At 66.4% G+C, this 57,671-nt stretch carries 45 protein-coding genes and 1 pseudogene (2 of these 46 only partly in view); 21 read left to right on the forward strand and 25 right to left on the reverse strand.

Features of this window, described 5'->3' with window-relative positions; all coding sequences use genetic code 11:
• Together ACP99_RS07430 and ACP99_RS07435 are read left to right on the forward strand one after the other, a co-directional pair.
• A protein-coding gene (locus ACP99_RS07430) for a phosphoenolpyruvate carboxykinase (ATP) (protein ID WP_049985985.1) crosses the window boundary here: on the forward strand, positions 1-674 show its final stretch. It extends 862 nt beyond the left edge of the window; only the last 674 of its 1,536 coding nucleotides appear in the window; the start codon falls outside the window, past its left edge; the stop codon is at positions 672-674.
• A gap of 150 nt (positions 675-824) precedes the next feature.
• Complete coding sequence (locus ACP99_RS07435) at positions 825-4,856, forward strand: right-handed parallel beta-helix repeat-containing protein (protein WP_049985986.1); 4,032 nt, start codon at positions 825-827, stop codon at positions 4,854-4,856.
• 207 nt (positions 4,857-5,063) lie between these two features.
• Here ACP99_RS07435 and ACP99_RS07440 read toward each other — a convergent pair whose 3' ends face one another.
• A complete protein-coding gene (locus ACP99_RS07440) occupies positions 5,064-6,065 on the reverse strand; it encodes a metal-dependent hydrolase (RefSeq protein WP_049985987.1) in 1,002 nt (333 codons plus the stop codon).
• A gap of 175 nt (positions 6,066-6,240) precedes the next feature.
• Between ACP99_RS07440 and ACP99_RS07445 the strand changes: the two genes are divergently transcribed.
• Complete coding sequence (locus ACP99_RS07445) at positions 6,241-7,368, forward strand: aminotransferase class V-fold PLP-dependent enzyme (protein ID WP_049985988.1); 1,128 nt, start codon at positions 6,241-6,243, stop codon at positions 7,366-7,368.
• Between the two features lie 57 nt (positions 7,369-7,425).
• On the opposite strand, the gene ACP99_RS07450 is transcribed toward ACP99_RS07445, so the two are convergent.
• Positions 7,426-8,886, reverse strand: coding sequence for a DUF4397 domain-containing protein (locus ACP99_RS07450; RefSeq protein ID WP_049985989.1), 1,461 nt, complete (start codon positions 8,884-8,886; stop codon positions 7,426-7,428).
• A 285-nt stretch (positions 8,887-9,171) separates the two neighbouring features.
• On the opposite strand from ACP99_RS07450, the gene ACP99_RS07455 reads away from it, so the two are divergent.
• From ACP99_RS07455 to ACP99_RS07465, 3 genes are all read left to right on the forward strand, one after another.
• Positions 9,172-9,450 (forward strand): ArsR/SmtB family transcription factor, encoded by a 279-nt coding sequence (locus ACP99_RS07455; protein WP_049985990.1) that lies wholly within the window; start codon positions 9,172-9,174, stop codon positions 9,448-9,450.
• A gap of 72 nt (positions 9,451-9,522) precedes the next feature.
• Positions 9,523-9,795 carry a hypothetical protein gene (locus ACP99_RS07460; protein ID WP_197052377.1) on the forward strand — a complete coding sequence of 91 codons (273 nt, stop codon included), beginning with the start codon at positions 9,523-9,525 and terminating at the stop codon, positions 9,793-9,795.
• Positions 9,796-9,861: 66 nt separating this feature from the next.
• Complete coding sequence (locus tag ACP99_RS07465) at positions 9,862-10,713, forward strand: aldo/keto reductase (protein ID WP_049985992.1); 852 nt, start codon at positions 9,862-9,864, stop codon at positions 10,711-10,713.
• Between the two features lie 14 nt (positions 10,714-10,727).
• On the opposite strand, the gene ACP99_RS07470 is transcribed toward ACP99_RS07465, so the two are convergent.
• A complete protein-coding gene (locus ACP99_RS07470; RefSeq protein WP_049985993.1) occupies positions 10,728-12,539 on the reverse strand; it encodes a hypothetical protein in 1,812 nt (603 codons plus the stop codon).
• A 371-nt stretch (positions 12,540-12,910) separates the two neighbouring features.
• Here ACP99_RS07470 and ACP99_RS07475 point away from each other — a divergent pair, with 371 nt between their 5' ends.
• From ACP99_RS07475 to ACP99_RS07490, 4 genes are all read left to right on the forward strand, one after another.
• Positions 12,911-13,957: a TAXI family TRAP transporter solute-binding subunit gene (locus ACP99_RS07475; protein ID WP_049985994.1), complete on the forward strand. Its 1,047-nt coding sequence runs from the start codon at positions 12,911-12,913 to the stop codon at positions 13,955-13,957.
• 80 nt (positions 13,958-14,037) lie between these two features.
• Entirely contained in the window at positions 14,038-14,550 is a 513-nt protein-coding gene (locus tag ACP99_RS19060) for a DUF1850 domain-containing protein (RefSeq protein ID WP_394324860.1), read from the forward strand.
• Positions 14,547-17,246: a TRAP transporter permease gene (locus tag ACP99_RS07485; RefSeq protein WP_049985995.1), complete on the forward strand. Its 2,700-nt coding sequence runs from the start codon at positions 14,547-14,549 to the stop codon at positions 17,244-17,246. Before ACP99_RS19060 ends, ACP99_RS07485 begins: the two co-directional genes overlap by 4 nt.
• A 201-nt stretch (positions 17,247-17,447) precedes the next feature.
• Positions 17,448-18,098, forward strand: coding sequence for a helix-turn-helix domain-containing protein (locus tag ACP99_RS07490; RefSeq protein ID WP_049985996.1), 651 nt, complete (start codon positions 17,448-17,450; stop codon positions 18,096-18,098).
• 45 nt (positions 18,099-18,143) lie between these two features.
• On the opposite strand, the gene ACP99_RS07495 is transcribed toward ACP99_RS07490, so the two are convergent.
• Positions 18,144-18,920 (reverse strand): MOSC domain-containing protein, encoded by a 777-nt coding sequence (locus tag ACP99_RS07495; RefSeq protein ID WP_049985997.1) that lies wholly within the window; start codon positions 18,918-18,920, stop codon positions 18,144-18,146.
• Between the two features lie 108 nt (positions 18,921-19,028).
• A complete protein-coding gene (locus tag ACP99_RS07500) occupies positions 19,029-19,286 on the reverse strand; it encodes a hypothetical protein (RefSeq protein ID WP_049985998.1) in 258 nt (85 codons plus the stop codon).
• Positions 19,287-19,601: 315 nt separating this feature from the next.
• On the opposite strand from ACP99_RS07500, the gene ACP99_RS07505 reads away from it, so the two are divergent.
• Positions 19,602-20,978, forward strand: a complete 1,377-nt coding sequence (locus tag ACP99_RS07505) for a glycine cleavage system protein T (RefSeq protein WP_049985999.1) — start codon at positions 19,602-19,604, stop codon at positions 20,976-20,978.
• Between the two features lie 177 nt (positions 20,979-21,155).
• Here ACP99_RS07505 and ACP99_RS07510 read toward each other — a convergent pair whose 3' ends face one another.
• The 6 genes and pseudogenes from ACP99_RS07510 to ACP99_RS20820 all read right to left on the reverse strand — a co-directional run bounded on the left by ACP99_RS07510 (position 21,156) and on the right by ACP99_RS20820 (position 26,781).
• Positions 21,156-21,974, reverse strand: a complete 819-nt coding sequence (locus ACP99_RS07510; protein WP_049986000.1) for a universal stress protein — start codon at positions 21,972-21,974, stop codon at positions 21,156-21,158.
• Positions 21,975-22,078: 104 nt separating this feature from the next.
• Positions 22,079-23,414: pseudogene (locus tag ACP99_RS07515) on the reverse strand (RimK family alpha-L-glutamate ligase).
• 226 nt (positions 23,415-23,640) lie between these two features.
• Positions 23,641-24,498, reverse strand: a complete 858-nt coding sequence (locus ACP99_RS07520) for a methylenetetrahydrofolate reductase (RefSeq protein ID WP_049986001.1) — start codon at positions 24,496-24,498, stop codon at positions 23,641-23,643.
• 72 nt (positions 24,499-24,570) lie between these two features.
• Positions 24,571-25,716, reverse strand: a complete 1,146-nt coding sequence (locus ACP99_RS07525) for a hypothetical protein (RefSeq protein WP_049986002.1) — start codon at positions 25,714-25,716, stop codon at positions 24,571-24,573.
• 112 nt (positions 25,717-25,828) lie between these two features.
• Positions 25,829-26,173 carry a succinylglutamate desuccinylase/aspartoacylase family protein gene (locus tag ACP99_RS20815; protein WP_394324861.1) on the reverse strand — a complete coding sequence of 115 codons (345 nt, stop codon included), beginning with the start codon at positions 26,171-26,173 and terminating at the stop codon, positions 25,829-25,831.
• Entirely contained in the window at positions 26,104-26,781 is a 678-nt protein-coding gene (locus ACP99_RS20820) for a succinylglutamate desuccinylase/aspartoacylase family protein (protein WP_231554240.1), read from the reverse strand. The genes ACP99_RS20815 and ACP99_RS20820 overlap by 70 nt, the downstream gene beginning before the upstream one ends.
• A gap of 131 nt (positions 26,782-26,912) precedes the next feature.
• Between ACP99_RS20820 and ACP99_RS07535 the strand changes: the two genes are divergently transcribed.
• The 3 genes from ACP99_RS07535 (at position 26,913) to ilvA (ending at position 31,728) form a co-directional block, all read left to right on the forward strand.
• Positions 26,913-27,644, forward strand: coding sequence for a creatininase family protein (locus ACP99_RS07535; protein ID WP_049986003.1), 732 nt, complete (start codon positions 26,913-26,915; stop codon positions 27,642-27,644).
• Positions 27,645-27,857: 213 nt separating this feature from the next.
• Entirely contained in the window at positions 27,858-30,407 is a 2,550-nt protein-coding gene (locus ACP99_RS07540) for a GcvT family protein (protein ID WP_049986004.1), read from the forward strand.
• A 58-nt stretch (positions 30,408-30,465) separates the two neighbouring features.
• Entirely contained in the window at positions 30,466-31,728 is a 1,263-nt protein-coding gene (ilvA, locus tag ACP99_RS07545) for a threonine ammonia-lyase (RefSeq protein ID WP_049986005.1), read from the forward strand.
• A gap of 87 nt (positions 31,729-31,815) precedes the next feature.
• Here the strand turns inward: ilvA and ACP99_RS07550 are convergent, their stop codons facing one another.
• From ACP99_RS07550 to ACP99_RS21175, 5 genes are all read right to left on the reverse strand, one after another.
• On the reverse strand, positions 31,816-32,862 hold the full coding sequence (locus ACP99_RS07550) for a PAS domain-containing sensor histidine kinase (RefSeq protein WP_049986006.1): 1,047 nt from the start codon (positions 32,860-32,862) through the stop codon (positions 31,816-31,818).
• Between the two features lie 173 nt (positions 32,863-33,035).
• On the reverse strand, positions 33,036-34,007 hold the full coding sequence (locus tag ACP99_RS07555; RefSeq protein WP_049986007.1) for an electron transfer flavoprotein subunit alpha/FixB family protein: 972 nt from the start codon (positions 34,005-34,007) through the stop codon (positions 33,036-33,038).
• Between the two features lies 1 nt (position 34,008).
• Positions 34,009-34,764, reverse strand: a complete 756-nt coding sequence (locus ACP99_RS07560; RefSeq protein WP_049986008.1) for an electron transfer flavoprotein subunit beta/FixA family protein — start codon at positions 34,762-34,764, stop codon at positions 34,009-34,011.
• Positions 34,765-34,786: 22 nt separating this feature from the next.
• Entirely contained in the window at positions 34,787-37,255 is a 2,469-nt protein-coding gene (locus tag ACP99_RS07565; RefSeq protein WP_331280762.1) for a GcvT family protein, read from the reverse strand.
• A gap of 242 nt (positions 37,256-37,497) precedes the next feature.
• Positions 37,498-37,632, reverse strand: coding sequence for a hypothetical protein (locus ACP99_RS21175; protein ID WP_269319654.1), 135 nt, complete (start codon positions 37,630-37,632; stop codon positions 37,498-37,500).
• Positions 37,633-37,967: 335 nt separating this feature from the next.
• On the opposite strand from ACP99_RS21175, the gene ACP99_RS07570 reads away from it, so the two are divergent.
• Together ACP99_RS07570 and ACP99_RS07575 are read left to right on the forward strand one after the other, a co-directional pair.
• A complete protein-coding gene (locus ACP99_RS07570) occupies positions 37,968-40,172 on the forward strand; it encodes a (Fe-S)-binding protein (RefSeq protein ID WP_197052379.1) in 2,205 nt (734 codons plus the stop codon).
• A gap of 187 nt (positions 40,173-40,359) precedes the next feature.
• Positions 40,360-40,803, forward strand: a complete 444-nt coding sequence (locus ACP99_RS07575) for a universal stress protein (RefSeq protein WP_049986009.1) — start codon at positions 40,360-40,362, stop codon at positions 40,801-40,803.
• Positions 40,804-40,874: 71 nt separating this feature from the next.
• Here the strand turns inward: ACP99_RS07575 and ACP99_RS20435 are convergent, their stop codons facing one another.
• Positions 40,875-41,036 (reverse strand): hypothetical protein, encoded by a 162-nt coding sequence (locus ACP99_RS20435; RefSeq protein WP_197052380.1) that lies wholly within the window; start codon positions 41,034-41,036, stop codon positions 40,875-40,877.
• 44 nt (positions 41,037-41,080) lie between these two features.
• Complete coding sequence (locus ACP99_RS07580; RefSeq protein WP_231554241.1) at positions 41,081-41,464, reverse strand: hypothetical protein; 384 nt, start codon at positions 41,462-41,464, stop codon at positions 41,081-41,083.
• A 520-nt stretch (positions 41,465-41,984) separates the two neighbouring features.
• Here ACP99_RS07580 and ACP99_RS07585 point away from each other — a divergent pair.
• On the forward strand, positions 41,985-43,730 hold the full coding sequence (locus ACP99_RS07585) for a BCCT family transporter (RefSeq protein WP_049986011.1): 1,746 nt from the start codon (positions 41,985-41,987) through the stop codon (positions 43,728-43,730).
• A 158-nt stretch (positions 43,731-43,888) separates the two neighbouring features.
• Here the strand turns inward: ACP99_RS07585 and ACP99_RS07590 are convergent, their stop codons facing one another.
• The 3 genes from ACP99_RS07590 to folP form a co-directional block, all read right to left on the reverse strand.
• Complete coding sequence (locus ACP99_RS07590; RefSeq protein ID WP_049986012.1) at positions 43,889-44,137, reverse strand: hypothetical protein; 249 nt, start codon at positions 44,135-44,137, stop codon at positions 43,889-43,891.
• Between the two features lie 90 nt (positions 44,138-44,227).
• Positions 44,228-44,821, reverse strand: a complete 594-nt coding sequence (locus ACP99_RS07595) for a hypothetical protein (protein ID WP_049986013.1) — start codon at positions 44,819-44,821, stop codon at positions 44,228-44,230.
• 75 nt (positions 44,822-44,896) lie between these two features.
• Entirely contained in the window at positions 44,897-47,353 is a 2,457-nt protein-coding gene (gene folP, locus ACP99_RS07600; RefSeq protein ID WP_049986014.1) for a dihydropteroate synthase, read from the reverse strand.
• 355 nt (positions 47,354-47,708) lie between these two features.
• Here folP and ACP99_RS07605 point away from each other — a divergent pair, with 355 nt between their 5' ends.
• Positions 47,709-49,430: a formate--tetrahydrofolate ligase gene (locus tag ACP99_RS07605; RefSeq protein WP_049986015.1), complete on the forward strand. Its 1,722-nt coding sequence runs from the start codon at positions 47,709-47,711 to the stop codon at positions 49,428-49,430.
• A 147-nt stretch (positions 49,431-49,577) separates the two neighbouring features.
• Here ACP99_RS07605 and ACP99_RS07610 read toward each other — a convergent pair whose 3' ends face one another.
• The gene (locus ACP99_RS07610; protein WP_049986016.1) at positions 49,578-50,138 is read right to left on the reverse strand and encodes a hypothetical protein; all 561 of its coding nucleotides are present in this window, start codon (positions 50,136-50,138) and stop codon (positions 49,578-49,580) included.
• A gap of 165 nt (positions 50,139-50,303) precedes the next feature.
• Between ACP99_RS07610 and ACP99_RS07615 the strand changes: the two genes are divergently transcribed.
• Positions 50,304-51,245, forward strand: coding sequence for a VOC family protein (locus ACP99_RS07615; RefSeq protein ID WP_049986017.1), 942 nt, complete (start codon positions 50,304-50,306; stop codon positions 51,243-51,245).
• Positions 51,246-51,486: 241 nt separating this feature from the next.
• Entirely contained in the window at positions 51,487-53,601 is a 2,115-nt protein-coding gene (fdhF, locus tag ACP99_RS07620; protein WP_049986018.1) for a formate dehydrogenase subunit alpha, read from the forward strand.
• A gap of 95 nt (positions 53,602-53,696) precedes the next feature.
• On the opposite strand, the gene ACP99_RS07625 is transcribed toward fdhF, so the two are convergent.
• The 3 genes from ACP99_RS07625 to ACP99_RS07635 all read right to left on the reverse strand — a co-directional run bounded on the left by ACP99_RS07625 (position 53,697) and on the right by ACP99_RS07635 (position 56,587).
• Positions 53,697-55,526 (reverse strand): aldehyde ferredoxin oxidoreductase family protein, encoded by a 1,830-nt coding sequence (locus tag ACP99_RS07625; RefSeq protein ID WP_049986019.1) that lies wholly within the window; start codon positions 55,524-55,526, stop codon positions 53,697-53,699.
• A gap of 141 nt (positions 55,527-55,667) precedes the next feature.
• Complete coding sequence (locus ACP99_RS07630; protein ID WP_049986020.1) at positions 55,668-56,048, reverse strand: Rid family detoxifying hydrolase; 381 nt, start codon at positions 56,046-56,048, stop codon at positions 55,668-55,670.
• 128 nt (positions 56,049-56,176) lie between these two features.
• The gene (locus tag ACP99_RS07635; protein WP_049986021.1) at positions 56,177-56,587 is read right to left on the reverse strand and encodes an EamA family transporter; all 411 of its coding nucleotides are present in this window, start codon (positions 56,585-56,587) and stop codon (positions 56,177-56,179) included.
• A 192-nt stretch (positions 56,588-56,779) separates the two neighbouring features.
• On the opposite strand from ACP99_RS07635, the gene ACP99_RS07640 reads away from it, so the two are divergent.
• Positions 56,780-57,671, forward strand: the 5' portion of a protein-coding gene (locus ACP99_RS07640) for an NAD-binding protein (RefSeq protein ID WP_049986022.1). It continues 350 nt past the right edge of the window; only the first 892 of its 1,242 coding nucleotides appear in the window; its start codon is at positions 56,780-56,782; the stop codon falls past the right edge of the window.

The raw sequence follows: 57,671 nt of genomic DNA on the forward strand, positions 1-57,671 counted from the left end.
CCGACGGGGGAGCCGTGCTCGAGAACGTCGCAGTAGACGACGACGGGACCGTCCACTTCGACGAACCCCGCTACGGGCGGAACGCGCGGGCGGTGATCCGCCGCGACCACCTCGAAAGCTCCGCGGACGAGATCGATCTGCCGAGCGTCGACCAGGTGTTCTTCATCACGCGGAACCCGCTGATGCCCCCGATCGCGAAGCTGACCAAGACGCAAGCGGCGGCGGCGTTCATGCTCGGCGAGTCTATCGAGACGAGCGCGGGTGACCCCTCCCGCATCGGCGAACCGATTCGGGTGGTCGGCACGAACCCGTTCATCGTGGGCCCGGAAGGGGAGGAAGGAAACCGCTTCCGCGACCTCATCGACGACCTCGATCTCGACTGCTTCGTCATCAACACCGGGGCCGTCGGCACCGACGACCCCGTCGACGTCGGCGTCGAGGAGACCGTAGCCGTCCTCTCGGCCGCCGCCCGGGGAAGCATCGAGTGGACCGACGCCGGAACGCACGAACTCACGGTACCCGCGTCCGTCCCCGGGATCGACATCGAGGAGTTCGCGGTCGCCGACCACGTCGCCGACTTCGGTGCCGCCCGCGAGGAACTCCGCGCGGAACGGCGCGCGTACCTCTCACAGTTCGACGACCTCGACGACGAGATCGTCGACGCGGCGTACTGAAGCCCTCAGCACCGGCCGATTTCACCAGTACCGACGGGTTCTGTCGACATCGACCAGTTACTGCTCGACGCTCGGCGATGGTTGCGGTAAGTTTGCCTTTTGATTCCGCCACCGTTGGATAACAAAGCGGGTCCGCCGACGCATCGCTGTATGGCCCGCAGTTCGTTACAGGAGGCGCTGCCGCTCGTACTCGTCCTCACGACGTTCCTCGTATTGGGCGGGGCGGCCGTCGCCGTCAGCGAGTTCGTCGCGGACGACGGGCCCGGAGCGTCGATCCTCGCCGAGCCGAACTTCGACCAAAGTGACGTGAGTGCACTAGTTACCGGGGACGACCGAGCGTCGGGGACCGACCGGGAGGCCGTGTTGAACGGGGACGAGTCCCTGCGCGATATCAACGTAACTGTGGGGGGGACGAGAGCGAACGAAACCGCGGGTTACGACCTCGCGACGGGTGATGTAAACGGCGACGGGCAGCAGGACCTCCTCGTCGCCGCCCCGGGCGCGGCGAACGATAGCGACCCGGCGACCGCGGGGGCCAACCCCGAGCGCAGCGCGGCCTACCTGTTCTACGGGCCGGTCGACGCGGCGTCGCTCGACGTCGACGACGCCGACGTGACGTTCACCGGCGGCAGGGGCGACGGTGCCGGCTGGTCGGTCGCCATCGGGAATCTGACGGGCGACGACCGCGCGGACGTCGTCATCGGTGCGCCGTTCGACGCGCGGAGCAGCTCCGACAACGCCAGCGAGGGGGTCGTCTACGTCGCCCGCGGGGAGAACCTCTCGAACGGCGAGATCGACGTATCGAGCGAGGCGTACGCCACGTACTACGGAGTCGACGACGGCGACCGCGCGGGTCACGCAGTCGCGGTTGCCGACGGCCACCGTAGCGGCCGGACCGGATCCGGTTCGGCGGCGCGGACCCGCGAGGAGTCGACCGGCGGGCTGCTGGTCGGCGCACCGTACGCGAGCCCCGTAGAGAACGAAACGGGGGCGGCCTACCTGATCGAGGACCTCGCTCCCGGGCGACACCGCCTCGACGAAGCGGCGAACAGGACCTACGCGGGTGCCGGCGAGGGCGACGCCGCGGGGTGGGCAGTCGCCACGGCCGACGTCACCGCCGACGGAACCCGCGAGGTGCTCGTCGGCGCGCCGTTCGACGACAGCAGCGAGCGTGACGCCGGGGCGGTCTACGTGCTCCCCGGGACCTCGGAAAGCGCGGCGAGCGACGTGTACGAGGACGGAGAAGCGCCGGACGGCGACGTCGTCTCGGTCGAGAGCGGAATTGCACTCGAAGGCGTCGCGTCCGGAGACGCCGCCGGGTTCGCGCTCGCCCCCGCCGGGCGGGTCGTCGAGACGGACGCGGACGGAGAAGCCAGAAACCGCGGCCCCGACGTCGCAATCGGTGCGCCGTTCGACGACAGCGGCGGCAACGACGCCGGCGCGGTGTACCTCGTCGACGCCCAGCGGATCGATCTCGACGCCGAACGAGGCGATCGGCGGATCTCGCTCGCGGACGCCGACGCGACCGTCCGGGGCGAACACGCGGGCGACCGCGCGGGCTGGAGCGTCGCCGGCGGTACAGAGCTCCGCTGCTCGCGCTACGACGACCTCGTGGTCGGCGCGCCGTTCAGGAACGGGAGCGACGACAGGACCGAGTCTGGATCAGCGTACGTCGTTGAGGGCGGCCTCGACGGCGAACGCCGACTAGGAGACGACGCGCGACTCGACGGCGCGGCGGCGTTCGATCGCGCCGGGTGGGCAGTCACCACCGCCTCGGACCTGACGGGCGACGGCGCGACCGACCTCGTCGTCGGAGCACCGTTCGCCGACACCGGAGAGCGCGACGGCGGAGCGGTGTACCTCGTCGCCGGAAGTTGTGAGGAGCCGAGAGAGGACCGAAAGCCGCGCGGTGGAGTCGCAGACGGCGGAGACGAGCGTGATCGCGACGACAGAAAAGACCGCGACAGCAGAGATCGCGACCGCAAGGACGGTAGAGACAGAGACGATCGGAACCGGGACAGGAGCGACGACCGCGACGGACGGGATCGCGACGGCAGAGCCGATCGAGACCGGGATCGAGACGATAGCGACGGCAGGGACCGGAACGACGGAGACGGAGACCCTGAGACGGACACACCACCCGACGGGGTTCGAGCGATCGACTCCTGCACCGTGATCGAGGATCCCGGATCGTACGCGCTGACGGGCGACGTTCGGAACGGAACGTCGGACACCTGCGTGTTGATCAGTTCGAGCGACGTCGAACTGACGGGCGGCGGCCACACGATCGAAGGCGGCGGGGCGAACGGCAGCGTCGGACTCCAGGTGGCGACTCGGGGGAATGCCACCATCGAGAACGTCACGATCCGCGACGTCAGCGTCACCAACTGGGGAGTCGGGATCGAGATAGGGGACTTCTCCCACACGTTCCCGGTGGAAGCGACGCTCTCGGACGTTGAGGCGAACGGAAACAAGAAGATGGGGATGTACTTCGTCGACGCGTCGGGCTCTGAGCTGGCGGACGCGAGCGCCACCGGAAACGGCGCGTTCGGGATCACCCTCTGGGAGACGGACGACGTCCGGTTCGCGGGCGTGACCGTCGCCGACAACGACGGATCGGGGCTGTGGCTCCACGACAACGTCGCGGGCGGAGAGTTCAACCGAATCACCGCGACGGGCAACGAGAATCAGGGAATCCGAACGGGAACGGACGTCAGCCGCAACGTCGTCTCCGAATCCACCGTCGCGAACAACGGAGGACACGGGATCGAGATCGGGGGAGACAGCGGTGCCTCCAACGTCGTCAGAGACACGACGATCGAGGAGAACGGCGGCGCGGGGCTCCGGATCGCCAACGGCGGCGAACTCGAAGACGTCACCGTCCGCAGTAACGACGGCTGGGAGCTGGACGGCCGTACCGACTACCGGGAGCTGCCGCTGTCGGCGACAGGGCTACAGGTCGGCGACAACGCGGCGTTCGAGTTCGTCGACCAACCGCTCGCGATCGAGACCGTCGAGCAGGGGTCACTGCCGACGCTGCCGACCGGCGCGCGAGCAGTCGGTGACGGCGTCGAGGTCGTCGACGTCGAGAACGCCACCGTGAGCCTCCGGTACAGTGACGCGGACGATGGCCGGGTCGAACTGTGGCGCTACAACGGAGCCGTCTGGCAACCGACCGGAGCGTCCGAAGCCAGTGGCGGAGCAGTCACCGGCACCGTCGATCGAGACGGTACCTACGCTCCGGTCGAAGTCGCGGGCGACGCGTCGACGTCGGGCGGCGATTCGACGGCAACGACGACGGGCAACGGTTCGACAGCAACGACAACGACGACGACGGGCAACGGTTCGACGGCAACGTCGACGCCGCCGTCGACAGTCCCACCGACCGAAGCGGCGACAACAGACGCGCCGACGGCGGAACCAACGACGAGCGGGGAAACGGTGACCGAACAGACTACAACCAGTCAGTCGACGACGGCAGCGGCTGCAACAGCGGGCGAGACGACGACCGAAGAGTCGACGACAACGGAAGCGGCGACCACAACCGAAGAGCCAACGACGAGCGATACACCGACAGCCGAGGATTCGGCTACAGCGTCACAGACTCAGGTGACCACCGAAACCTCGACGGCGGAATCCACCGGAACACCGACGCCAAATCCGACATCGGTGTCGACCGACGACGCGTCCATAGGGATCGAAGCGAAGACGGCAGACATCGAGGCGACGAGCGAGGAGACGACGTCCGTCGAGACACCCGAAAACACCACAGACACGACCTCGGAATCGACAGCTACGGAGACGGATGAGACAACCGAGACCACGGCGGAAACCGCGAAAGCGACGACTGAAGAAACGACAAGGGAGCCCACAGAAGCGACGACAGAGGAAGCCACAGAAGCGACGACGCCCGCGGCGGAGACCACGATGGAAACGTCGACGGCAGAGAACACCCAGTCCCCGATGGAGTCGGAGACAGATCGGGAGGGCCCCGAAAGAGACAGGTCGGAACGGGAGGGTCGCGACGCCGCTAGTCGCGGCGCTCCGGAAAACAACGGTGGCGGTTCCGAACGCGGAGCGAGAGGGGCGGAGAACGGGGAGACTGCAGGTAACGGGGAGAACGCAGGCAACGGAGAGAACGCACGAAACGGAAACCGTCGAAACGGTGACAGAGGCGCGTAGACAGACATCGAGAAACGCGTCACTGGTCAGTACACCGCCCGGCCACTTACACAAGACTTTTACTCAATTCGTGTAATAATCCGGGTACGGTCGCGGACGAACGCTTCGACGGGCGCACGGGTAGGGGTACACGAGCGAACGTCGAACGTCGTCCGATGGACATTTTTCGGAACCCGACTGGACAGCGATGCGTCCGAGGATCGAGGGTTAGGAGACGAGCGCCACGTAGACGACGGCGTAGCCGACGAGCGCGATAGTCGTCCCCGCCAGCGCGATCGCGACGAACGCCAGGTCGGGGCGGAACGCCCGTCTGTCGTAGGATGCGGGCCGGACCACTGTGTGGATCGGCGGGACCGAGCGGTACCACGCGAGGACGCCGCAGACGGTGCCGACCGCGAGGATCGAGAACACGAAGTGATACGACACTTCCAGCGTCGGCGGCACGAGAACGACCGCCGCGGCCCCGTACGTCGCCCCCAGTGCGGCCGTCCGGTCCGAAAAGAGCCGGACTGAACGACCAGTGAGTCGCACGACCGCAAGCAGGGCGAGCCACACGACCGCCAGTTCGATCGCGAACGCGCCCAGGAGGTGGATCGTCGGATCCGAATGCAAGATCACCCGTCCGTCCAGCAGGGTCGTCTGCAGCGGGTACAACAGCCGCGGCGGCTCGCCGGTCACCAGATCGCCCCACGGGTGGGTGAAGAGCCCCGCGGCGGCGGCGAGCGCGATCAGTCGCGGGGAGAGGGACGTCCGACGCGCCGCGAGCGTGGCGAGCGCCGCCGCGCCCCCGACGAACGCACCCATCACGAGCGTCCCCAGCGGTCCGCTGACGGCCGTCGCTGTCGCCACCAACGCGAGCAGCAGCGTCACGGCGGTCGCCCGGGCGATCCACTTTCGCCGGGGCGGAGCGTGCCGAACGGCCCAGAGACCGACCGCGGGTCCGACGACTGCCGCGACGACGAGCGAGTGCGTCATCGACCGGTGGACCGCGTTCGCAGCGCTCCAGAACGCCTCGGGATCGACCGAGCCGCCGCCGAGGAACCGCCCGCCATCGACCGCCGCCAGCGCGTACACGACGTCGATGTCGGGCAGCGCCGCGAACGCCCCGGCGACGATACCGACTGTCAGCGCCCGCCGCGTCGGCCAGCCTCGCCACTCGGCGAACAGGACCGCGAGGGCGAACGCGAAGAGCGCGTGACCGACGAACACGCGAGTAACACCGCACGCCCCGAATATAAGCGTCTCGTCGGCGTGGTAGCAGGGAACACGGGTCGAGAGGAGAGGAGAGGAGAGGAGAGGAGAGAGAACTCGATCTTCGGGAGACTCAGCCACGGCGGGCGACCGCCAGCAGGGACTAAGTGTCGACGGCGAGTTGTCGAGACCGATGACGACGCCAGCGGAGATCCGGGAGTCGGTTCCGATTTTCGAGGAGACGAGGTACCTGAATACCGGTGCGAGCGGTCCGAGCCCGCGGCCGATCGTCGAGCGCGCACAGGAGACGATCGAGGCCCACGAGTGGGAGTCGGCCGCCGATCCGGGGCCGTACCCCTACGCGTTCGACCTCTACGAGGACGTGCGTGAGGACGTTGCCGCCTTCGTCGGTGCGAGCGCCGACGAGATCGCGCTGACACAGAGCACGACGGACGGGATCAACCGAATCGCCTGCGCGATGGAGTGGGAGGCGGGCGACGTGATCGTCCGCACGGACCTCGAACACCCGGCGGGCGTCCTCCCGTGGCAGCGGTTGAAGCGGCAGGGCTGCGAAGTGCGCGTCGCACCCACTGACGAAGGGCGGATCGATCGCGACGCCTACCGCGACGCCATCGAGGACGCGAAACTGGTCTGCCTGAGCGCGCTGACGTGGAACTACGGGACGTACCTGCCGGTCGCGGAACTCGTCGAGGAGGCGCACGACGCCGGGGCGCGCGTGCTCGTCGACGCCGTACAGGTGCCCGGACAGTGCGATCTCGACGTGAGCGAGTGGGGGGCGGACGCCGTCGCGATGGCGAGCCACAAGTGGATGCTCGGCCTCTGGGGCGGCGGCTTCCTCTACGTGAACGAGGACGTCGTCGACGACCTTCACCCGGGGCAGATCGGCTACCGGAGCGTCGCAGACGCGGGCGACGGGACCTACGAACTGAAAGACGGCGCGGCGCGCTTCGAGATCGGGACCACGAACCCCGCGCCCTACGCGGCGCTCTCGGCATCGATCGAGCTCCTCGAATCGGTCGGCATCGACACGGTCGAATCGCACATTCAGGACCTCGCGACGCGGTTCGTCGACGGAGTACCCGAGGAGCGACTGGTGAGTCCGCGCGAGCCCGAATCGGGGCTCGTGACGGTCCGCGTCGACGACCCCGAGGAGACGGTCGAACGGCTCCAGGAGGAGTACGACGTCGTGGTCCGCTCGCTGCCGTCGCCCGAGGGCGTCGTCAGAGCCTCGCTGCACGTGTACAACGACGCGAGCGACGTCGACAGACTGCTGGAGGGCCTGCGGGAAGTCGGGTGGTAGCTCCGAGACGACGAGAGAGCGGACGGGAGACCGACGGCAGCGGGGTGCCGGATCCGCTTACGCCATCGTGTCCGCCGCCACGATCAGATCGAAGGCCGTATCGGCGGGTTCGTCGTCGGGCGAGAGGTAGCCCGCCGCGAACGCGGTGTAGCCCGTTGCACCCTCGAGGCTGACGTCGAAGTCGGCGACGACGTCCCCGTCGTTGCCCTCGGTGTCGCCCCGGATCTCGACGGTGTAGTCGTTCGCGGGCACCTCGACGGAGCCCGACTCGCGGTAGCCGACGCCGTCGAAGAGGACGTCCCCGCTCGACGCCACCGTGACGTCGACCGCCGGGGCGTCCGGCGAGGCGTGGACCACGCGGAGCCGCGCCGTGTCCTCGTCGGGGGCAGTCGTGTCGTCTTCGAGGATCAGCGGCTCGAACGGCTCGTCTCCCTCGTCGCCGATCCCGCCGGCGGCCGCGATCGTGTAGGCAGTCTCGGCCGCGACCTCGACGTCGCCGTCGAAAACGACGGTGTCGGCGTCGCCGGCCGCGGTGATCTCGACCGCCCGCGAGCCTGCGGGGACGTCGAGGTAGCCGCTGACCGAGCCGAAGGCGACGTCTTCGAGGACGGCGTCGCCGTCGACGTAGACGTCCACGTTCGGCGCGTTCGGCGACAGGTGCGCCACGCGGACGCTGGCTGGGGCGTCCTCTGTATCGTCCATCCCGTCGCCGGTGTCCTGTGCGACGACGAGGTCGAACGGCGTGTCCGCCGGTTCGTCGTCCGGCGAGAGGTAGCCCGCCGCGAACGCGGTGTACACCTGCCCGGACGCGAGGCTGACGTCGAAGTCGGCCACGACGTCCCCGTCGTTGCTCTCGGTGTCGCCGCGGACTTCGAGCGTGTAATCGCCAGCGGGGACCTCGACGTACCCGGATTCGCCGTAGGCGACGCCGTCGTAGAGCGCGTCGCCGTTGGATGCCAGCGTGACGTCGACAGCGGGAGCGTCCGGCGAGGCGTGGACGAGGCGCACCCGTGCCATCTCCTCTCCGGGATCTGAGTTGTCGTCTTCGAGAATCAGCGGCTCGAACGCCTCGTCGGCGTCCTCGCCGACTTCACCGATCGCTGCCACGGTGTAGGCGGTGTCGGCCTCGACGGGAACCGCTCCGGAGAAGACGGTCGCCTCGGGATCGCCGGCGGCCGTTATCTCGACCTCACGCTCGCCCACCGGGACGTCCAGATAGCCGCTGACTGCGCCGAAGGCGACGTCCTCGAGCGCGGCCGCGCCGTCGACGTAGACGTCCACGTTCGGCGCGTTCGGAGACAGGTGCGCGACCCGGACGGAGGCCGTTCCCGCGGGCGTCTCGGTCGGCTCTTCGGTCGCCGTCTCCGTCGGCGTCGGGGTCGACGTTTCGGTGTCAGTCGCGGTTTCGGTCGCGGTGTCGTTGCCGGTCCCGCCGCAACCGGCCAGCGTCGCCGTCACACCGGTTCCGATGCCGAGCAGTACGCGTCTCCGAGTGGTGTCCGATCTGTCGTGTGACATCCACTACGGTCGAGGTGTGAAAGAAAAATAACCTCTTTCGCAACTCAGACTAAAATCTGACTCAACTGCCGCGAAAATGGCTCTAAATTGCGTCTATTGCCACCTCGTCAACAGCGGACGAAAACGTTTTATGCGGTATTCTCGGATATATGAAATACAGGTGGCCACGTCGTTGCAGGAATGTCGGGGGCGTTCACCGTGGCGGATCAGGTCGTCGCGTCCGCCGCGAGCGGCCGTGAGCGTAGCCGGTGGATTCTTTGCGGTCGGAAGTGAATTCTCGGACGGATGGATACGGTCCTCTGGCAGACGCTCGCCGGCACGCGCGGAGGGCCGAATCGCGCTCGTATCCTGCGGAAACTCGAGAGCCGTCCCCGGAACGCCAACCAACTGGCGGAGGACGTCGACCTGGCGTACAACACCGTTCGCCACCACCTCGACGTGCTCGAAGACAACGGGGTCATCACGAGCAGCGACGCCAGTTACGGGACCGTGTATCTCCCGAGCGACCGCACGGAGCGACACTGGGAGACGGTCGAGAAGATACTCACACAGATCGAGGAGTAAGATGATCACAGAGCCACGCCACGGACGCGAGAACGCACCGAGACCGAAGAGGGGGCCCCGACAGTGTCGCTGATGCTCGACGCCGCACGGCTCGCCGCGGCGCTCAACATCGTCCTCCTAGCGACGGTGATCGCCGTGTGGATGCGGACCTACCGGGAGATCAAAGCGCCGTTCACGCTCGCGTCGATGGTGTTCGCCGGCTTCCTCCTGGCCGAGAACGTGGTCGCGCTCTACTTCTACTTCAACGCCCCGGCGATGCCGACCGTCGCCGTGCGGGTGATGATGATCCTCCAGATACTGGAGACCGCGGGCATCAGCGTACTCGCGTACGTCACGTGGCAGTGATCGAGTGACGGGAGGCAGAACCGCCGGGGCCGCATCACTTATTTTTCGACCGGCAAAGGGGGACGTGTGACACTACGTAACGCGAGCGACACGTTCGACATCGGCGGCGACCTGACCGTCCATCGCCTGGGCTACGGGGCGTTACGACTCACCGGAGAGAACGTCATCGGTGAACCCGACGACGTCGAGAACGCCAAACGCGTGCTCCAGACGGCGGTGAGCCTCGGCGTCGACTTCGTCGACACCGCCGATTCGTACGGCCCGGGCGTCTCGGAGCGCCTGATCCGCGAGGCGCTCGCCCCCTACGCCGACGACCTCGTGATCGCGACGAAGGGCGGACTCCTCAGAAACCGCGAGGGCGACTGGATCAAGCAGGGGGACCCCGATTACCTGCGGAACGCGCACCTCTGTAGCCTCGATCGGCTCGGCGTCGACTGCATCGACCTGTATCAGTACCACCGGGTCGATCCCGACGTCGACTTCGAGGCGTCGATCTCGGCGCTGGCGGAACTCAAAGACGACGGCGAGATCCGGCACATCGGGCTGAGCAACGTGAGCGTCGAGCAGTTGGAGACGGCCCAAGAGATGGTCGACGTCGCGACCGTCCAGAACCAGTTCAACCTCGGGAACCGCGACTCGGAGGCCGTGCTGGACGTCTGCGAGGCTGAGGGAATCGGCTTCATCCCGTGGTTCCCGCTCGGGGCCGGCGACTTGGGGTCGAAGGCGGACGTGCTGGCGGACGTCGCCGCCGCACACGACGCCTCGACGTACCAGATCGCGCTCGCGTGGCTGCTGGAGTACTCGCCCGTGATCCTTCCGATCCCCGGTACCTCGTCGGTGGCGCACCTCAGAGAGAACGTCGCGGCCTCCCATCTCGAACTGTCGGCCGACGAGATGCAGCGGCTCGACGCCGAGTGAAGGGCGAAAGTGGATCAGGCCTCGGAATCGGTGTCATCGCTGCGGTCGGGGTCGAGCGCGGGCGAGGGGGGCGTTCCGACGGGTGATTCACCGCGGTTCTTCGCGGCAGCGTCGTCCCCGCTCGCTGAGCGGTCCGATTCTCCGGACGGTTCACCGGGAGTGCGGTGACCGACGACGACGAGCACCGGCACTACGACGAGACCCAAGACGATCGGCGGGGCGACGTCCAGTACGACCGCCGGGACCGAAATGGAAACGAGAACGAGACCGTAGGCGAGGACGACGAGCACCGGCCGGTCCGCGTTGGCGTCCGCCCAACGATCGACCGGCGTGAGGTAGTAGAGCCACGCGAGAAGCAGCACCACGACGGCTGTCAACGGCAGTATTCGCGACAGCGGGACGATGAGCGCGTACGCGATCACGAGCGTCGCGCCGGCGGCGACGAACATTGGTGGTCCCTCGGTCAGCGCGTCGATGGATTCGGCGTCCCGACCGTCAGTGGGCGTCCACCGTATCGTCGCGAAGATCAGCAGCGCGAGGAGGAGCCAGCCCGCGGCGAAGAGCAGTTCGACCGTGCCCGAAGCGGCGACACCGCGCAGCGAACCGACGGTGAGTTCGATTTCGAGCCGCCGCGCCAGTGCGAGCGCCGCCGCGGGGAGGAGCATCCCGACAGGGCGAGCGGGAACTGGATCGGCCCGAGCCGGGTCGGTGTTTGTCCCATCGGGCGGTGGCGACAGCGCCGGCAGTCGTTGGATCTCACGGAACCAGAACCACACCGCGGCCGTCGCCGCGAGCGGAATCGCGAGGAGCTCACCGCTCGCGGCGACGGCCGCCACGAACCCGTCTAGAACCGTCGCCGGCCGAACGGTAGCGAAGAGCCATCGACCGAGGTACTCGAACGCGCGCCCCCACGCCGAAATCGCATACTGCGGCGTGAGATAGCCACCGTCGAGGAGGATCACGGCAGTTCCGACCGGGGCGAGCACGCCGATCACGGCCGTGATCGTTCCGGCGGCGCTGGTCGAGCCGCGCGTGACGACCGTCAGGTGGTCGTAGAACGTGTCTTCGACAGCCGGGAGCGACGACGACAACCGCGAGTCGGTCTCCCCGCCGCCGGATCTGAGGATCAACCCGCAGAGGATCACCAGTTCCAACACCGGGAACACGGCGTTGAGCGCGCCGCCGAGAAAACCGAGCAAGACCATCGGACTCACGTGCGAGGCGCTGGTCCCCGTAACGAGGACCAGGGTCCGACCAGTTCGTTGCCACCGCGGAAGCGACCCCAACCGCTTCGGGTCCACTGAGGTCGGATGCGAATCGCCGCGACCCTCGCGAACGATCACGTGAGCCTCCCCGGACGGATCGGTCAGCGGTTCGGACTGCGTCCGGTCGAGGAAGACCGCGACGACCCCGAGCAACAGGACCGTGGAAGCCACTAGGGAGACGCCGACCAGACGGGCAGACCAACCGACAGTCGTCCAGATACCCGTCGAGAGGAGAACGACCGGCAGCGAGTAGAACCCTGCGACGAGCGCCAGCGCGGCTCGATACGGTGGTTCGCGTGCGGCCCGGGCGCCCGCATCACCGGGGAGGACCGTTGGAAGGAACGCGTAGAACGAGACGACGAGGAAGAGGATTTGACTCCCCGCGAGGAGGAACTGGTTCCGGATGCCGAGGTTGATGACCACCGAGGCGGCCACGGCACCGAGCGTCGAATCGAGGAGCCACGGCAGATCCAAGAGCACCTTCGCGCCGACCTCGATCGATCCCGACCCGACGACGGCCAACCCGCTCGGACCCAGCCGATCGGTGAGACGGCCCCACATAGCCCGATTGGCGGCGGTATCGCACTTAAACGTTCGTCGACGAGGTACTGTCGTGAAACTGCGGAGGTAGAAGCGGCGAATTCAACCGTTACCACGAGGGAGGCTGCAAGTTACAGCGGACGTGGTGGTGTTGCCCGCTGACGGAGTAGCACATAAACGGGGTCCTGTACAGAGACTGGTTTTTAATTGAGAAGTGAGATATTACTCGACATTACACACCACATAACATACATTGAGTATCCTACACGTGGGCGGAAGAACATATTTGTGACGACAATAGACAGTTAATCGACCATATCATTCGAGTATGTTGGTGTTTGAATGTGAAATAGCCAGAGATTTAAACCTCCGTAGAGTTACTGTGAGTTGGTATGTCATCCGAAGAAACTCGACGACGATTCCTCGAAGCGGCCGGTATCGCAGGCGTGGCCGCGCTCGCTGGATGTAGCGGCAACGGCGGCGACGGAAGCGGCGACGGCGGAGACAGCGGCGACGGAAACGGTGACGGCGGCGAGGACACCGAGACCGAAACCCAGACCGAGGGCGGCGACGACGGCGGAGCCGAAACGCGTCTGAGCTGGCACGCGGGCGGCACCGGCGGCACCTACTACCCGCTCTCGAACGAGTTCAAGACCATCGTCGAGGCGAATACGGACTTCTCGCTGAACGTCCAGTCGACGGGCGCGAGCGTCGAGAACGTCGGCAGCCTCGCCGACGGGTCCGCGGACTTCGCGCTGATCCAGAACGACATCGCGTACTTCGCGAAGAACGGGACGGGCATCGAGACGTTCGAGGGCAACCCGATCGAGAACCTCCAGGGCGTCGCGACGCTGTACCCCGAGACGATCACGCTCGTCACACTCGCCGACAGCGGGATCGAGACGCTCGACGACCTCAGCGGCGCGACGATCAACACCGGCGACCTCGGATCCGGGACGCAGGTCAACGCGCTGCAGATCCTCGAGGCCGTCGGTATCGAGGACTTCAACGAGCAGAACGCCGGCTTCTCGCAGGCGTCCGAACAGCTCGCCAACGGCGACATCGACGCCGCCTTCGTCGTCGGCGGCTGGCCCGTCGGCGCCATCGAGGACCTCGCGAACACGAACGACATCCGGATCATCTCCATCGACGGCGAGGCCCGCGAATCGGTCAAGGACGCCGCCTCCTGGTTCGCCGACGACACGATCCCGGGCGGAACCTACACCGGCGTCGAGGAGGACGTCGAGACCGTCGCCGTGCAGGCGATGATCGCGACGAACTCTGGCGTCCCCGCCGACACCGTCGAGACGGTCACCGCGGCCATCTTCGACAACCTCGACGAACTCACGATCAAGACGGACTTCATCACCCGCGAAAGCGCACAGGACGGGATGTCCATCGAGCTCCACGAGGGCGCTGCGGCGTACTTCGGCGAGTAACGACACAGCCTCACCCGAGAGACGCTCGTATTTTTTCCGTATCGTAGGCGTCAAAAGACCGCGCTCCGTTGATCGAACTGGTGAACCGAACGACGATCACGCAACGGCCGCTCCGTACGGCGATTCTAGCGGTTGCTGTCGTGATCGCGGTCGCGGGCGTCGGCGTGGCGGCGACCGTTCCGACGGAGACCGTGCTCGTCGTCGAGGACGTCGACACGGGCGAACACTATATTACGCAACCCGTCGACGATGGGAGTACGATCGGACTCGAATACATGCACAGCGTCGAAAAATCCCGCGTGTACGACGAGTACCGGGTATCCGGCGAGACGCTCGTAAACACGCGGATGGAGTTCGAGTCCTACGGCTGGGGGCTCCCGTCCAGAGTCGACATCGAGAACGTCAACGGAACGCTCGTGTACGACCCCGAGGGGCCGATAACCGAGATGGAGTCGCTTTCGGTCTCGCCGGGGCGGATAGCGAACCACACGCTGATCGTTGACGACCGACAGTATGACTTGGTCGCAGCGACCAACGCGAACGACGTCCGAATGCACATCGAGCGGCAGCCACTGATGGAGACGCTTTTATGAGTACGAACAACGCAGCAGACGGTGATACGGACGCAGAGATATCCAGAGAGGAGGCCTCAGAGCTCATCGAGGAGATCGAGCGCCGGCGATCCCTGAAGGGACTCGCCGCGCTCGCTGTCGCCGTGATCGGCATCAGCTTTTCGTTGTTCCAGCTCGCGCTGGCGGCGCGGAGTTTCACGTTCACGATTCCCCTCCCGGTCGTCGACAACCTCCAAGTTTCCCTCCAGCTTCTCCAAGCGAACGCGATCCACGTCGCGTTCGCGCTCGTTCTCACCTTCTTGATGTTCCCGGCGACGATGGGCGACGGATTCGTCGCGCGGGGACTCGGACGCCTCGACGACGCCGTCCAGGAGGCGGTGGGATCGGAGAATCCCCTCACGAGCGTCGTCGGCCGGGTCCGCGCGCTCCTCCGCTGGGCGTTCGTCGATCCAAACCGTAGCCGTGTCACGCCGTTCGACGTGCTCTGTATGATCGCGGCGGCCCTCTCGGCGATCTACTTCCTGATGGAGTTCTCCGAGATCCAAGACATGCGGGTGTTCGGCCTCGAATCCGGGCGGCCCGTCACGGAGATTTACACGTTCCTCGAACCCGTACTCGGGGGCGTTCCCTTCATCAGCGAGTACTCCTACGCGATGATTCTGGGCGTCGTCGGCGTCCTCCTCGTACTCGAGGCGACCCGGCGAACGCTCGGCCTGCCGCTGATGCTGATCGTCGCGACTTTCATCGTGTACGCCCGCTGGGGCTACCTCATCAGCAGCGGGACGCCGTTCCTCGGTCTGCTTGCGATCCCCGAGCTGACGTGGCCGGACATCGTCCAGAACCTGTGGTACAATACCGAAAACGGTGTCTTCGGGATTCCGGTGACCGTCTCCGTCAGCTTCATCTACATCTTCATCCTGTTCGGTTCCTTCCTCGAGATGAGCGGCGCGGGACAGTGGTTCATCGACCTCGCGTACTCGGCCACTGGAAAGCGCAAGGGGGGACCGGCGAAAGCGAGTATCCTCGCGAGCGGATTCATGGGCACGATCTCCGGGTCCTCGATCGCGAACACCGTGACGACGGGGGCGTTCACGATCCCGCTGATGAAGCGCTCGGGATACTCGCCTGAGTTCTCCGGCGCCGTCGAGTCGTCGGCGTCGTCTGGCGGACAGATCCTGCCGCCGGTGATGGGTGCCGCGGCGTTCCTGATGGTCCAGTACACGGCGACCCCGTTCCGCGAGATCATCATCCTCGCGACGGTCCCGGCCGTCGTGTTCTTCTTCGGCGTCTGGGTGATGGTCCATCTGAAGGCCGTCCAGGAGGGAATCGGCGGACTCGAGGAGACGACGCCGATGCGCAAGCACCTGACGAAGGGGTGGTTCTACCTGGTCCCGATCTTCCTGCTGCTGTACTACCTCATCATCGAGCGGCTCTCGGTCTCGCGGTCGGCGTGGTTCACGCTCGTCGCGCTCGTCGCCCTCATCGCGTTCATCGCGGCCTACAGCGAGGAGACCCGGGCGTTCCTCCTCGGATCGCTGGCAGTCGTCTTCGGCGTCGAACTCGCGAGCTACACGCTTACCGGCACGTCCGTGCTCGGGCTCGTCGGCGGCAGCGGCGGCGCGAGCGTCCCGCTCGAAACCGCCTTCTCCGTCATCGGTCCGCGGATCGGCTGGTACGCGATGCTCGCCAGCGCGGTCACGATGCTCGTCCATCCGAAGATGGAGTCGAAGGTACTGGATCTGAATCCGACGGTCCAGGAGTCGGCCACGTCCGCCGGCGAGGTCACCGGTCGTGACCTCGGCGAGAATCAGCTGTTCCGCGTCGGCACCTTCGTGATCAAGTCGATGGAGGAGGGCGCGCGAACCGCCGTCCCGGTCGTGATCGCCGTCGCCGCCGCGGGCATCATCCCCGGCGTCATCAGCGTCTCGGGGCTGGGGCCGAACCTCACCTCACTGCTGCTCGCGCTCTCGGGCGGGTCGATCGTGGTGATGCTGCTCGTGACCGCCGTCGCGAGCATCATCCTCGGGATGGGGATGCCCACGACCGTCACCTACATCATCCTGATCTCGATGCTCGCGACGCCGCTCGTCGAGTTCGGGATCCCGCTGCTCGCGGCGCACCTGTTCATCCTCTACTTCGGCGTCATCGCCGACATCACGCCCCCGGTCGCCGTCGCCGCCTACGCGGCCAGCGGCGTCGCGAAGTCCGACCCCTTCGAGACGGGCGTGAAGGCGTTCTCCCTGTCGCTGAACAAGGCGATCGTGCCCTTCGCGTTCGTGCTCGCGCCGGGGATCGTCCTGCTCAGACAGAAGGACAACGCCGCGGAGTTACCGATCCGCGAGCAGTACCGCGTCGTCAACTTCGCCGACCTCGCGGAGCTCTCCTACTCCGTGCCCGAGATCCTCGTCCCCGTCGTCGGGGTATTCCTCGGGGTCATCGCACTCGGCGCGACGGTCATCGGGACGCTCTACGGACAGATTAACCGCCTCGAACGGACCGGTTTCGCGCTCAGTTCGCTGCTGCTGATGGCACCGGGGCTCCTCTCTGCGACGGTGTTCGACCTGCTCGGACTCGTCGGCGTGAGCGTCTCCGTCGACGCGCTCCTGCTTGACCTCGCACTCCGTGGTGTCGGGTTCGTGCTGTTCGTCGTGCTGGTCGCGAAGAACAAGCGGGAGACCGCCTCGGCGCGCGGTCGAGCAGAGGGCGTGTCGGCGTAACGTCGCGGTTCCGTTCTGTCGGGTCGAGCCCGTTCGATCCGTCCCGATCCCGTTCCGTTCGCCCGAGAGACATCTATCGGGTATTCTGCCCGGCTCCGAACCGACAGACACTATTAGTCGGCAGAAAATCCCACGGTATCGGTCGGCTCGTCGGGGGAGCCAACGCGATCGAAGGCGGCTGCGAACGGAGATCCACGAACCATGTCGATCACAGCAAAGGTACACATCGAACACGAACACCTCGCCCTCGTGCCCACGCTGCAGCGGCTCGACGGCATCAAGATACGGGTGCTCACGCAGGGGACGACCGATCCCGGCTCGACGCACTTCCCGTTCTTGATCGAGTACCACGATCACGACGCGCTCGAATCGATGCTCGAGACCGACGTCACCGTCGACGAGTTCGAGTTGATCGATCGGACCGGCGACACCGCCATCTACTACATCGAACACACGCCGCAGACGAAGCTTATCAGCAGCGTCGTCACCCGAGAGAACGGCATCCTCGTCCACACCGAGACGGAGAACGCCGGCTGGATGGTGCACCTGTTGTTGCCGGACCGCAGCGCGCTCAACGCCATCTGGGAGTACGCGAGAGAGAACGACATCGAACTCGACATCATCGAGATCTACAGCAACGAGGACGCCGGCGGCGAGTCCTCCTACGGTCTCACGGACGAGCAGCGGGAGGCGTTACAACTCGCCTTCGCAGCGGGCTACTTCAACGAGCCCCGGGACACCTCTCTCAGCGAGGTCGCCGACGAGATGGGCCTCTCCTCGACGGCGATGAGCGGGCGGCTCCGCCGCGGGATGCGGAACCTCATCGCCGCGACCATCGCCGAGCGGGAGTGAGACGCGGGCGTGGAGCCACCTCTCCGACGTGGAGAGGACACAGTATCACGCCGTATCGAGAATTCTGACCCCATCGCCGACGCGGAGCCGTCGCCCTCGGTCCCGTTCGGGGACCTCGGCGATCAGCATCGCGGTGAAGAAGTGCTCGAAGTCGGACGGGTCGGCCCACTCGGGAAACGTCTCGCGGCGCTTTTCGACGAACTGCTCGCGGAAGTTCGGCGTGACGGCACCCGTGTCGGGGTCGCGGCCGGGGACGACGCAGCGGCCGCAGGAGGTCACGCCCTCGAACCGGACGCCGCCGATCTCGAAGGCCGGGGCGTCGTCCCCGACGAACCGATCCTCCCAGAACGCGGGGACGCCGGATATTTCGAGGTTCGCGCGGAGGCGGCGACGCGCGCCGTCGACGGTCAGTTCCTCGAACCACGTCGCGATCGTTTCGAGCGTCGCCGTGCTCACGACCGAGGGGCCCATCTCACGGCGGTCGACGAACCCGCGGTCCTCGTCGCTCCTGAGCGAGAGGTCCGCGTCGAAGTAGTCGCCGAACCACGCCTCCGCTCGCGCCGCGTCCCGCGAGAGGTCGAACTGTTCAGTCTCACCGTGGGGCGTCTCGACGGTCAGTGTTCCCGTACTCGGATCGAAGTCCACGTCGAGTTCGTGAACGAGCGCGGAGCGCTTGCCGTTGAGCACGGTGCCGTCGGCGTCGAAGAAGGCGAACTCGCGGTCGCCCTCGATCGTCCCCCCGGCGAGCACGTCGGCGGCGCGGACGTCGATGCCGTCGAACCCTTTCACCGGGAACACCCTGATTCGGTCGAGTTCTGCCATTGCCGAGAGGTGGCACCCCCGATCCATTACAGTAGCGTTCGTGGCGAGGTTTCCAGAAGGGGTGATCGAGACGTTCCAACGTCGAGAATTCGGCGGGACGACGAGCAGTTACCGCTCGGTTCGATACACCGGCCGGAGAGACGTGGCGTCCTGATCGTAGCCTAGCCACACGCTGAGGGCCGTCGCGACGAGGACCAAGTAGACGGGGAAGACGAGCAGGAAGATGTACCCGAACGCGAATACGTTCATCGTGCCGAACCAGTACAACGCCGCGGCGAACGTGAGCCCGATCAGTCCACCCGCGGCGATGCCGAGGCGGAACGCGCGGGCGGCGTCCGGTCCCGGGCGGGGTCGATAGGGAGTCATACGTTCGGTTCGGGACGCGGGAAAATAAGGGAAGCGAGTCGGCGGCGTATCGATCACATTCGTTGCGTACAGATGTTCAACTCCTGGATCACGCCTCGAACGCCGGCGAGCAATTCGTCACGCGAACGAGTCTGTCGTCCGCGTCATCGCGACTGCGGCAGCGTCGCGCCGGAAATGACTGCCTCGAGAGCCTCGCGAGGCGGGCTTCACTCGGCCGCGTCGGAGGGGCGAGTGTGGAGGATTTCCACTACTATCATAAAAGTACGATACTATCAGGGTCCCATTTTATTGAGGTGTGATATCTTGTTTCAGAGGATGTCAGGGGACTACGATCATCCGAACCATCCGAGTGTAGACCAATCCGATAGAACGCTCCCGCGGAACCTCCGACAGACCGGAGACCCCGGGATCGAGATGCTGGTGTCGACGCGAGTACGAAAGTCCCCCTTCTTCGATAAGTCGTTCAACGAGGAGGGAGCGTGGCGGTGTACGGTGTACAACCGGATCTACCACCCGCGCGGACTCGTCGAGCCCGAGGACGGCGGTGCGATGGCGGAGTACGAGGCGCTGACGAACACGGTCACGCTGTGGGACGTCGCAGTCGAGCGTCAGATCCGCGTGAAGGGCCCCGACGCGGAGGCGCTCACCGACTACGTCATCACCCGTGACGCGACGGAAATCGAGCCGATGCACGGCAAGTACGTCATCCTCTGCAACGAGGACGGCGGCATCCTCAACGACCCGATTCTGCTGCGTATCTCCGAGGACGAGTTCTGGTTCTCGATCTCCGATTCGACGCTGATGCAGTGGATCCAGGGCGTCAACGTCGGGAAGGACTTCGACGTCGAGGTCGACGAGATCGACGTCGCCCCGATGCAGATTCAGGGGCCGCGCTCCGAGGACGTGATGCGGGAAGTCGTCGGTGAAGAAGTCTCCGACATTCCCTACTACGGCCTGATGGAGGCCGAGATCAACGGTGCGTCGGTGCTGGTGAGCCAGACCGGCTTCTCCGGCGAGAAAGGCTTCGAGGTCTACGTCCGCGACGCGATGGAGAACGCCGAGCGCGTGTGGGACCCGGTGCTCGACACGGTCAAAGACCACGGCGGTCGTCAGATCGCTCCCGGTCACCACCGCCGCATCGCCGCGGGGATCCTCTCGTGGGGCCAGGACATGGACCACGAGACCTCGCCGTTCCAGGTCAACCTCGGCTATCAGGTGCCCGACGACAAGGAGGGCGACTACATCGGCAAGGAGGAGCTCGAACGGCAGAAGGAGCTCATCGAGAACGGCGAGTACCCGTTCAACCTCAAGCTGGTCGGACTCAAGATGGCCGGCGAGCCGATCCGCGATTACGCCTCGGACTTCTGGCTCATCTCCGACCCCGAGACGGGCGAGGAGTGCGGCTACATGACGTCGCCGTGGTGGAACCCGGATCTGGAGACGAACATCGGCCTCGGCTTCGTCCCCGCGGAGAAGCTCGAGGACGCCGCGCAGGCCACGCTCGACGACGAGATCTACGAGAACGACCTGGATCTCGAATTCGAGGTCCACCTCCCCGACGAGTACGCCGAGGAGGAGGGCGAACCGGTGTTCGCCACGGTCTCGGAAGTGCCGTTCAAGGAGTCGGTCAATCCGAGCGCCCGCGAACAGGCGAAGCTCGGCGCGAAGCAGGAAGCCCAGCAGAACGACTGAGGCAGTCGACGTCGCTGGCTCGGAGATCGGCGATCGAAACTGGCCGGTTTCGTTTTTTGACGTCCGAGCGATCCGAGAGCGACGAGTGTAGACGGTTCATCGGCCACAAGTGGGACAGGAATGCGTCCCGCCGGAGAGACGACCGGTGCGGCGTCCCCGCCCCAGTGGACAGCGACGCTATCCCGTGAGCGTCACCGGCCGGTCGGCCGACAGCATCACGTCCTGAGCGATGCTCCCGAGGAGAACCTTCTGGACGCCCGAGCGCTTCCGCCCGCCCATCACGATTCCGTCGGCCTCGCGGTCCTCTGCCGCCGCGAGGATCTTTCTGGTCACCTCCCCGCCGGTCGCGACGCGCTCGACCGCGACTCCCTCCGCTTCGAGCCGATCTGCCGCCGCCACCGCGGCACCGATCTCCGCGAACTCGTGCGGCGGCGCGCCGGCGTAGTCCTGATGGGGGAACACGTACAGCACCGTCGCGGAAACGTTGTTCGCGGGGTCGGGAAGGCCCGCGACGTAGTCGGCCTGCTGCCGCGCTCGCTCGACGTTGCGATCGACCGGGACGAGTAGTTCCCGCGGCCCGCCGTCGAACGCCATCCCGGTACCCGTGATCGTCACTGGGCGTTCGGTCGAGACGAACACCTCGCGGACGGTGCTGCCGAGCAGCAGCGGCGCGACGCCGGATCGCTTCCGCCCGCCCATCACGATCTCGTCGCTGTCGAGTTCGTCGGCGATCCTGACGATCTCCTCGCCGACGCCGCCGTCACCGACGCGACGGGCTACCTGTACCCCCTGCGATTCGAGGTGCGCCGCGGCCGCCATCGCCGCCTCGAACTCCGCGAATTCGACGTCTTCGGCGGTGCCGAGACTACTCGGAGGAGCCACCGCCAGCACCGTGGCCTCGATCGCGGATTCGGCGTCGGGGAGGCTCGCCACGTACCGCGCCTGATTGAGCGCCCTGTTCTCGTCGTCGTCGACGGGGACGAGCATCTGATACATCTCACAGTAAAGTTCGTGATAGACACGGATATAGCCGAGGTGTCGTTCTAGCAGAACAAAAACGACGCCAGCAAGGGGGACGGACCGCTTGGCGCGGTGGGGACTCACTCCTCGTCGTCCACCTCGGCGTGGTCTTCGACCCTCCGACTGACGTCGAGGCGGTAGTGCTTCAGAATGTCCCGTCCCAGCAGGAGCGGGTGAGTCATGTGCGTCCGGTCCTCGATGTTGGCCGCGACCGTGTACTGGTCGCCGCCGATGCCGACGACGAGGTCGACGACGGGGCGGGTCTTGGCCTGTTTCGAACTCCCCGAGCGCACGCGCGAGTGTCGTGTGGATCGGCCCCGCGCCGATGGCCGCGGCGAGTCGGAGGTCGATACTCGTGCTGGCGGCCCCTGTGTCCGATTTGGCGATCACGGTTTTCGTGCCGCTGCTCCCGCTGACGACGACGCGCTCGGTGAATCCGATCGTCACCACGCTCTCGGAGGACTCCGCCTCCGGGACGGGCTTGCAGGCGGGCACCGAATCGTCGAGCGTCGAGGCGAGCTGTTCGACCCGCTCGTCGGCGACGCTTCCGCCGGCGAGTTCGATCGCCTGTCTCGCGATGTACGGGGCGGGGCTCCGACCCGTCGCCTCGTAGAAGCCCTTGAACCCGGCGGTCGGGTTGACCTCCAGGACGTACCACGTGTCGCCGGAGCCGATCAGATCGACGCCCGCGTAGTCGAGCCCCAGCGCCGACGTGGCACGACGGGCCATATCGAGGACTTCCGGGGGCGCGGTCTCGCTCGCGTTCTCGACGCGCCCGCCGCGTGCGACGTTCGTCCGCCAGTCGCTCTCGGCGGCGTAGCGGAACATCGCCCCGATCACCTCGTCGTCGACGACGTACACCCGGAGGTCACGCGGCGTGTCGCGATCCCGACCGATCAGCTCCTGGAGAAACGCCCGACGCTTGCCGACGCTCGCTGTCAGCGGATCGTCCGTCTTGACCCGCCAGACGCCGCCGCCGTGGGTCCCGATGGCGGTCTTGTACACCGCCTCCTCGCCGAACTCCCCGCGCAGCCGGTTTAGCTGCGCGTTCGAGAGCGCCAGCGCCGTCTTCGGCACCGGAATACCCTCGTTGAGCAGCGCGATCGCGCCGGCGGTCTTGTGTGCCGCCCGAGCGGTCGCGCCCGGCGCGTTCAGCATCGGTCGGATGCCGGCGAGCGTGTGCGCGAGTCCCAGTTCCTCGGCCGGCTGCTCGCTGTTCGAGAGCAGCAGCCGGTTCACGATCACGTCGACGTCCGGACTGAACTGGGCGTCACCGTCCCCGAAGCGGACGACCGTGTTCTCCTCGCGGAGCCACTCCGTCTCGTGGCCGAGTGCGTCGATGGCGTTCAGGATGGCTTTGGTTTCCTTGCTGTTGTGGAGGCTCAACACGCCGATGCGCGCCGCGGAATCAGCCATCCTCGACCCCGCAGTAGCGACTGTCGCCGTTCGAGTGCATACTCCGACGCAGCGCACTGAGCGCCATTGTTACAGACACGCAAGTGCGAGAGGCCGCGTTTTCAACACCTAAGAACGGCGGTACATCCGTCCTACTCCGAAGACCGGGGTCCCGGGCGGGCGCGACGCGGCGGACGGTACACGGAGAGGGGAAGAAGGGGAGAGGTCTGGAGAGGGGTGAGAACAGCTACTGAGCCAGTTTCCGCTGCCGCCACTCTTCGAGGTCGGGCGTCTGATTGAACGTGTAGAGGTGCAGACCCCGGAGCTTGTACGTGTCGTCGCCGACGTACGGGGCGAGCCCCTCCACGAGGTCGTCGGGCTTGTAGCGGCCGCGAGAGCCGATGAACTGCTTGATGAAGCCCACGATACCCGTCGTCTTCCGGAGGAACTTCACCGAGTCGCCGACGCCCACCTTCCGCGAGATGCCGATGAGCTTCTCGTATTTCATCACGCCGGGGATCCCGACTTCCACCGGGAGGTCGATCCCGCGGTCGCGGATCTCCTCGATCCACTCGATGATGGTGTCCGGGTCGTAACACAGTTGCGTGACGATGTACGTGGCGTAGGGCGCTTTCTTCTCCATCGACTCCACCAGTTCGGCGTCGGAGATGAAGTCGTGTCCCTCGGGGTAGCCCGTGATTCCGATCTCCTCGAACTCGTGGTCGAGGTCGTCGAGGGCGACCAGCAGGTCGTAGGCGGACTCGAACTCTCCGACCGGCTCTTCCTTGTCGCCGCCGGGGACGAAGATGTCCGTGATGCCGACCTCTCGCAGTCGCCCGCAGATCTCGTCGAGTTCGTCGGGCCCTTCGATGTATCGCGCGGCGATGTGCGGGATCACCTCGTATCCCGCCTCCGCGGCCGCGACGCACTTTTCGACCGTTCGGTCGATGCCCAGTTGCGGCGAGGTCGTGATCGCGACGCTCGCCCCCTCCGGGAGGTGTGAGAGCTCCTCCTCGAAGCTATCGAAGGGCATCAACTCGAACCGAACCGAGGTCAGGAGTTGGCTAACACCGTCTGAACTTCCGTGCTGGGTGGCTACAGACATCGATATTGAACGAACGTATGGGGTCTACTTTTGTCTACTGGCGAGCGGTACGGCTGCTCGGACGTGTGGCGGTCACGACCCATCGGGTGCTGACTCCCGTATTCTGGCGGCCACGTCCTCGGCGGTGACTTCGCGGTCGGGGGCCGACGCCACCCGTCGCAAGACCAGATCGAGGACGTTGAGCTGCCGCAGGAGCTGTCGAGTGCGGTCGTGCTCCAACCCGAGTTCCCGCTGGACCTCGTGGACCGTCCGCGCGTCGAGAACGGCGTCGACGACGTCGTGCAGCGTCAGTCGCTCCGGGAGCCCGATCCCGTCGGTGACCAACTGCTCGTCGGGGAGTGACTCCGTCGAAACGGCGTCGGATTCCGGTTCGCGGTCGGTTCCTCCGGCGTTCGGTCCTTCCACCGAATGCGCTTCGTGGCTTCTCGAAGCCGTTGAGTCGTCCGCGCCGTCAGCCTCCGCCGCTTCGGCCGGGTCAGGATCCTCCGCAGCGCCGGTCTCGTACGACGCCGGAGAGTGAACGCCCGCGTCGATCATATACCGGCGGACGGTCTCCGCGGAGACGTCCATCTCGATCCGTCGGCTCATCTCCTCGAAGGTGTCGCAGACGTCGTACAGTCGGGCGAGATAGCCCGTGTCGTCGTACGGCGGCACCGACTCGTCGCGGACGGCCGCGAGCGACGTCGGATCCGCCTCGTTCTCCGTTCCCGGAGAGCCACCTCGGGCCGCCGACGTTCCGCCGCGGGTGAAGTCCTCTGTCGGTTCGAGATCCTCGGGTGAACCGGTCTGCTCCTGTGCGTCGGTCGCGGCCGCCGGTTCCGTCGGGGTGCCCACGGCCGCCGCGTCGATCGTGACCGTCAGCGTGAGGATCACTCCGTCGTCTTCGAGTCGGACGTCCGTCGTCGTCGTCGACATCGAGATGTCCTCCGGCAGATCCACGGCCGGCCCGCCGTCGGGATTCGACGGGAACACCGGGAGCCGGACCGCGATTTCGAGGTCGTCGACACCGCCGTCCGGCGACGACCGATCGGAATCGTCGCTCGCCTCCACGCCGAGCGCCTCCGAGAGCGGAACTGCGACCTCGACCGTCGAGCGCAGCGGTCCGTCCGCGTCGCCACCGGCAGCCGCCTCGGCCCGTCGCACGGTCCGGTCCCCCGAACCGAGGCGATCGAGCACCCGCGAGAGCGCGTCGAACGAAGACTGCGGCTGCATCGCCATTGTACTGCTAGCAACCAACACATTGTGATTGGTTAACGCTACGTGCGGAATGGTGAGGGTATTAAAAACCGGTACAGACGTCGACCCGTCCAGAGCCGTCGGCTCGACAGCGTCAGGAATCAGCGGCGATGCTCGCGACCCGTTCGCCGGTGACGACGACGCCGCCCCGCGAGACGGAGTACAGAATGCCAGCGCCGCTCGCGGTGACGGTCTCCAGCCGTTCGAAGGACGACGGGTCGAACACGGCACCCAGTTCCTCGTCGGCGTCGACGGCGTCGCCGACGGCGAGGTCGGCCCGCAGCTCGAAGAGACCCGACATCTCGGCGACGACCCGCGGGACGTCGTCGGAGAGGACCCGTTGGTCCGAGGTCGACTCGACGGGTTCGTCTACGACGCCGAGTTCGCGGAGGACGTTCCAGACGCCCTCGACTCCGGACTGGACGGCCGGGCGTCGCACGGTTCGGCTGTTCGAGAGCTCCGCGGTGATCGCCGGAACGCCGGCCCGTGCCGCCGCGAGACGGAACTTCCCGGCGAAGTCGTCGCCCTCGAAGGGGTCGTCGTCAGCGAGGAGTGCTCGGTCCCGAACGCCTCCGCGAGCGCCCGCGCGTCGTCGTCGCCGCGGCTGAACCGGACGTGTTCGAGCATCTGCGGCATCCCGGTGTGGAGATCGACCGCGACGTCGCTCTCCTCGACGAGCGGCCAGAGGTTCGCGACCAGCCGCTCCTGAAAGCTGCCGTCGCGGTCGCCGGGCCAGATGCGGTTGAAGTTCGAGTGAAACGCGTCGTAGGCCTCCGGCGTCAGATACGAGCGGTGGTCGAACGCGAGCGGGTTCGTGACCGGGACGGCGACGACCGTCCCCGCTATCTCGGCGTCGAGGAGGCGGTCGTGGAGTCGCCGGAGCGCCGCGGGGCCGTTGAGTTCGATGCCGTGCTGGGCCGCCTGCGCGAACACCGTCGGCCCGTCGCCGCCCTCGTAGCGGTGGACGGTCACGGAGACGTCGCGGCCCGAGGGAAATCGCCCGAGCAACCGATCGGACGCCGTGTGGGTCACCGAGTCGTAGGTCATATCCGAGAAGGCGCGTCCGCGGGGTAAAAATCTCTGGACGGAACGAGCGACCTCGTGTTGATCGCCGCTCGAACGGCGCGAGTTACGAGCGCGCCGCGTCTTTTATCCGGCCGCTCGGTGAAGCGCCGCGTATGCACCTGGAGCGAGAGACGTGGACCGACGCCGAGGAGTCGGCGGCGGAGGTGGCGCTGCTCCCCGTCGGGAGCACGGAACAACACGGCCCGCACGCCCCGCTCGGCACCGACACGCTGGACGCGGAAGCCGTCGCCGAAGCCGCCGCCGAGCGGTACGCCGACCCCGTGGTCGTCGCGCCCGCGATTCCGGTCGGGATCGCCGAGGAGCACCGGGAGTTCGCGGGGACGCTGTGGACGACCGAATCGACCTTCCGCGCGTACGTCCGCGACGTCGTCGGGAGCCTCGCCTCGCACGGCTGGGACCGCGTCGTCGTCGTGAACGGCCACGGCGGCAACATCGCGGCGCTAAAGGAGGTCACGGCCCAGATCGTCCGCCACGACGACGCCTACGCCGTCCCGTTCACGTGGTTCGACGAGGTGGGCGAGCACAGTTCGGAGATGGGCCACGCCGGGCCGCTGGAGACCTCGCTGCTGCGTCACACGAACCCCGAAACAGTGCACGAGGACCGCCTCGACGAGGCCGCCGAGGGGGGAAGCGCCCGCTGGGGGAACTGGCAGGGCCGGGTCAACCTCGCCGTCGACTCCCACGAGTTCACCGACAACGGGGTCGTCGGCGACCCGCGCGAATCGAGCGCGGAACTCGGCGCGGAACTGTTGGAGCGGTCCGCCGACGCGCTCTGTGCGCTGCTCGACGAGGTCCGCGAGCGCGACCCCGGGCCGCGGATCTGAACCGAATCAGCTCGCCTCGTTTTGTCGGGTCGATGTCAGACTGTGTCGACGGCCGTAGCTCAAAAAGCGACTGAAATATTCGGCTCGTTTCGGTCTGCGCGCATCCGTCGTTTTTCCTGTTTTCGTCGCTCGTAACGCTCGTTTCCGATTCCGCGTTTGATCGGTCACCGTGGTATTTAAGCCCGTGACACCGTCACCCTGAGACGAACACGAATGAGCACACCGGAACTTCCGTCGCAGGCGGAGACAGTCATCGTCGGCGCTGGCGCGGTCGGCTGCAGCGTCGCCTACCACCTCCACGAACTCGGCGCAGAGGACGTCGTCGTCGTCGATCAGGGGCCGCTCCCGGTCACCGGCGGGTCGTCGGTGCACGCGCCGGGGATCATGTTCCAGACGTCCCCGTCGAAGCTCCAGACGAAGGCGGCCCACTACACGAGTCGGCTGCTCTCGGACGCGGGCGTCTACAACGAGGTCGGAGGCATCGAACTCGCGCGCAGCGAGGAGCGGATGGACTTCCTCGAACGGCGCGTCGAGTGGGCCGAGTCCTACGGCCTTCCCGACCCGCAACTGCTCTCGCCCGAGGAGGTCACAGAGCAGCTCCCGCTGGTGAACGAAGACGAGATCCTCGGCGGCTACTACTCCCCGACGGACGGCCGGGTCGACGGGATCGCCGCCCTGCAGTGGTACATCGCGAACTCGGGCGCGGACTTCTTCGGCAACACGGAGGTGACGGACCTCGACGTCTCCGGCGGCGAGGTCACCGCCGTCGAGACCGACCGCGGCACGATCGAGTGCGACCGCTGCGTGATGGCGACGAACAACTGGGGCTATCAGACGGCGCAGATGGCCGGACTGGACCTGCCGATCGCGCCCGTCGAACACCAGTACGTCGTCACCGAGCCGCTGGCGGAACTCGCCGAGGCGGACTCGACCATCGGCGAGAACACCGACGGCCTGCTGGTTCCGGGAGACCGCAGCATCCAGGAGTACATGAGCGAAGCCCCGCACCAGCCCGTCGGTCGCGACCAGGACAACTCGCTGTACTTCCGCACGCACGAGGATTCGCTCGGGCTCGGTTCGTACAACCACGAGACGCTCTCTGTCGACCCCGACGCGATGGGGAAGAACGACGACCGACAGGCGTCGGTGCGCGGGTTCACCCGCGAGCACTGGGAGGAGCCGACGCACCCGGACCGCGAGAAGTCCGCGAAGCAGGCGTTCGACGAACTGCTCCCGATGACCGAGGACGTCGACTACGAGATGACCGAGAACGGCATCTTCGTGTTCACCCCCGACGGGATGCCCGCCGTCGGGCCGACCGCGCAGGTCGACGGCCTCTGGAGCGCGCTGGCGATCTGGTGGACCCACTCCGGCGGCTACGGCAAGATCGTCGCCGAGTGGATGGAGAACGGCGTGCCGCGGCTGCCCTCCGGCCCGGTCGACACCGGCGGCGTCCACGTCCGCCGCTTCGAGCCCCACGCCGGCGAGAAGGAGTACTTCGTCGACAAGGGCGCGAAGCGCTACCAGCAGGTCTACAGCATCGTCGAGCCGCGCTGGCAGCCGAGCGAACACCGCGGCCTCCGCACGAGCCCGTTCTACCACCAGCAGAAAGCGTTGGGCGCGGAGTTCTACCAGTCCGGCGGCTGGGAGTCCGCGCAGTGGTACGAGTCGAACGCCGACCTCGTCGACGAGTACGAGGAGGAGATCCCCGAGCAGGACGGCTGGCAGGGGATCAACCGCTCGGCGATCGAGGGCGCAGAGCACCTCCACACCCGCGATGCGGTCTCGATGTTCGACATGACCTCCTTCAGCAGCATCGTCGTCGAGGGGGAGGGAGCCACCGACTTCCTCCAGCGGATGTGCAGCAACGACGTTGACAGTGCGGTCGGCAAGGTCCGCTACTCGCTGCTGTTGAACGAGGGCGGGGGCATCCTCGCGGACGTCACGGTCGTCCGCCTCGACGAGGAGCGGTTCCTCGTGACCACCGGCGGCGGCAACTCCCCCGGCATCCACGGCGGCTGGCTGAAGGAGCACGCCCCCGAGAGCGTCTCCGTGCACATCGAGGAGGGCGCGCGGAGCACGATCGGCCTATGGGGGCCGAAATCGCGGCTGCTGCTCCAGCGCGTCACCGACGCCGACGTCTCGAACGACGGCTTCCCGTACTTCACGGCGAAGCAGATCTACGTCGGCGAGGTGCCGGTCATCGCGCTGCGCGTCTCCTACGTGGGCGAACTCGGCTGGGAGCTGTGGGCCCCCACCGAGTACGGCCAGCGCCTCTGGGAGACGCTCTGGGAGGCCGGCCAGGACCTCGACGTCCGGCCGATGGGCGGCGGCGCGCTCGAATCGATGCGGCTGGAGAAGGGCTTCCGCCTCTGGGGCACCGACATCGACACCGACTCGAACCCCTACGAGGCGGGGCTGGGCTTCGCCGTCGACCTCGACACCGACTTCATCGGCAAGGAGGCGCTCGAGGCCGCGAAGGAGTCGGGGATCGACGACGAGATCACGCCGATCACGCTGGACGACTCCGACGACGTGCTCCTGAGCGGCCGGCCGGTGCTCGTCGACGGCGAGCCGCAGGGGTACGTGCAGGCCGCCGACTTCGGCTACAGCGTCGGCGAGTCGATCGCCTACACGTACCTCCCGACGGAGTACACCGAAGCGGGCACCGACGTGCAGGTCCGCTGTGAGGGCGAACTGTACGACGCGACCGTCAGGGACGAACCGCTGTTCGACCCCGGCCGCGAAAAGATCATCCGGTAGGGGCGAGTCCTCACGGACAACGGCGGATCGCTCCGATCCCGACTCACTATCGCATCCCATGACCGACACAGAATCCGACACCGAACACGACGCATTGCCCGTGCAGTACGTTGACATCGAACGCGCACGCGAACGCCTCGACGACGACACCGTCGTCAAGCAGACGCCCGTCGAGAAGAGCACCTCCCTCGGCGCGCTCGTCGACGCGGAGGTGTACCTCAAGATGGAACACCTCCAGTGGACCGGCTCGTTCAAGACCCGCGGCGCGTACAACAAGATCAGCCAGGACGTCGCCGAGGGCGTCGAGGAGTTCGTCGCCGCCAGCGCCGGCAACCACGCCCAGGGCGTCGCGCTCGCCGCGACGAAGTGCGGCGCGGACTCGACGATCTACATGCCCGAAGACGCCCCGCAGGCGAAAGTCGACGCCACGCGGAGCTACGGCGCGACGGTGAAGTTGGAGGGCAAGGACTTCCAGGAGACGATGAGCCACGCCCAGGCGGCCGTAGAGGAGAGCGACGCCGCCTTCGTCCACGCCTACGACGATCCCGACATCATCGCCGGGCAGGGCACGCTCGGCACCGAGATGTACCACGACAACCCCGACGTCGACACCGTGATCGTCCCCATCGGCGGCGGCGGCCTGATCAGCGGGATCTCCACGGCGCTGAAGCACCTCTCGCCGGAGACGCGCGTCGTCGGCGTGCAGGCCACCGGGGCGGAGACCGTTCACGAGAGCCTCGACAAGGGCATTCCGGTCACGCTCGACGAGGTCGACACCATCGCCGACGGCATCGCGACCGGCGGGATCTCGGAGGCCACCCTGTCGATCATCCAAGCGAACGTCGACGAGGTCGTCACCGTCACCGACACCCAGATCGCGCAAGCGATCCTCTTCCTGATGGAGCGCGCCAAACAGGTCGTCGAGGGCGCGGGCGCGGCCTCCGTGGCGGCGCTCCTTTCCGACGACCTCGACGTCTCCGGCGAGACCGTGATGCCGCTGCTCTGCGGCGGCAACCTCGACATGACGCAGTTACAGACGGTGGTCGTCCACGCGCTCACCCAGCGGAAGCAGCGCATCCGCCTGCGCGTCCGCATCGACGACCGCCCGGGGAAGATGCACGAACTCTCCGGCATCATCGCCGAACAGGAGGCGAACATCCACGACGTGCGTCACGACCGCTCGGTCGAGGACCTGGAAGTCGGCGAGGCCTACCTCGTGTTCACCGTCGAGACGAGCGGTGCCGAACACGCCGCGTCCATCGTCGACGCGATCGAGAGCGCGGACTACAGCGTCGACGACGTGACGCGGGCCGACGCGTAGATTCCGAGCGAGGGACCGACTTCGACGGCGGAGTGAGTAATCGGCGACGAACGCTGCGACACCCGATCGCGGGGCTCGGCGGTTCGATCACTCGGCTCGGGGGAGTTGGACGACGACAACCGTCCCGGTCGGGTCGTTGTCCTCGATCCAGACGTCGCCACCGTACTGCCGGACCAACTGGTCGACGAGGTAGAGCCCGATGCCCGTCCCGGAACTACCGAGTCCGCTCTCGCCCTTCCCGAACACGACGTCCTTCTGGCGGTCCGGAATCCCCGGCCCGTTGTCGGCGACCCGGACCGCGACGTGTTCCTCGCGTACCTCACAGGAGACCTCGACGACGGGCGTCTCCTTGTCGTTGTGCTGGACAGCGTTGTTCAGCAGGTTTCGGAACACGGAACTGAGCATCGTGTTCGCGGTCACCGCCACGTCCGACGGGACGCCGTCGAACCTGAACTCGGCCTCCGGGAACGACTCCTCCCGAAGCGACAGTTCGGTCGTGAGGACCGCGTGTAACGAGACCGGTTCGACGGTGAGGTCCGTCCCCGAGGTGATGGTCTCCACGTAGTCGCGCGCGACCTCGGTCAGTTCGATGATGTGTTCGCCGCTGGCGAGGATCTTCTGCAGGTACTCCTGTCGCTCCTCGTCGACGTGTTCGTCGAGCAGTTCGGCCCAGCCGAGCACGACCGCCATGTCGTTTCGGATGTCGTGTCGGACGATCCGGTTCAACAGTTCGAGTTCCCGCTCGCGGCGCTTCTGCTCCGTGATGTCGATGGTGATACCGACGGCCTCCGTCAGGTTGCCCTCGCTATCTCGGAGGAGGACCTGGCGCGTGAGCCCCCAGCGTACCGTTCCGTCCGGCCGGACGATGCGGGCCTCGTAGGAGTCGGCCATCTCCTGTGGATCCGACGACTCGATGTTGTCCCGAACGCGCTCTCGGTCGTCGGGGTGGATGGTTTCGAGCAGCCGATCGACGTCGTCTTTCACCTCTTCGGACGGGATGCCCCAGATGTCCTCGAACCCGTCGCTGATGTACTCGAATTCGTCAGGTTGACTCGCCGTCCAGAGCGCGACTCCCTCGAGCTGATCGAACAACGTCCGAAAATCGCGACGTTGACCGAGCGAGGTGTCCGTCATAGGGATTCATTCACACCCGGGGAAATAAATCCCGCACACGGCTCCTCCGTGGAGCGGTCAGTCGTGCAAAAGATTCGACGTGTGCGGCTCGGCCGTCACCCCCGACGCCGATCCGCTGGCGGTTCGACGACGCGTTCCGGGCGTCGGTCGCAAAAGGTCGGTGACCGAGAGATCTACTCTGCGTGTCCGCGGGCCTCGAGTTCCTCGGCGATCGCGGGCGCGACCTCGTGGAGGTCGGCGATCACCGCGTAGTCGGCCTTCTGGATGATCGCGGCCTCCGGATCGGTGTTGATCGCGAGGATGTTCTCCGCGCCCTTACAGCCGACCATGTGCTGGACGGCCCCGCTGATCCCGGCGGGGATGTAGATCTCCGGGGCGATCTTCGCGCCGGTCTGGCCGATCTGGTCGTCGTGCGGCCGCCAGCCCTCGTTGACCGCCGCCCGCGAGGATCCGAGTGCGGCGTTCGGGACGCGCTCGACCAGCGCTTCCAGCTCCGAGAAGTCGCCGTCGGTGCCGCGGCCGCCGGAGACGACCACCCGGGCCTCTCCGAGCGGGACGCCCTCGACGTCGGACTGCTCGATATCGGTGAGCTGCACGCGGAGGTCGCCGTCGTCTACGTCCGGCGCGAACGGCTCGACCGCGGCCGCGTCGCCGCCGGTCTCGCTCGGCGAGACCTCGTTGGCCGCGACGGTGAGCAGGTTCGTGTCGGCGGTGAGCTTCGAGTGCTCGATGAGCGTGCCGCCCCAGCGCTGCCGGGTGAGCTCGTAGGCCTCGCCGACCTCGACGTCGGTGACCTCCGCGGCCATCGGCTCGTCGAGTTTCGCGGCCGCGTGCGAGAGCGTCTCCGCGCCGCGGTCCGTGCCGGGTGCGATCACGGCCTCCGTGCCGAGTTCCTCGGCGCACTGGACGACCGCCCGTCCGTACGCTTCCGGCGCGTAGTCCGCGAGCGCGTCGTCCTCGACGGTGTGCAGCGTCTCGACGCCGTGTGCGCCGGCCGCCTCGGCGACCGCGTCGGCTCCGGGGCCGAACGCGACCGCGTCCAGCGATTCGCCTGTCTGTTCGGCGACGTCGCGAGCGAGCGCGAGCGCCTGCAGCGAGACGTCGTCGAGTTCGCCGTCGTCGTGTTCGACGATCGTGAGTACCATCTCAGACCACCTCCAGTTCCTCGAGGACGTCGACGACGTCCTCGGCCGCCTCGGAGCTCTCTCCGAGAATCTCCGCGGGGCTGTCGTCGGTCTCGGGCACTTCGAGTTCGACGAGTTCGAGACCCTCAGCGCGCGGCTCCGGCGACTGCTGGTCGACGGAGGCCTTCCGCGCCTGCATCTTCGCGCGCATCGAGGGGTACCGCGGCTCGTTTAGACCTTCCTTGACCGTGATGACGGCCGGGAGGTCGATCTCGTAGACCTCGGAGCCGCCGGGGATCTCGCGTTTCGCCGTCGCGGTCCCGTCGGCGACTTCGAGGTCTTTGATGCCCGTGACGCAGGGCAGCCCGAGCTGTTCTGCCACGCGGACGCCGACTTGGTGGTTCGCCGCGTCGGCGGACTCGTTGCCGAACAGCAGCAGGTCGTAGCCCGTGTCGCTTCCCTCGACCGCCTCGGCGATGGCGCTGGCCGTGCCGACGGGGCCCCACTCCTCGTCGCCGCCGTCCAGCAGGATGCCGTCGTCGGCTCCCATCGCGATGGACGAGCGGAGCTGTTCGGTCGCGTCCTCCGGGCCGAGCGTGAGGACGGTGACGTTGCCGCCGTGTTCCTCGACGAGCTGGACGCTCTCCTCGACGGCGCACTCCTCGTGGGGGCTGAACGTGAAGCCCAGCGACGTCGTGTCGATGTCCCGCTTGTCGTCGGTCAGTGAGACCTTCGCGCCCGTTTCCGGAACGCGCTTGATTGCTGTGAGTATCTCCATAGTGTGTCTCCGTTCCCTCCGTTCAGTACTCGTTGCGGAAGAGACGGTCGTTCTCGGGGTCGAAGACGCCGCCGTTGCCGGCGACCTCGACCTCGACGGGGTACTGCTGGCCGAAGTACTCGACCTGGAGCTGTTCGCCCTCGTTGGCGTACTCCTGCGGCAGGTAAGAGAGGAGAAGGTGCTTGCCGACCGAGGGGCCGGTTCCGGCGGAGGTGACGTAGGAGCGGCGGCCCTCGTCGTCGATGAGGACGTTCCCGTCCTGATCGAGGACGGGTTCGCCGCCGGTCATGAACCGCGGCTCGCCGCCGTCGGGCGTGTGGTCCGTGACCGACAGCGTACACAGCGTCGCCGTGTTCTCCTCGTCGATCGCCGCCGCGTAGGCCTCCTTGCCGATGAAGTCGGCGTCCTTGACGCCGTGGAAGGTCAGCCCCGCCTCGGCGGGGTTGTAGTCGATCTCGAGCTCCGCGCCCATCAGGCGGTAGCTCTTCTCCATCCGGCCTGTCTCGCCGTAGACGCCGGTGCCGACGGGACGGATGTCGTGTTCCTGACCGGCCTCGTAGATCGTATCCCAGAGGCGCTGGCCGCGGTCCATCGGCGCGTAGATCTCCCAGCCGAACTCGCCGACGTAGGAGATCCGCAGCGCCTTGGCGCTGACGCCGTTGATCGTGACGTCCTTCATCTCCGCGAAGTCGAAGGAGTCGGCGGTCATCGGCTCCTCGCTGATGGAGTCCATCAGCGCTTCGGCGTTCGGACCCCACACGCCGAGCGTGCAGAGTTCGGAGGAGCGACCGATGAGTTCGGCGTCGCCCTCGAGGTGGTTCCCGAACCACGTGCGGTCTTGGCCGGCGTGGGCACCGCCGGTGATGACGCGGTAGTGGTTCTCGCCGAGACGCGCGACGGTCAGGTCAGCGACGAACCCCGCGTTCGGTGCGAGGATCGGCGTGTAGACCGCGTCGTCGACGTCGATGTCCATCCGCGCGACGCAGAGCCGCTCCATATTCTCCTCGGCGTCGCTGCCGATGATGTCGAAGATTCCGAAGCCGGTGTCGCCGACCATCCCGACGTTGTTCCGCAGGTGCAGGTGCTCGCCGAGGATGATGTCCGACCACCAGCGACTGTCCCACTCGTTGGGGCGCTGGAGGTCTTCGATCTGATCCTCGTACTTGTCGACGAGGTCGGCGTTCGACTCGTACCAGCGGGGTCGCTCCCAGCCGCCGGCCTCGAAGAATTCGGCGTCCAAGTCCTCCTGACGGTTGTAGAACGCGCTGGTCCGGAGCGGCCGCGTGGACTGCCACTGCTCGCGCGGGTGGACGATGCCGTAGATCTTCTGGTAGCCCTCGTGGGCGCGGCTCTTGACGAACTCGTTCGTCTCGCCGTACTCGTCGAAGCGGGCGACGTGGTCGTGGGCGACGATGTCGATGTCGGGGTGACCCTGCGTCATCCACTTCGAGACCTCACGAGCGATCGCGGGCGCTTCCTTGATCCAGATGGCCGCACAGGACCAGAGCCCGTCGACCTCCGGGATCGGACCGAGCAGCGGGTGCCCGTCGGGCGTGACCGAGAGCAGCCCGTCGATCGAGTGGCGGACGCCCGCGCTGGGATCGTCGAGCAGGTCGGGGATGATTTCGAGCGCGTGCTCCATCGACTGCTCGAAGGCGTCCTCGGTCAGCGGCGGCTGCGTCGGCGACAGCGGCGACTCCTCGATGGAGGGGACGTCCTCGACGTCCCAGAGGATGGGTCGGTGCTCGTAGGAGCCGACCTCGATGTCGTTGCCGTGCTGGCGCTCGTACATCTGGGTGTCCATATCCCGGATGACCGGGTAGTTGATCTCGCCCTCGGGCCCCTCCTCGAAGCGGTCGATGGGACCCACGGAGACCATCTGGTGGACGGCCGGAGTGAGCGGGATGTCGACGCCGGCCATGTCGGCGATCTTCGGGCTCCACAGCCCGGCGGCGATGATGACCTCGTCGGCCTCGACGGTCCCCTTGTCCGTCTCGACGGCCTGGATCTCACCGCCCTCGACGTGCATGTCCAGCACTTCGGTGTTCGCCGCCGTGCTGAGCGCGCCCTTTTCTTTCGCCTGCTGGCGGTAGAGTTCCCCGGCGCGAAGCGGGTCACACGTTCCCGCGCCCTTGCTGTAGAAGCCGCCTTTGATGATGTCCGTGTTGACGTACGGAACGAGCTCCTCGACCTCTTCGGGCGTCAGAAGCTCCGCGTCCTCGCCGAAGGACTTCGCGGAGACGACGCGCCGTTTGAGCTCCTCCATCCGCTCGTCGGTGCGGGCGACCTCGATCCCGCCGGAGTTCGTGAAGGTGTCGAACTCGCGGTAGATGTCCCGGCTGTCGGAGGTCAGCTGGGTCATATCCTTGCTGTGTTCGACCGGGAAAATGAAGTTCGACGCGTGTCCGGTCGATCCGCCGGGGTCCGAGAGCGGCCCCTTGTCGATCAGGAGGATGTCCTCGCGGCCTCGCTCGGCCAGTTCCCCCGCCAGGAACTGCCGACGATTCCGGCCCCGATAATTACTGTACCTGCGCTTTCTGGAAGTTCGTTCGTGCTCATAGACGTCTAACCTCGAGTTTGCGTTCGTTCATCTTGGTTTTTGGTGTCACGCGACACGGCCCCACACGTCTGTCCGCTGGTAACACCCATACTCCGTACGCGTGTAGATTTCCTACCTAACAATAATTAACCACGCCCTCAATACTACACCTCATTTTATACGGCCGTGCTCGCTCAGACGAGGAGAAACAGCAGGAACGGCACGACGAACAGCAGCACGAACAACCCGAGCAATCCGAGGCCGTAGCTGAGAACTGTCGCGAGGCCGGCGGTCCACACTTCGTGGTCGAATCGAGCGGGAGCGTTCATTTCGCCGTTCGCTTCGTGGGGCCGACGTATAATTGTAGGGACAACCCCGCCGGAGACGCTGTCGACGCATCCGGGACGGACAGCACCGCCACAGAACGTCAAAGGGCCGATAGGATGAGATTAACCACACGGCGGCTGATGAGTTCTCAAACGCCGCTGACAGCTACCGGGTCCGTCGTGGTCCGAGCCAACCCTCTTCGCGGTCGCAAGCCCCTCGCGCGCCCGCGAGACGGGAAACCGGATCGGGAGATCGAGCCGGCGAAAACGACAGACGACGAATGCGTCCGGCCTTTCGTGCCAAGATTTATGCCGAGATTGGCGAATTACCAATCGTTATGGTTGCCGAGGAAACAGTAACGAGGCCCACGTTCTGGGGGATCAGTCACCTCGGCGAGATCGTGTTCTACGTGCTCGCCGCGGTAACGATCCTCGTGTTCTGCTACGGCGTGTACCGGCGTGTCGACCGACTCACGACCGGACAGGAAGACTGGTTCGACCGGCTCGACGACCTCCCCGGTCGGATCGTCTCCAGCGCCCGAATCGTCCTCTCGAACCGCAAGCTCTTCGACCGCGACACGGTCGGCGGGCTGATGCACGCGTTCATCCTCTGGGGCTTTCTGACGCTGCTTATCGGGACGACGATCCTCGCGATCGACATGGACATCTACCAGCCGATCACGGGGCTCGTCGGCACCGAGCAGTCCTTCTTCGTCGGCGACTTCTACCTCTCGTACTCGCTGGTGATGGACGCGATGGGGCTGCTCTTCGTCGTCGGCGTCGGCGTCGCGCTGTACCGCCGGTACGCCGCGCGCAAGTGGCGGCTCCACGGAAAGCACACGAGCCTCGAAGACGACCTCTTCATCTGGGCGCTCTTTCTCCTCGGCGTCGGCGGCTACCTCACCGAGGGGCTCCGCATCCTCGGCACCGGCTTCCCGGAGTTCGAGACGGTCAGCTTCGTCGGCTGGTTCGTCGCCGACGTGCTCGCGCTCGCCGGGATGACGCAGTTGACGGCGGAGGCGATCTACCCCGCCGTCTGGTGGTCTCACGCGCTGCTGGCGTTCGCGTTCATCGCGGCGATCCCGTTCGGCAAGCCGTTCCACATGCTCTCCTCGTACGCGAACATCGTCACCCGCGACGAGAAGGCCGGGGCGCGGCTGCCGGGCATCCCCGCCGATCTCGACGCCGACACCGGGGCCGAGGAGGTCTCGGACTTCACGTGGAAGGAACTGCTCGATCAGGACGCCTGCACGAAGTGCGGCCGGTGTTCGTCGGCCTGTCCCGCGGAGTCCTCGGGGCGGCCGCTGGACCCGAGGGACGTCATCTTGGACCTCAAGCAGTACCGCGACGCGCTGGACGCCGGCGAGGCCGAGGAGGTCGACATCGTCGCCGACGGCGGCGAGAGCGTCGTCGACGGCGGCGAGAGCGTCGTCGACGCCGCGACGATGGAGTCCTGTATGGCCTGCATGGCCTGTATGGACGCCTGTCCGGTCGACATCGAGCACCTCAGTTCGTTCACGCGAATGAACCGTCAGCTGACGGACCAGGGCGACGTCGACTCCAACGTCCAGGACACCTTCGACAACATCATGGGGATGGGCAACACCTTCGGCGACCCGCCGGAGCAGCGCGCCGACTGGGCCGACGAACTCGACTTCGAGGTCACCGACGCCCGCGAGGAGGACGTCGAGTACCTCTGGTACGTCGGCGACTACCCGAGCTACGACGAGCGGAACAAGAAGGTGGCCCGCTCGCTGGCGAAGATCCTCGAACACGCCGACGTGGAGTACGGCATCCTCTTCGAGGAGGAGAAGTACGACGGCAACGACATCCGGCGGCTGGGCGAGGAGTTCCTCTACGTCGACCTCGCGGGCTATCACGTCGAGCGCTTCGAGGAAGTCGACCCCGAGAAGATCATCTGCACGGACCCGCACTCGTACAACACGTTCAAGAACGAGTACCCGGAGATCGAGTACGCCGACTTCGCCGAGGAGCCGCTGATGCAGTTCGAGTTCGACGGCGAGTGGAACAAGGACGGGAAAATCGAGGTGCTCCACTGGACGCAGGCGATCGAGGAACTCGTCGACGAGGGTCGGTTAGGGCTACAGGGCACCGAACTGGATTACACGGTGACGTACCACGATCCGTGTCACCTCGGTCGGTACAACGACGAGTACGAGGCCCCGCGGTCGCTCATCCGCGCGACCGGCGCGACGCTCTCTGAGATGCCCCGAAACCGCAACGAGTCGTTCTGCTGCGGCGGCGGGGGCGGGGGCCTCTGGATGGACATCGACGAGGAATCGAAACCGAGCGAGGAGCGGATGCGGGAGGCCCTCGAGGACACCGACGCCGGATCGGCCGTCGAGAAGTTCGTCGTCGCCTGCCCGATGTGTATGACGATGTACGAGGACGGGATGAAGACCGGCGGCTACGAGGACGACATCGAGATCGTCGACGTCGCCGAACTGCTCGTCGAGGCGATCGAGGCGGGCCCGGGTGTCGATGCGACGGGCGCAGCGGGCGCGACCAGCCAGGCCGACTGAGCGTCCCGGGGTCCGTCTCGGTCGGTAGTCGGTCTGACCGATCGTCGTTCCGTTCGGAGAGCCGACGTGTCTGATCCCGGTCGGTGCGCCCTCTATCGCGATTCTCTGCCAGATTTCGTTCGTTCGTGTCGATAAACGCGGAAAGTTATTTGTGAGCGGGTCGTGTCAGTGCGAATGGTTCGCAGGGATGTACGATCAAATACTGATACCCTACGACGGGAGCGACGAAGCCGAAAAGGGCGCTAAACACGGGATCGAACTCGCCGCTGCACTCGGATCGACCGTTCACGGCCTCTACGTCATCGACTTACCCGGCGCACCGCGGGCGTTGGCACTGCGGGACGACGAGGAGAAGATGCGGGAGGACTACCGCCGATACGGCGATCAGGTGCTCTCGGAGCTCTCGGAGATGGCCGGAGAGCACGGCGTCGACATCGTCACAGAGATGCGGACGGGCACGCCGAGCGAGGAGATCGTCGACTACGCGAAAGACGAGGGAATGGACGCCATCGTGATGGGGTCGGCCTACCGCGGGAAGATCGGCGGCCTCCTCGGCGGCACGATGGACAAGGTGGTGCGCAGCGCGACGGTTCCGGTCGTCAGCCAGCGGATGCGGATGGAAGAAATCTGACGTGGAACGAAGCGCGACTGAGACGAACGACCCGGCGGCTTACCGGTCGGAAGCCGCCTGTTGCGGACGTCTCAGGGATTGACTAACCGCTTTTCTCGGAGGTAGATGACGAGGCTCGCCGAGAGGAAGAACACACCGGCAGCGGCGTAGTTACCGATCGTCATCGCGCCCAGCGCGACGACGAAGAGCACCACGACGAGGACGGCCGCCGCCGTCGCGAGTGGATTGTCCATACACCGAGACGACACGAGAGAGAAATAATACTATCGTCGCCTCGTCAGAAGTCGTGTCGGAACTCCCAGTGGTATCGACAGCCGTGGCAGGTGGCCCACTCCGGGACGTCGATGACGTCCGGGTGTCGCCGTCCGTGTTCCATCTCGCTTCCGCAGACGGGACAGAGGAAATGCTGGAGTTCGAGGTCGGCGAACTCGTCGTAGTCGTACGTGGCCACGCAGCGGGTGCAATCGATGTCGTCGAGCGGGTACCGCTGGCTGATGTCGCTGTCACACCGGTTGCAACGCAACAGCGCGGGTGGTCGAGACGCCCACCCCACGTCACCGTCCAGCGTCGTCGTGCTCGTCTCGGGACTCGACAGTCGGAACCCGGAGTTGTCCGGATCGACGCGGAGCGGGGCGAGAACCCGGGCGCCAATGTGCTTCACCCACCCGAACACAACACGTAAAGAATCCATCACGATGAGTATTTAGGTTTGCGTGTGTTTGATCTTGCAGTGCCTGGGGGAGGCCATCAGAGCCGATCACCGCGTAAACGTCGGGTTTCGCCCCCTAGTCCACATATTCAGTCAATTACGCCACAGGAAGAGTGAGCCGTTGCACCGTAGTAAACGCACTGGCCGATAAAAAACCCGGTACGAACGAACAAGTGCTCCCCTCATATGGTGGTATTAGACGGGTTTCAGTCGCTCAATGGCGAATATTGCCCAAGTTTTATTATATCTCAACGATTGTTAATGTGTGAGGTTGTGTAACACTCCACCCAAGAGTGTCTCAACCGACGTAAGCGGCGGTGGGACACTCGCAGCGTCGATCGTACAGTCAAACGACCGAATAGGGCGGGAATGGGGCAGTGTGAGCGGGACGACGCAGTCCGCTCACCCCGAATCGAACGCAAGACGATGATACCAGAAATTCACAACAATCGCGGTTCAGCGGAGGTAGCGTATGTCAGATAGCGACGACGGAGGGATGTCCGACGGGTTGCAAGTAGAACTGTTCCATCCGGAATCGGACCGGAGCCCGGGAGACACCAACATCCAGCGGTTCGGGTTCGACATTCACCCGATCGTCTTCCCGGTCGCACTGCTGTTGATCGCGGTGTTCATCGCCGTCACCATCCTTCTCGGAGACCAAGCGGCGCAGGCGTACAGCGCGGTTCGTGGGTTCTTCGAGGGCAACTTCGGATGGTTCTACCTACTCGCGGTGAACATCTTCATCGTAACCATCCTGTACTTCGCGCTCGGCCGGTTCGGAACGATCCGGATCGGCGGCGTCGAAGCCGAAAAGGAGTTCTCCGACTTCGCGTGGATGGCGATGCTGTTCAGCGCCGGTATGGGGATCGGCCTGATGTTCTTCAGCGTCTCGGAACCGCTGTACTACGTCTCGAACGTGCCAGGGTTCTTCGGCGCTGAGGCAGGGACCGGCGCAGCCGGTGTCGCCGCGATGACGCAGACGTTCTTCCACTGGGGCTTCCACCCGTGGGCGATCTACGGCCTCGTGGGACTCGGGTTGGCGTTCTTCTCGTTCAACCGCGGGCTCCCGTTGACGTTCCGATCGATCTTCTGGCCGCTCCTCGGTGAGCGAATTTACGGGTGGCCGGGTCACCTCATCGACCTGGTGACCGTCTTCGCGACGCTGTTCGGACTGGCGACGTCGCTCGGACTGGGTGTCGCACAGGTCAACACCGGTCTCTCGTACGTCCTCGGCGATATGCTCGGTCTCGTGAGCATCCCGACCGGGACGATGCCGCAGGTAGTGCTGATCGCCGGGATCACCCTGATCGCGACGATTTCGGTCGCCGCCGGTCTCGAAAGCGGCGTCAAGCGGCTGAGCACGATCAACCTCTATCTGATGTTGACCCTGCTCGGCTTCCTCATCGTCGTCGGCCCCACGCTCTACATCTTCGGTGCGTGGGTCGAAGGCCTCGGCGCGTACTTCGGTAACTTCCTCTCGCTCGCGTTCTTCACCGGGACGCTCGGCGAGGGTGGCGGCACCGTCGGCGCGTGGACCGTGTTCTACTGGGCGTGGTGGATCGCCTGGTCGCCGTTCGTCGGGATGTTCATCGCGCGTATCTCGAAGGGCCGGACGGTCCGCGAGTTCGTGATGGGCGTGCTGTTCCTGCCGTCGCTGTTCTCGACGCTGTGGCTCGCCGCGTTCGGCGGGAGCGCACTGCAGAACACCCTCGTCGGTAACGGTGCGGCGCTGGCGACGTACAACGAACTCGGACAGACCGTCGCGATGTTCGCCCTGCTGGAGCAGTTCCCGCTCGGGGCCATCTCCGGGCTGCTCGCGACGCTCCTGGTGATCACCTTCTTCGTCACGTCCTCTGACTCGGGGTCGCTCGTCATCGACCACCTCACCTCCGGTGGCAAACACGACGTCCCGAAGGTCCAGCGGATCTTCTGGGCCGTCACCGAGGGCGCGGTCGCTGCGGTCCTGCTCATCGGTGGCGGACTCAACGCGCTGCAGACGGCGGCGATCGCGACCGGCTTCCCGTTCGCGATCATCCTCGTGTTGATGTGCTACACCGTCTATCAGGGACTGAAGAACGAACACGAGATCCTCTCCTCCGAGCAGTTCGCCGAGCGGATCCAGGATCTCACGGAGCAAGACGAGGTCGACGTCGTCACCTCGGGTAACGAGACCGTAACGGAGATTCGCGGCGGCGCAGAAACCGAGGGAGGTGACTGATCGAAACCCGAAAGTTCGCTGAACGGACCCGTTTCGACGACGAGAACCGACACTTTCCTTCCTATCTCGAATCCGAGACCGTCGACAGCGACTGCTCGGACCGGTCGCGCGTTCAGTTCGCCCAAGTGGGCGGTTCTAGTCACACCCGTCCGTCGGGTTCAATAAAACTTCCACTCGTCCTCTTCGTCGTCGCCCGGCGGGCGTCGGCTGACGCCGTCGTCGTCCTGTTCGACGTCGTCGGGCCACTGGATCCCGTCGCCTCGCACGCTGCGGTACAGCACGCCCGCAAAGGCGACGAGTAAGAGGAGCAGGACCAACGTGCCGGCGATGCTCACGAGGTCGGGGAGCGACTCGAACGGGAACTGCAGGATCCGTGCGTCGTCGGCGAGGGGGAGGGGAGGGTGCATACCTCACACTACGGGCTGGAGGCGTTTAGGTTCGGGCGGTGGCTCGTCGGTCGGAAGGGAGTGCCGAGCATCGGTCCCCGGACGTGTGCCTCAGCGCCCCTTGGCCTCGCGTTCGGCCGCGTCGGCGTGAACCCACCGACGGACCGACCCCCCGATGCCGAACGCCGCGATGCCGAACCAGGCGACGGCCCCCAGCGCGACCGGGAGAACGAGGACCGCGACTGCGCCGAGGAGACCGACGCCGACCAGACCGATCCAGGGGTCGCCGAGGCCGGCGCTCTCGGCGAGCCACGCGCCGACGACGACGTATCCGATCCCACCGAGCGTGAGCAACGCGCCGGCGAGGGCGACCGCCGCGACCGTCAGCACCGCAGACGAGTCGACGCCGAGTCCGGCGAGTTGCGTGAGCCCGTAGGCGACGAGAAAGCCCGCCAGCGCGTACGCGAACAGTCCGTAGAGCACCGAGAGCGGGACGCTCTCTGTCGAGGCGCGTACGGCAGTCCGCAGCCGGTTTCCGTACAGATAGAGGACGGCACCGCCCACGATCGTACTGCTCATAAAGGCCAGCGCCGCCCGGTAGGAAGCGGGGACCGTCGTGACCGCCGACGGGTCGACTAGCTGTAGTGATACCGCCAACGCCGTCGCGAGCGCGTCGACGGGGAGCAACGCTGTCTGGAAAATCACGACACGAGATATCACAGCGCGTGGTGAAAGTGTATCGATCGAGCGCGGCGCAGTCGGTGCGTATCCCGCGTGCCGTCACTCCCGGGTCAGTCGACCTTCCGCCACGCGGAGCGCCGAGGTGTTTTCCTCGACGTCGTGGACGCGGACGACGTCAGCGCCCCGGTCGGCAGCGATCGCCGTTCCCGCGACCGTCGGCGTCAGTCGCCCGTCGTCGGCGTAATCGACGCCCTCGAACATCGACTTCCGCGAGTGCCCGATCAGTACCGGACAGCCCAGCGCCCGTAACTCCGCGGCGCGGTCGATGAGGGCGAACGACTCCTCGGGGGACTTCCCGAATCCGCAACCGGGGTCGACGACGACCTTCTCCGGGTCGATCCCGGCCCGTTCGGCCCGGATGAGCTGTTCGTTGAGCGCGTCGATGACGTCTTCGACGACGTCGTCGTAGACCGGGGTGTCGTCGGGGTCGACGGGGATCGAGTGGCTGTGCATCAACACGAGGGACGCGTCGTGCTCGGCTATGACGAACGGCATCTCCGGATCCGCGAGCCCGGAGACGTCGTTGACGATGTCCGCGCCGGCCGCGAGGGCCGCGTCGGCCACCTCGGCCTTCCACGTGTCGACGGAGATTGGGGCGTCGAGGTCGGCGAGCGCCTCGATCACCGGGACGACTCGGTCGATCTCCTCGGCGGCCGGGACCGGGTCCGCGCCGGGGCGGGTGCTTTCGCCGCCGACGTCGATGATCTCCGCGCCCGCGTCGACCAGCTCCTGCGCGCGGTCGACGGCCGCGTCGACCGCCTCGTACTCCCCGCCGTCGTGAAAGCTGTCCGGCGTCACGTTGAGAATGCCCATCACGGCCGTGTCGTCGCCGCCGAGCGGGCCCAAGCCGGCCTCGTTCGGAGGGTCCTGCGGTCCGAGCTGTTCGCGCAGTTGCGTCGCGACGTGCCGGAGTCCCAAGTCCGCGTCCGCGAGTTCGGAGACGAGCTCTCGGAGCCCCGTGGTCGTGCCCGCGATCACCGTCGCGACCAGTTTCTGTGGGCTGCCCGCCCGCGAGCGGCGGCAGTCGACGCCGACTGCCGTTGCGAGGTCTGCGACCCGTTCGGCCTGGTCGGGCCGGAGGTAGGTCCTGAACACGCGTCGGTCGACGTCCGCGGCGGTCACTGGTCCGCCCGGTGAACCCGCGGTCGGGACGTCGAAGGCCGCACCCACGAAGGACGCGTCCACGTGCGCCTCCCGGGGTCGAACGACGGGCACCAGCGTGCGGGCCCAGCGGTCCCGCGCCTCCGCGACGGCGTACAGCGAGCCCGTGACGAGGACGAAATCGTCGGGGTCGGCGGCTTCGATGGCGGCCTCGGTGGCTTCGGCGACCGACGGCACGACCTCGACGGCGTCGGCGCGGGATTCGAGCGTTTCGGCCAGCGCGTCGGGCTCTGCGGCCCGATCGAGGTCCGGTCGGGTCGCGTACGCCGACGCAACCGGCGGGAGTGACGCGACCATCTCGTCGTGGTCTTTGTCCGCCATCGCGCCGAAGACGAGATGGAGGTCGTCGTAGGTGTAGCGGTCGAGGAGGGCCGAGAGCGTCTCCGCCGCGCCGGGGTTGTGCGAGCCGTCGAGGACGGTCATCGGCTCCGTGGACATAATCTCGAAGCGCCCCGGCCAGACGACCGATCGGAGTCCCATGGCGATGGTTTCGGGATCGACGTCCGCGATCTGTCGTGCGAGCGTCGCCGCGACGCCGGCGTTGGCGGCCTGGTGTGCGCCCAGAAGTGGAAGCTGCGTCTCGACCGACCAGTCCGGACCGGCGATCCGCACGTCGCTTTCGACCGCCGAGTGCATCCCGCGTTCAATCGCGACGACGTCCGGGCGATCCCCGTCGGTCCCCTCCTCCGTCCCCACCGCGACGACCTCGGTGATCTCGCGGATCGCCTCGAGGGCCGCGCCGGTCGCTCCCGTGACGAGCGGGGCGTTGGCGGGCGCGACCTGCGCCTTGTCGCGCGCGATCTCCTCGACGGTGTCGCCCAGCAGTTCGGTGTGTTCGAGGCTGACGCTCGTGACGGCGCTCGCGATCGGGTCGACCGCGCTCGTCGCGTCGTACCGCCCGCCGATCCCGACCTCGAGGATAGCCACGTCGACGTCCATCTCGCTGAAGTGCCGTAGCGCGAGGGCGGTCAGGACCTCGAAGTGGGTCGGTTCGTCGTCGATCTCGCGGAGTCGGTCGATGCAGGGAGCGATCTCCTCGACGTACGTCGCGAGTTGGGACTTCGGAATCTTTCGGCCGTCGACCTGCACCTGTTCGCGGAAGTCGTTCAAGCCCGGCGAGGTGAAGATACCCACGCTGACGCCCGCTCGCCGCAGCACGCTGTCCAGCATCCGGGCGGTGCTCCCCTTCCCGTTCGATCCCGCGATCTGCACGCAGTCGACGTCGTCCTGTGGGTCGTCGAAGTGCGCGAGCATCTGCGCCGTGGTCTCGATACCGAGTTTCGGCCGCCGCTGCTGGAACGAGGTGAGGTAGTCGGCCGCCTCGTGGTATTTCATACCAACGTATCGTCGTCGGTTACCTGATTAACCTATCGCAGCGGAGTCGATCCGCGGAAACTATTACAAATCAGATATTTATACGGTGGCCGACAGATTGCGAGTATATCGGATATACTTAAATCAGTCAACCGCGACCGACAGCAATCTGGGCGATGGAAATATCCAGCGGTCGTCGGTATATTCTCCAGAGCCGAGCCGTCTCCGAGCCCAGCTTCGAAAAATGTATCCCTCTTTTGGACAGCTATTTCCGATATATCCGGAGCCCAACGAAACGCGCTCGAAACACGTCTTATCTGATTTCTGTAAATTTTTTCCGATACGCTTACGTGGCCTCCGCGGGTCACCGCAAAGTATGGCCTCCGAAGACGAGGGCGGTTTCCCAACAGATTACGAGATTGCAACGAAAGCGGAGAAACAACCGATCGGCGACGTCCTCGAACCGTGGGGCGTCGGCGACGACGACGTCGAACTGTACGGCGACTATAAGGCGAAACTGTCGCACGACGCCGTAAGCCGGCTTCGTGACAACGCCGAGAACAAGGAGGGCAACCTCGTGCTCGTGACGGGGATGACCCCGACGCCGATGGGCGAGGGCAAGACGGTCACCACCGTCGGCCTCGGCCAGACGCTCAACCACGTCGGCGAGGACGCGATGATCGCGATCCGCGAACCGTCGCTCGGGCCGGTCTTCGGCGTGAAGGGCGGCGCGGCCGGCGGCGGCTACTCGCAGGTGCTCCCGATGGAGGACATCAACCTCCACTTCACCGGCGACCTCCACGCGCTCACCTCCGCGCACAACCTCATCGCGGCGATGCTCGACGCGAAGATCTCCCAGAGCGACGAGATCGACATCGACGTCAACGACGTCGCGTGGCCGCGCGCGATGGATATGAACGAGCGCGCACTCCGCGACATCGTCATCGGCCTCGGCGGGTCCTCCGGCGGCACTCCCCGCGAGAGCCGCTTCCTCCTCACGGCCGCCTCCGAGCTGATGGCCGTCCTCTGTCTCGCCGAGGACCTCGCCGATCTCAAAGAGCGGGTCGCCCGCATCATCGTCGCCTACACCGAGGACGGCGACCCCGTCACCGTCGACGACATCGACGCGACCGGCCCGGCCTCGATGCTGCTGAAGGACGCGATCAAGCCGAACCTCGTTCAGACGCTCGAGGGCACGCCCGCGTTCGTCCACGGCGGCCCCTTCGCGAACATCGCCCACGGGACGAACTCCCTCATCGCCGACAAGGCCGCCTTCGGGATGGGCGATTACCTCGTCACTGAGGCAGGCTTCGGCTCCGATCTCGGCGCGGAGAAGTTCATGAACATCGTCTGCCGCCTCGGCGACATGACGCCGAACGCGGTCGTGCTCGTCTCGACTGTCCGCGCGCTGAAGTACCACGGGATGGGCATGTGGCCCGCCGACCTCGAAGAGGTCAAGGAAGCCGGCGTCGACGAACTCGAAGCCGGGTTCGCGAACCTGGACAAGCACGTCCGGAACCTCCAGAAGTTCGGCGTCCCGGTCGTCGTCGCGCTCAACCGCTTCCCCGACGACTCGGACGAGGAGGTCCAGGCGGTGCTCGATCACTGCCGCGAGGACCTCGGCGTCCGCATCGCCGAGTCGAACGTCTTCGCCGAGGGCAGCGAGGGCGGCGTCGACCTCGCCGAGAACGTCATCGAGGCCGTCGACGAGGGCGACGAGGACGAGTTCGACCACCTCTACCCCGACGACGCCCCGATCAAAGAGAAGATCGAGACCGTCGCGACCGAGGTCTACGGTGCCGACGGCGTCAACTTCACGGGCGGCGCGGAGGACGACATCGAACGGCTCGAAGACCTCGGCTTCGACGACGTCCCGGTCTGTCTCTCGAAGACGTTCCACTCCCTGAGCGACGACCCCTCGAAGAAGGGCGCGCCCTCGGGCTGGGAGCTGGAAGTCCGCGAGCTGTACCCCTCCGCGGGTGCCGGCTTCATTGTCGCGCTAACGGGCGACGTCCTCGACATGCCGGGCCTCCCGGCCGTGCCCGCCGCCGCGGGGATGGACATCGACGAGGACGGCAACATCAGCGGCCTGTTCTGAGGCCGCCGACGCGCTGTCTCTCCCGACGGCAGTTCGAGAATCGGCGACGGTCGAACGAGCGGTGATTTTTTGCGGCTGACGGCGTCGAGAACGATAGCGCCGCCAGCAGCGACCACACGGCGACGACCGGATGGACCGGGGCGCTTGTCACCGCTCTTCGGCGAATACCCAGAGCGCCCGATAGAGGTCCCACAGCGAACGGTCACAGCGGTCGGCGATCGCCCGATACGTCTCCAGATACTCCTCGTAGTCCGCCGCCGTCGGTGAGTCGGGGTAGTCGTCGTCGAGTTCGCCCAGCGCCCGCAGCGTCGACCACTGCCGCTCGTCGATAACGACGTACCGATCGGGGTCGATGAACTGGCAGAACGCCGATCCGATCTGGACGTCGACGCCCGAGAGCGCGGTCAACCGCCTCAGCATCTCCGCCGCCGTGTCGGCCTCGACGGCGGCCGATATCGCCTCGTGGACGTCCTCGTAATCGTTTTCGTCGTAGGCGTCCTCGATCGCGCGGCGGTCGGCGTTCGGGACCGCACCCAGGAACCGACGGCCGTACCACTGAACGACCCACTCGGGGTCGCGCCAGCCGTAGTCGCCGTCGGCGAACGTCCCGGGCAACAGGTCGACGTGCTCGTCCTCGACTGTCGAGAGCGGCTGGTAATCGGGATACCGTTCGACCCGCTCGTCGATCGCTTCCGCGGTGAGTTCCATACGCCAACCTCGGGCGCGAGGGTTCTCAGACTGTCGGCTCACAGCCGTCGGGGTGAACGCAGGCAGCTGTCGCGGACGTCGAACGCGAGCCTCGATGGTTCGGGCGAATCCAAGAATCTGAGGATCTGCGGGTCCGTTTTTATTTGCGATGTCGAAGTCGGTGGTATGTCGCCAGAAGTCGCACGGCTGGGGCACGTCGCGCTGGAAACGCCGGACGTCGAGGAGTCGCTGTCGTTCTTCTCTGACACCGTGGGGTTGGAGGTCGTCGAGCGGACGGCCGAGACCGCCTACCTGCGCGGCGTCGAGGAGTACGACCACCACACGCTCAGCCTGACGGCCGCCGAGGAGTCGGGCGTCGACCACGTCGGCTGGCAGACCGAAGAACCGGAACACGTCGCGGCGTTCGCCGACCGCCTCGAAGCGGAGGGAATCGACGTCTCGTGGGTCGAGGAAGGCGTCGAGGCGGGGCAGGGCGAGGCGATCCGCTTCGAGGTGCCGAACGGACACCGCTTCGAGCTTTACGGCGAGATGGCGAAGCCCGAACCGCCGAAGGAGCGCCGCTCGAAGCTCAAGAACCGCCAGTACGACCCCACGGAGAACCACCCCACCGCACCGAATCGGATCGATCACCTGCAGATCTGGGACGGCGACGCGCTGGAGTGCGCCGAGTGGATCCGCGACGTCCTCGGGTTCGACGAGCAGGAGTACTACGACCTCGAGGACGGCTCCCGGTGGGGGACCTTCCTCAGCGCCTGCGGCGTGAAGATCGACCTCGCGATCGTCCAGTCCGAACACGCCGACGACGACGCCGCCGTCCACCACGTCGCCTTCGAGGTCGACGGCGTCAGAGACCTCTTCGAGGCGCACAACGTGATGAACGAGAACGGCGTCCCGGTCGACGGGATCGGCCAGCACGGGATCTCGCGGGGCGAGTTTATGTACGCACGAGACCCCACCAGCGGCCACCGGATCGAGTTCAACACCGGGAGTTACCTCACGCTCGACCCCCACTGGGAGCCGGTCGAGTGGGAGGAAAACGACATCAGCGACGGCGACGACCACCAGTGGGTCGGCGGCATCGACTCGCTGGAGCGCGTCACGTACTGAATCGGGTCCCGGGAACGCCAGACACCGCTATCGACCCCTAGCAGCGAGCCTCACTGAGACGCCCGTCGACGGCGGCGTATCGAGCACGGTTTTTCACCGCTGGTCATTACTTGTATTCCGGGTAAAACGGCGACCTGACGCTTTCGTCCGGGATTCTCGGCTGAGGTATGTGAGAAAGATTCATACGCTTGGCAGGGAAGGATTCGAACAGAGATGAGCCACAACGCGGAGGGAACACAGTATGTCGAGTGAAGAACAGGAACCGGTGAAAACGATCTGTCCGTACTGCGGCGTCGGCTGCGGCATCCAAGTGATGCCCGGCGAGGAGCCCAGCGATATGCGCTTCATGCCGTGGGGCGACGCGCCGGTCAACGACGGCCGGGTCTGCATCAAAGGCGGCGCGGCGACGCAGGTCGTCGACCACGAGGACCGACTCACCACGCCGCAGATCAAAGAGGACGGCGAGTTCCGCGAGGCGACGTGGGAGGAGGCCTACGAGCGCATCGTCGAGGAGATGGAGGGGATCCGAGAGGAGTTCGGCCCCGACGCGATGGGCTTCTTCGGCTCCTCGAAGACGATGAACGAGGAGAACTACCTCCTCCAGAAGCTCGCGCGACGCTACGGCACCAACAACGTCGACAACTGCACGCGGATGTGCCACGCCTCGACCGTCTGGGCGCTCCGGACGAGCCTCGGCGCGGGCGCGATGACCAACAGTATGGAGGACCTCCAGAACGAGGCCGACGTGCTGTGGATCCAGGGCGCGAACCCCGCCGAACAGCACCCCATCGCCAACAGCAACTACTTCCGACAGGCGGTCCTCGACGGCGCGACCGTCATTCAGGTCGACCCCCACGCGAACAAGACGACCCGCTCGTTCGACATCGAGGAGACCGAGCGCCACCAGCACCTCCAACTGGAGCCCGGCACCGACATCCCGCTCCTCAACATCGTCCTCAAGACGGTGCTGGAGAACGACTGGGTCGACGAGGAGTTCGTCGAGGAGCGCACCGAGGGCATCGAGCACCTCCGCGAGACGCTCGAAGACTTCGACAAGGAGGCCGCCGCCGAGGAGTGCGGCGTCCCGCTCGAAGACATCGAACTCGCGGCCGAGAAGTACGCGAAGGCCGACAACGCCGCCATCTTCACCGGGATGGGGATGAGCCAGCACACCTGCGGCGTCGACAACGTCCAAAACGAGATCAACCTCGCGCTCATCACCGGCAACCTCGGCCGGCCCGGCACCGGCGTCAACCCGCTGCGCGGCCAGAACAACGTGCAGGGGACCTCCGACGTCGGCGCGATGCCGAACGTCCTGCCCGGCTACCAGCTCGTCGACGACGACGAGGCGCGCGAGAGCGTCGAGGACGTCTGGGGATTCGAGATCCCCGACGAGCCCGGCCTGACGAACGTCGAGATCACCGGCGCGATCGGCGAGCAGATCCAGGGGATGTACGTGATGGGCGAGAACCCGATCATGTCCGAGCCCAACGCGAACCACGTCGCCGACCTGCTCGACGAACTCAACTTCCTCGTCGTTCAGGACATCTTCATGACCGAGACCGCGGAGTACGCCGACGTGCTGCTGCCGGCCACGACGTGGGCAGAGCGCGGCGGGACCGTCACCAACACCGACCGTCGCGTCCAGCGGATGCGCGGCGTGGAGAAGGTCCACGAGAACACCAAGCACGACCTCGAGATCCTCTGTGAGGTCGGCACGCGCCTCTTCGGCGAGGGCTTCGACTTCGACACCCCCGAAGAGGTCTTCGAGGAGCTTCGACAGGTCTGCCCGAGCTACCACGGGATGACCTACGACGCGCTCGGCGAAGAGGGCATCCACTGGCCCTGCTACGAGCCCGGCGACGAGGGCGACCAGTTCCTCTACGAGGACAGCTTCGACACCGAGAGCGGACTCGGCCACATCGAGGGCGTCACCCACCAGCCCCCGAAGGAGGTGCCCGACGACGAGTACCCGCTCATCCTCACCACCGCGCGCCTCGAAGAGCACTACAACACCGGGACGATGAGTCGCCGGTCGCCGCGGCTCAACAACCAGTACCCGGAGAACTTCGTGGACGTCCACCCGAACGACGCCGAGCGCTACGGCATCGAGGACGGCGAGACGATCAAAGTCAAGTCCCGCCGCGGCGAGATCGAACTCGAAGCGCACGTGACCGAGGACATCAAGGAAGGCGTCATCTGGACGACGCCGCACTTCGCCGCCGCATCGGCGAACAGACTCACCAACGACGTCCTCGACGAGCGGGCGAAGATCCCCGAGTACAAGGCCGCCGCGGCCGAGATCGAGGTCGGCGTCGAGCCGAGCGGATCCGAGAACGCACCCGCGGACGACTGATAGGTCCCCGAAGCGGGTTTCCGGACGGGACGCTCATTTTTTGTAGCAGAAATCGGAGAACGACAGCGGTCACACCAGCAGGGCCATCTGGCCGCTCAGTCGCTCGGACGCGCGATCGAACCGCGGGCGACGGGCGTGTCGTCGTCGACGACGTCCGAGAGGTTCAGTCGGTCGAGTAGTTCGCGCGTCGGAATCCCCTCTTCGTTCCACCCACGGGCCGCGTAGTAGCGGCGGCGCAGGCCGTCGAACCAGTCCGTGTCGATGGCCTCGCCCGCGGCGGGCCCGCCCGAGAGCGGGCGCTCGAAGACCGACGGGAGCGTCTCGTCGGCCGCGTCGAACCCCTCTCTGACGTTGAACAGCCGCGTCAGCGTCCACGCGCGCTCGCCGACGCGGAGGAGTTCCGCGGGGTCGCTCGGAGCCGGCGAGTCGACGGCGGCGAGCCACTCCGCCCCGAGATCGTCTTCGAGAACCGCGCCCGCGAAGTCGTCGGCGACGAGGCTCCACAGCACCGCCGAGATGGTCTGTTCGCGTATCACGAGCCGAACCCGGTCGGTGTCGTCCCAGGAGTCGCCCTCGAATACCTCCGTTTCGGCGGGGAGCGACCGCCTGTGGCAGGCACCGCGATCGCTCGTCGCGTACGCCAGCGCCATCGTGGGCGCGCCGCGGGGGTCGTACGCGGGCAGTTCCATCGACTTAATCGTCGGCACCAGTTCCGTCCCGCCGAGGCGGTCGGCCGCGGCGTCGACGCCGTCGGCGAGGACGTCTGAGAGCTCCGAACCGCGCCGTGCGATCGATTCGATGAGTCGGCGGGCCGCCCGCTCGTCGCCGAAGTCGAGCGCAGTTTCGAGACCGAGGTCGTCGGCGGGGTCGACGAGGCCGGTCTCGGCCGCCCGGACCGTCCACGCGACGGCGTTGCCCGCGCTGATGACGTCGAGGCCGAGGCGGTCACAGGTCTGCCCGAGCGCGGCGACCGCGTCGAAGTCGTCGATCCCGAGCCCCGCCCCGAGCGACATCGGGGTCGCACCCCGAGGGACGGACTCGCCCGTCGGGGTATCGACGCGGAAGCCGCCGGGGATCTCGCTCTCCTCGCCGCGCTCGCGATCGTGCGCCGCCTCGCGAACGGCGTCGATGCCGATCCGATCCGCGCCGTCGAAGGAGCCCTCCTGCCAGCCGCGCGTCGAGAGCACGCCGACCTCGTCCGCGAAATCGACGGTTTCGAGCGTCGCGCTCGCGGCGTGCCACCGGCCGACGTCGGTCTCCCGGAAGCGGCGTTCGTACGTCGACTGAAGCGCAGCGACTTCCGGATTCGGTTGCGGGACGGCCCCGCGGGCGACGACCGCCTTCAGCCCCTTCGCGCCCATCACCGCCCCCGCGCCCCCGCGACCGGCGTGGTGGTCGCCGCCGTCGGAGGCGATCGTCGCGTAGCGGACGCGGTTCTCGCCCGCCGGGCCGACGCAGGCGACCGCGCCGTCGAGCGCGTCGCAGGTCTCGACGACGTCGCGACCCCAGAGTTCGTCAGCGGCGGAGAGCGTCGCCTCGCCGCCCTCGATTTCGAGGACTTTCGGTTCGTCCGCCGCGCCGGTCACGGCGACGCCGAGCGCGCCGTCGAGCGCGCCGACGAGCGACGACGCGAAGTTCCCGCCGCTGTAGGAGTCGAGGAACGTCCCCGTCAGCGGCGAGCGGGTGATCGCCGCGAACTGGGGCTCACCCGGGAGCAGTCCCGAGAGCGGGCCGAGCATAAACAGCAGGTAGTTGTCCGTTCCGAGCGGGTCCGTCCCCGGGTCGAGCCGATCGTAGAGGTAGCGCGCGCCGAGTCCCTTCCCCCCGACGTACTCGGCGAGCCACCGCTCGGGAAGCGGCTCCCGGCGCACCGCTCCCGCCGAGAGGTCGACGTGGAGGACGTGAGATGAGGACCCGTCGGTCATTCGGGAGAGGCTAGCAGACGCAGACTCATTAAGCGTTTGTTATGGGTCGTCTCGGCGAGCAGAGCACGCAGACGGCGGAAAAACGGGATTAAATTGGGGGAGAGTCGAACGGGTGATCCGGGTTCACCCGCGGTGGCGGGCTCACTCGGTCGTCGCGATCGCCTCGATCTCGACGGCCGCGCCCTTCGGAACCGCACCTGCACCGACGGCGCTCCGGGCCGGCGGTTCCTCCTCGAAGAACTCGCTGTAGGCCTCGTTGAACTCGTCGAAGTCGTCGATGTCGTCGAGGAAGACGGTCGTCTTCAACACGTCCGACAGCGAGAGCCCCTCGGACTCGAGGATCGCCTCGACGTTCCGGAGACACTGTCGCGTCTGGACGGCGACCGACTCGTCGTCGAGCAGTTCGCCGTCCGTCGTCAGCGGGAGCTGCCCCGCCGTGATCAGGAGGCTGCCGTTGGTCGTCGCCTGACTGTACGCGCCCACTGCGGCCGGGGCGTCGTCCGTGCTGATAGTCCGCTTCATACGGTTCGGGGTATCCAGCCGACCGACTTAAAACTCGGTTGGTCGGATCGGACGCCACACAACGTGAAGGGAGACCGAGAGATCGTGTCGACCGGCGTCGTCTTGGAGGACAGACGCAGCGTCGAGCCTCACTGATTGATGACGACGATCGCGACGAGCGCCAACCCGATTCCGGCCGCCTTCTGCATCGAGAGCGGTTCGCCGAGCGCGACGATGCTGATCACCGCGGCGGTCACGAAGTACATCCCGCCGATCGTCGAGACGATCGCCGTCGAGCCGACAGTGACGCCGATAAACGTCGAGAGGACGCCGATCGCAGCCGCGACGCCGGCGACCGCCGAGTAGAGAAGCCCGCGGTTGGTCACCGCCACCGACGCGTCGGAGGCGACCACGTACACCCCGGCGACGATCGTCGCCGTGAGATAGGAGACGAACGCCGCCATCTCCGGATCGATGCTGTTGGAGGCGACGTCGCCGAAGGTGATCCAAAACCCCCACGCGAGCATCGTCCCGAGGCCGAAGACGATCGCCGGGTTCACGCGGGATCCCCCAGATTACCGCTGCTCGACCACGAAGAGATCCGTGCGAAGTCCAAACCCGATCCGCCTGCTGATAGCAGTCCGATGTGCATACGGACTGTTCGAAAACGGGGTCAATCAGAGTGCCGATGAACCACAATTAGTAGGTTAACTGACAGTACAGTTTTATTCCGGGTTCGAGTATGTCTGATAGTGGTTGACTCACAGGGACAGTCCGACGAGCGTCCGTTCGAGGAGGTGTTCTACCCGGCGGACAGGGTCCCGCTCGTCGCGTGGCGGGAGTTCACGGGGGCGAAATCGGCGGTCGCGCTGATGGGCGTCATCACCGTGTTGGCGTTCGTGACCGGCCTCTCGAACCTCAGTCAACCCGACCCGATCGTCGAGGGACCACTGGCCGCGTTCCTGCCGATGGCCGAGGGGTTCGCGAGGTTCGCCGGCGTGCTGTTCGCGTTCCCGCTGGGGCTGGTCACTGTCGGTCTCCAGCGGCGAAAGCGGATCGCCTGGCGGGTCGGACTGGCGCTGCTTCCGGGCCTGGTGCTGCTGCCGCTCGTGACCGGTCGGGCGACCGAACTCCCGCTCTTCGTCCTCAGTCTCTCGGCGATACCGCTGCTCGTGCTCAACCGCGAGGGGTTCGAGCAGCGGATCGACCTCTCGTCGCTGCAGATCGCATCGCTCGCGGCCATCGTCGGCGTCGGTCTCTACGGGACCGTCGGCGCGTACGGGCTTCGCGGGCAGTTCCTCGAACTGAACGGCTGGGGCGACGCGTTCTACTACGTCGTCGTCACCATCGCGACGGTGGGCTACGGGGACATCACGCCGGTCACGCTCGAAGCGAGACTGTTCTCGCTGTCGGTGATCCTGTTCGGAACCGGCGCGTTCACCGTCGCCGTCGGCGCGCTCATCGGCCCGGCGATCGAATCGCGGATGGCGGCAGCCTTCGGAACAATGACCGCATCAGAGCTTTCACTTCTCGAGGACCACGTCGTGGTGCTCGGGTCCGGCGACGTGACAGAATCGTTCCTCGACAGCGTCGGCGACGAGACCGACGTCGTCGTCGTGACTGCCGACGCCGACGTGGCCGCAG

The sequence above is a fragment of the Halobellus rufus genome (assembly GCF_000739575.1).
Taxonomy (GTDB): domain Archaea; phylum Halobacteriota; class Halobacteria; order Halobacteriales; family Haloferacaceae; genus Haloquadratum; species Haloquadratum rufum.

Excerpts from the sequence above, each read along its gene's own strand:
- ACP99_RS07435 (WP_049985986.1), top strand. The coding sequence starts at position 825 with ATGGCCCGCAGTTCGTTACAGGAGGCGCTGCCGCTCGTACTCGTCCTC.
- ACP99_RS07445 (WP_049985988.1), top strand. The coding sequence starts at position 6,241 with ATGACGACGCCAGCGGAGATCCGGGAGTCGGTTCCGATTTTCGAGGAG.
- ACP99_RS07450 (WP_049985989.1), bottom strand. The coding sequence starts at position 8,886 with ATGTCACACGACAGATCGGACACCACTCGGAGACGCGTACTGCTCGGC.
- ACP99_RS07455 (WP_049985990.1), top strand. The coding sequence starts at position 9,172 with ATGGATACGGTCCTCTGGCAGACGCTCGCCGGCACGCGCGGAGGGCCG.
- ACP99_RS07460 (WP_197052377.1), top strand. The coding sequence starts at position 9,523 with ATGCTCGACGCCGCACGGCTCGCCGCGGCGCTCAACATCGTCCTCCTA.
- ACP99_RS07470 (WP_049985993.1), bottom strand. The coding sequence starts at position 12,539 with ATGTGGGGCCGTCTCACCGATCGGCTGGGTCCGAGCGGGTTGGCCGTC.
- ACP99_RS07475 (WP_049985994.1), top strand. The coding sequence starts at position 12,911 with ATGTCATCCGAAGAAACTCGACGACGATTCCTCGAAGCGGCCGGTATC.
- ACP99_RS07485 (WP_049985995.1), top strand. The coding sequence starts at position 14,547 with ATGAGTACGAACAACGCAGCAGACGGTGATACGGACGCAGAGATATCC.
- ACP99_RS07490 (WP_049985996.1), top strand. The coding sequence starts at position 17,448 with ATGTCGATCACAGCAAAGGTACACATCGAACACGAACACCTCGCCCTC.
- ACP99_RS07495 (WP_049985997.1), bottom strand. The coding sequence starts at position 18,920 with ATGGCAGAACTCGACCGAATCAGGGTGTTCCCGGTGAAAGGGTTCGAC.
- ACP99_RS07500 (WP_049985998.1), bottom strand. The coding sequence starts at position 19,286 with ATGACTCCCTATCGACCCCGCCCGGGACCGGACGCCGCCCGCGCGTTC.
- ACP99_RS07505 (WP_049985999.1), top strand. The coding sequence starts at position 19,602 with ATGTCAGGGGACTACGATCATCCGAACCATCCGAGTGTAGACCAATCC.
- ACP99_RS07510 (WP_049986000.1), bottom strand. The coding sequence starts at position 21,974 with ATGTATCAGATGCTCGTCCCCGTCGACGACGACGAGAACAGGGCGCTC.
- ACP99_RS07520 (WP_049986001.1), bottom strand. The coding sequence starts at position 24,498 with ATGTCTGTAGCCACCCAGCACGGAAGTTCAGACGGTGTTAGCCAACTC.
- ACP99_RS07525 (WP_049986002.1), bottom strand. The coding sequence starts at position 25,716 with ATGGCGATGCAGCCGCAGTCTTCGTTCGACGCGCTCTCGCGGGTGCTC.
- ACP99_RS20820 (WP_231554240.1), bottom strand. The coding sequence starts at position 26,781 with ATGACCTACGACTCGGTGACCCACACGGCGTCCGATCGGTTGCTCGGG.
- ACP99_RS07535 (WP_049986003.1), top strand. The coding sequence starts at position 26,913 with ATGCACCTGGAGCGAGAGACGTGGACCGACGCCGAGGAGTCGGCGGCG.
- ACP99_RS07540 (WP_049986004.1), top strand. The coding sequence starts at position 27,858 with ATGAGCACACCGGAACTTCCGTCGCAGGCGGAGACAGTCATCGTCGGC.
- ilvA (WP_049986005.1), top strand. The coding sequence starts at position 30,466 with ATGACCGACACAGAATCCGACACCGAACACGACGCATTGCCCGTGCAG.
- ACP99_RS07550 (WP_049986006.1), bottom strand. The coding sequence starts at position 32,862 with ATGACGGACACCTCGCTCGGTCAACGTCGCGATTTTCGGACGTTGTTC.
- ACP99_RS07555 (WP_049986007.1), bottom strand. The coding sequence starts at position 34,007 with ATGGTACTCACGATCGTCGAACACGACGACGGCGAACTCGACGACGTC.
- ACP99_RS07560 (WP_049986008.1), bottom strand. The coding sequence starts at position 34,764 with ATGGAGATACTCACAGCAATCAAGCGCGTTCCGGAAACGGGCGCGAAG.
- ACP99_RS21175 (WP_269319654.1), bottom strand. The coding sequence starts at position 37,632 with ATGAACGCTCCCGCTCGATTCGACCACGAAGTGTGGACCGCCGGCCTC.
- ACP99_RS07570 (WP_197052379.1), top strand. The coding sequence starts at position 37,968 with ATGGTTGCCGAGGAAACAGTAACGAGGCCCACGTTCTGGGGGATCAGT.
- ACP99_RS07575 (WP_049986009.1), top strand. The coding sequence starts at position 40,360 with ATGTACGATCAAATACTGATACCCTACGACGGGAGCGACGAAGCCGAA.
- ACP99_RS20435 (WP_197052380.1), bottom strand. The coding sequence starts at position 41,036 with ATGGACAATCCACTCGCGACGGCGGCGGCCGTCCTCGTCGTGGTGCTC.
- ACP99_RS07585 (WP_049986011.1), top strand. The coding sequence starts at position 41,985 with ATGTCAGATAGCGACGACGGAGGGATGTCCGACGGGTTGCAAGTAGAA.
- ACP99_RS07590 (WP_049986012.1), bottom strand. The coding sequence starts at position 44,137 with ATGCACCCTCCCCTCCCCCTCGCCGACGACGCACGGATCCTGCAGTTC.
- folP (WP_049986014.1), bottom strand. The coding sequence starts at position 47,353 with ATGAAATACCACGAGGCGGCCGACTACCTCACCTCGTTCCAGCAGCGG.
- ACP99_RS07605 (WP_049986015.1), top strand. The coding sequence starts at position 47,709 with ATGGCCTCCGAAGACGAGGGCGGTTTCCCAACAGATTACGAGATTGCA.
- ACP99_RS07610 (WP_049986016.1), bottom strand. The coding sequence starts at position 50,138 with ATGGAACTCACCGCGGAAGCGATCGACGAGCGGGTCGAACGGTATCCC.
- ACP99_RS07615 (WP_049986017.1), top strand. The coding sequence starts at position 50,304 with ATGTCGCCAGAAGTCGCACGGCTGGGGCACGTCGCGCTGGAAACGCCG.
- fdhF (WP_049986018.1), top strand. The coding sequence starts at position 51,487 with ATGTCGAGTGAAGAACAGGAACCGGTGAAAACGATCTGTCCGTACTGC.
- ACP99_RS07625 (WP_049986019.1), bottom strand. The coding sequence starts at position 55,526 with ATGACCGACGGGTCCTCATCTCACGTCCTCCACGTCGACCTCTCGGCG.
- ACP99_RS07630 (WP_049986020.1), bottom strand. The coding sequence starts at position 56,048 with ATGAAGCGGACTATCAGCACGGACGACGCCCCGGCCGCAGTGGGCGCG.